The 57671-nt window shown below is 37.0% G+C and carries 42 protein-coding genes, 2 tRNA genes and 1 pseudogene (1 of these 45 running past the window's edge); 24 read left to right on the forward strand and 21 right to left on the reverse strand.

Annotated features, from left to right (window positions below; translation table 11 throughout):
• Both ACFIMC_RS09145 and ACFIMC_RS09150 read left to right on the forward strand, forming a co-directional pair.
• The coding region (locus tag ACFIMC_RS09145) for a hypothetical protein (protein WP_375674950.1) at window positions 1-181 on the forward strand (181 nt) is incomplete at its 5' end.
• 8 nt (window positions 182-189) lie between these two features.
• Window positions 190-1233 carry a tyrosine-type recombinase/integrase gene (locus ACFIMC_RS09150; protein ID WP_375671876.1) on the forward strand — a complete coding sequence of 348 codons (1044 nt, stop codon included), beginning with the start codon at window positions 190-192 and terminating at the stop codon, window positions 1231-1233.
• 1972 nt (window positions 1234-3205) lie between these two features.
• Here ACFIMC_RS09150 and ACFIMC_RS09155 read toward each other — a convergent pair.
• The 5 genes from ACFIMC_RS09155 to ACFIMC_RS09175 all read right to left on the reverse strand — a co-directional run bounded on the left by ACFIMC_RS09155 (window position 3206) and on the right by ACFIMC_RS09175 (window position 6400).
• Window positions 3206-3282: transfer RNA gene (locus tag ACFIMC_RS09155), tRNA-Arg, on the reverse strand.
• Between the two features lie 39 nt (window positions 3283-3321).
• Window positions 3322-3627, reverse strand: coding sequence for an ETC complex I subunit (locus ACFIMC_RS09160; RefSeq protein ID WP_375671875.1), 306 nt, complete (start codon window positions 3625-3627; stop codon window positions 3322-3324).
• Between the two features lie 89 nt (window positions 3628-3716).
• Window positions 3717-3793, reverse strand: a tRNA-Pro gene (locus ACFIMC_RS09165).
• Between the two features lie 709 nt (window positions 3794-4502).
• On the reverse strand, window positions 4503-5192 hold the full coding sequence (hdaA, locus tag ACFIMC_RS09170) for a DnaA regulatory inactivator HdaA (RefSeq protein WP_375671874.1): 690 nt from the start codon (window positions 5190-5192) through the stop codon (window positions 4503-4505).
• Complete coding sequence (locus ACFIMC_RS09175) at window positions 5189-6400, reverse strand: AI-2E family transporter (RefSeq protein ID WP_375671873.1); 1212 nt, start codon at window positions 6398-6400, stop codon at window positions 5189-5191. The genes hdaA and ACFIMC_RS09175 overlap by 4 nt, the downstream gene beginning before the upstream one ends.
• Before the next feature lie 158 nt (window positions 6401-6558).
• Between ACFIMC_RS09175 and purM the strand changes: the two genes are divergently transcribed.
• A complete protein-coding gene (gene purM / locus ACFIMC_RS09180; RefSeq protein ID WP_375671872.1) occupies window positions 6559-7668 on the forward strand; it encodes a phosphoribosylformylglycinamidine cyclo-ligase in 1110 nt (369 codons plus the stop codon).
• Window positions 7665-8276 (forward strand): phosphoribosylglycinamide formyltransferase, encoded by a 612-nt coding sequence (gene purN, locus ACFIMC_RS09185; RefSeq protein ID WP_375632186.1) that lies wholly within the window; start codon window positions 7665-7667, stop codon window positions 8274-8276. The genes purM and purN overlap by 4 nt, the downstream gene beginning before the upstream one ends.
• 283 nt (window positions 8277-8559) lie before the next feature.
• On the opposite strand, the gene ACFIMC_RS09190 is transcribed toward purN, so the two are convergent.
• Window positions 8560-11088 (reverse strand): response regulator, encoded by a 2529-nt coding sequence (locus ACFIMC_RS09190; RefSeq protein ID WP_375681004.1) that lies wholly within the window; start codon window positions 11086-11088, stop codon window positions 8560-8562.
• A gap of 218 nt (window positions 11089-11306) precedes the next feature.
• Here ACFIMC_RS09190 and ACFIMC_RS09195 point away from each other — a divergent pair, with 218 nt between their 5' ends.
• Window positions 11307-11783 carry a hypothetical protein gene (locus ACFIMC_RS09195; RefSeq protein WP_375611550.1) on the forward strand — a complete coding sequence of 159 codons (477 nt, stop codon included), beginning with the start codon at window positions 11307-11309 and terminating at the stop codon, window positions 11781-11783.
• 52 nt (window positions 11784-11835) lie between these two features.
• Here the strand turns inward: ACFIMC_RS09195 and dksA are convergent, their stop codons facing one another.
• On the reverse strand, window positions 11836-12252 hold the full coding sequence (gene dksA, locus ACFIMC_RS09200) for an RNA polymerase-binding protein DksA (protein WP_015856486.1): 417 nt from the start codon (window positions 12250-12252) through the stop codon (window positions 11836-11838).
• A gap of 315 nt (window positions 12253-12567) precedes the next feature.
• Window positions 12568-13107 carry a flavin reductase gene (locus ACFIMC_RS09205; RefSeq protein WP_375611549.1) on the reverse strand — a complete coding sequence of 180 codons (540 nt, stop codon included), beginning with the start codon at window positions 13105-13107 and terminating at the stop codon, window positions 12568-12570.
• Window positions 13108-13253: 146 nt separating this feature from the next.
• On the opposite strand from ACFIMC_RS09205, the gene rpe reads away from it, so the two are divergent.
• The 10 genes from rpe (at window position 13254) to ACFIMC_RS09255 (ending at window position 22358) form a co-directional block, all read left to right on the forward strand.
• Window positions 13254-13940: a ribulose-phosphate 3-epimerase gene (gene rpe / locus ACFIMC_RS09210; protein WP_375627790.1), complete on the forward strand. Its 687-nt coding sequence runs from the start codon at window positions 13254-13256 to the stop codon at window positions 13938-13940.
• Window positions 13940-15247: an adenylosuccinate lyase gene (gene purB / locus ACFIMC_RS09215; RefSeq protein ID WP_375681008.1), complete on the forward strand. Its 1308-nt coding sequence runs from the start codon at window positions 13940-13942 to the stop codon at window positions 15245-15247. The genes rpe and purB overlap by 1 nt, the downstream gene beginning before the upstream one ends.
• 68 nt (window positions 15248-15315) lie before the next feature.
• A complete protein-coding gene (locus ACFIMC_RS09220; RefSeq protein WP_375611547.1) occupies window positions 15316-15864 on the forward strand; it encodes an RBBP9/YdeN family alpha/beta hydrolase in 549 nt (182 codons plus the stop codon).
• A gap of 173 nt (window positions 15865-16037) precedes the next feature.
• Entirely contained in the window at window positions 16038-16802 is a 765-nt protein-coding gene (purC, locus tag ACFIMC_RS09225) for a phosphoribosylaminoimidazolesuccinocarboxamide synthase (RefSeq protein ID WP_375613149.1), read from the forward strand.
• A gap of 78 nt (window positions 16803-16880) precedes the next feature.
• Window positions 16881-17120 (forward strand): phosphoribosylformylglycinamidine synthase subunit PurS, encoded by a 240-nt coding sequence (purS, locus tag ACFIMC_RS09230; protein WP_375613085.1) that lies wholly within the window; start codon window positions 16881-16883, stop codon window positions 17118-17120.
• An 11-nt stretch (window positions 17121-17131) separates the two neighbouring features.
• Window positions 17132-17803 carry a phosphoribosylformylglycinamidine synthase subunit PurQ gene (gene purQ, locus ACFIMC_RS09235; protein WP_375613086.1) on the forward strand — a complete coding sequence of 224 codons (672 nt, stop codon included), beginning with the start codon at window positions 17132-17134 and terminating at the stop codon, window positions 17801-17803.
• 293 nt (window positions 17804-18096) lie between these two features.
• On the forward strand, window positions 18097-20307 hold the full coding sequence (gene purL, locus ACFIMC_RS09240) for a phosphoribosylformylglycinamidine synthase subunit PurL (RefSeq protein WP_375685742.1): 2211 nt from the start codon (window positions 18097-18099) through the stop codon (window positions 20305-20307).
• Between the two features lie 58 nt (window positions 20308-20365).
• On the forward strand, window positions 20366-20599 hold the full coding sequence (locus tag ACFIMC_RS09245) for a BolA/IbaG family iron-sulfur metabolism protein (RefSeq protein WP_375611543.1): 234 nt from the start codon (window positions 20366-20368) through the stop codon (window positions 20597-20599).
• A 98-nt stretch (window positions 20600-20697) separates the two neighbouring features.
• Window positions 20698-21030, forward strand: coding sequence for a Grx4 family monothiol glutaredoxin (gene grxD, locus ACFIMC_RS09250; RefSeq protein ID WP_375606638.1), 333 nt, complete (start codon window positions 20698-20700; stop codon window positions 21028-21030).
• Between the two features lie 71 nt (window positions 21031-21101).
• A complete protein-coding gene (locus ACFIMC_RS09255) occupies window positions 21102-22358 on the forward strand; it encodes a multidrug effflux MFS transporter (protein WP_375613088.1) in 1257 nt (418 codons plus the stop codon).
• A gap of 467 nt (window positions 22359-22825) precedes the next feature.
• Here the strand turns inward: ACFIMC_RS09255 and parC are convergent, their stop codons facing one another.
• Window positions 22826-25075: a DNA topoisomerase IV subunit A gene (parC, locus tag ACFIMC_RS09260; protein ID WP_375671870.1), complete on the reverse strand. Its 2250-nt coding sequence runs from the start codon at window positions 25073-25075 to the stop codon at window positions 22826-22828.
• 778 nt (window positions 25076-25853) lie between these two features.
• Complete coding sequence (gene aspS, locus ACFIMC_RS09265; protein WP_375613090.1) at window positions 25854-27647, reverse strand: aspartate--tRNA ligase; 1794 nt, start codon at window positions 27645-27647, stop codon at window positions 25854-25856.
• Between the two features lie 132 nt (window positions 27648-27779).
• Here aspS and rnd point away from each other — a divergent pair, with 132 nt between their 5' ends.
• Window positions 27780-28934, forward strand: coding sequence for a ribonuclease D (gene rnd / locus ACFIMC_RS09270; RefSeq protein WP_375671869.1), 1155 nt, complete (start codon window positions 27780-27782; stop codon window positions 28932-28934).
• Window positions 28935-29577: 643 nt separating this feature from the next.
• A pseudogene (locus tag ACFIMC_RS09275) lies at window positions 29578-29763 on the forward strand (helix-turn-helix transcriptional regulator).
• 273 nt (window positions 29764-30036) lie between these two features.
• Here the strand turns inward: ACFIMC_RS09275 and ppx are convergent.
• Window positions 30037-31554 carry an exopolyphosphatase gene (ppx, locus tag ACFIMC_RS09280; RefSeq protein ID WP_375611538.1) on the reverse strand — a complete coding sequence of 506 codons (1518 nt, stop codon included), beginning with the start codon at window positions 31552-31554 and terminating at the stop codon, window positions 30037-30039.
• Window positions 31555-31560: 6 nt separating this feature from the next.
• A complete protein-coding gene (locus ACFIMC_RS09285; protein ID WP_375613092.1) occupies window positions 31561-33741 on the reverse strand; it encodes an RNA degradosome polyphosphate kinase in 2181 nt (726 codons plus the stop codon).
• 325 nt (window positions 33742-34066) lie between these two features.
• Between ACFIMC_RS09285 and ACFIMC_RS09290 the strand changes: the two genes are divergently transcribed.
• Complete coding sequence (locus tag ACFIMC_RS09290; RefSeq protein WP_375611536.1) at window positions 34067-34315, forward strand: zinc-finger domain-containing protein; 249 nt, start codon at window positions 34067-34069, stop codon at window positions 34313-34315.
• A gap of 52 nt (window positions 34316-34367) precedes the next feature.
• A complete protein-coding gene (locus ACFIMC_RS09295) occupies window positions 34368-35615 on the forward strand; it encodes an FAD-binding protein (protein WP_375681003.1) in 1248 nt (415 codons plus the stop codon).
• Between the two features lie 191 nt (window positions 35616-35806).
• Here the strand turns inward: ACFIMC_RS09295 and dnaE are convergent, their stop codons facing one another.
• A complete protein-coding gene (gene dnaE, locus ACFIMC_RS09300; RefSeq protein WP_375633192.1) occupies window positions 35807-39274 on the reverse strand; it encodes a DNA polymerase III subunit alpha in 3468 nt (1155 codons plus the stop codon).
• A gap of 402 nt (window positions 39275-39676) precedes the next feature.
• On the opposite strand from dnaE, the gene recG reads away from it, so the two are divergent.
• Window positions 39677-41785 carry an ATP-dependent DNA helicase RecG gene (gene recG, locus ACFIMC_RS09305; RefSeq protein ID WP_375633177.1) on the forward strand — a complete coding sequence of 703 codons (2109 nt, stop codon included), beginning with the start codon at window positions 39677-39679 and terminating at the stop codon, window positions 41783-41785.
• A 356-nt stretch (window positions 41786-42141) separates the two neighbouring features.
• Here recG and glmS read toward each other — a convergent pair whose 3' ends face one another.
• The 5 genes from glmS to ACFIMC_RS09330 all read right to left on the reverse strand — a co-directional run bounded on the left by glmS (window position 42142) and on the right by ACFIMC_RS09330 (window position 47689).
• A complete protein-coding gene (gene glmS / locus ACFIMC_RS09310) occupies window positions 42142-43965 on the reverse strand; it encodes a glutamine--fructose-6-phosphate transaminase (isomerizing) (RefSeq protein WP_375611533.1) in 1824 nt (607 codons plus the stop codon).
• A gap of 173 nt (window positions 43966-44138) precedes the next feature.
• Complete coding sequence (gene glmU, locus ACFIMC_RS09315; protein ID WP_375611532.1) at window positions 44139-45488, reverse strand: bifunctional UDP-N-acetylglucosamine diphosphorylase/glucosamine-1-phosphate N-acetyltransferase GlmU; 1350 nt, start codon at window positions 45486-45488, stop codon at window positions 44139-44141.
• Window positions 45489-45502: 14 nt separating this feature from the next.
• Entirely contained in the window at window positions 45503-46291 is a 789-nt protein-coding gene (locus ACFIMC_RS09320; protein WP_375611585.1) for a cytochrome c biogenesis CcdA family protein, read from the reverse strand.
• A 45-nt stretch (window positions 46292-46336) separates the two neighbouring features.
• A complete protein-coding gene (locus ACFIMC_RS09325; protein ID WP_375638218.1) occupies window positions 46337-47326 on the reverse strand; it encodes a carboxypeptidase regulatory-like domain-containing protein in 990 nt (329 codons plus the stop codon).
• Window positions 47327-47365: 39 nt separating this feature from the next.
• Window positions 47366-47689: a HesB/IscA family protein gene (locus ACFIMC_RS09330; RefSeq protein ID WP_375671866.1), complete on the reverse strand. Its 324-nt coding sequence runs from the start codon at window positions 47687-47689 to the stop codon at window positions 47366-47368.
• Window positions 47690-47797: 108 nt separating this feature from the next.
• Between ACFIMC_RS09330 and ACFIMC_RS09335 the strand changes: the two genes are divergently transcribed.
• The 3 genes from ACFIMC_RS09335 (at window position 47798) to ACFIMC_RS09345 (ending at window position 53456) form a co-directional block, all read left to right on the forward strand.
• Entirely contained in the window at window positions 47798-49000 is a 1203-nt protein-coding gene (locus tag ACFIMC_RS09335; protein ID WP_375638219.1) for a deoxyguanosinetriphosphate triphosphohydrolase, read from the forward strand.
• A gap of 30 nt (window positions 49001-49030) precedes the next feature.
• Entirely contained in the window at window positions 49031-50788 is a 1758-nt protein-coding gene (argS, locus tag ACFIMC_RS09340; RefSeq protein WP_375627798.1) for an arginine--tRNA ligase, read from the forward strand.
• A 151-nt stretch (window positions 50789-50939) separates the two neighbouring features.
• On the forward strand, window positions 50940-53456 hold the full coding sequence (locus ACFIMC_RS09345; RefSeq protein WP_375627799.1) for an SPOR domain-containing protein: 2517 nt from the start codon (window positions 50940-50942) through the stop codon (window positions 53454-53456).
• A gap of 177 nt (window positions 53457-53633) precedes the next feature.
• Here ACFIMC_RS09345 and ACFIMC_RS09350 read toward each other — a convergent pair whose 3' ends face one another.
• On the reverse strand, window positions 53634-53909 hold the full coding sequence (locus tag ACFIMC_RS09350) for a hypothetical protein (RefSeq protein WP_375611528.1): 276 nt from the start codon (window positions 53907-53909) through the stop codon (window positions 53634-53636).
• Between the two features lie 310 nt (window positions 53910-54219).
• Here ACFIMC_RS09350 and ACFIMC_RS09355 point away from each other — a divergent pair, with 310 nt between their 5' ends.
• Entirely contained in the window at window positions 54220-55326 is a 1107-nt protein-coding gene (locus tag ACFIMC_RS09355; RefSeq protein WP_375613100.1) for a branched-chain amino acid aminotransferase, read from the forward strand.
• Between the two features lie 105 nt (window positions 55327-55431).
• Here ACFIMC_RS09355 and glpX read toward each other — a convergent pair whose 3' ends face one another.
• Window positions 55432-56418 carry a class II fructose-bisphosphatase gene (gene glpX, locus ACFIMC_RS09360; RefSeq protein WP_375671864.1) on the reverse strand — a complete coding sequence of 329 codons (987 nt, stop codon included), beginning with the start codon at window positions 56416-56418 and terminating at the stop codon, window positions 55432-55434.
• 142 nt (window positions 56419-56560) lie between these two features.
• On the reverse strand, window positions 56561-57671 hold the 3' portion of the coding sequence (locus ACFIMC_RS09365; RefSeq protein ID WP_375671863.1) for a homoserine dehydrogenase. The gene runs 206 nt beyond the window's last position; only the last 1111 of its 1317 coding nucleotides appear in the window; the start codon falls outside the window, past its right edge; it ends in the stop codon at window positions 56561-56563.

Genomic DNA, 57671 nt, shown 5'->3' on the forward strand with positions numbered 1-57671 from the left:
TGCACGAGCTTTAAGAGAAGCAAAAAAGCAAAAATGCGAACTCATAGAAATCAAACCTACCGGTGAACTGCTTATCTATCTGAAAGCAGATATTCCAATACCAAACTCAACAGCACACCCAGACAAACTTTTAGATTTGTCAAAGAATGAATATTACGAAATCGCACTCTCTAAGATGTAAAATTGATCATGCCAAAACCACGCCCTCCTCATCTCGTTAAACAAATTACCCAACATGGCAAAATCGTATGGTATGTACGTATTGGTCATGGAAAACGTATTAGAATACGCGGAACTTATGGAACACAAGAGTTTGTTGACAACTACAAAAGCGCACTTGCCGAATTACAAGGCATAATCCCTCCAAAACCGAAAATCGGCAAACTGATTGAAGGGTCATTTGCATGGCTGCTTAAACAATACTTTAACAGCTCTAATTGGCATAGCTACACTAAAGCTACAAAAAAACAAAAAGAACTCATCCTTATGAAGGTATGTGATACCATAGGAAACATTCCATACAAAGCAATTGAAAAGAAACATATCATAGCCGGCGTTGAACGACGCAAAGAAACACCAGCAATGGCTAGAAACTTTCTGAAAGCCCTTAATGGGCTTTTTAATTGGGCGATTGACCAAGGTCTTTTAGAAAATAATCCAGCCTTAGGTGTTAAAAGACCAGCCCTTCATAACAAAGATGGGTTTGCTGTTTGGACAGAAGAAGATGTTGAGAAATATTATCAAAGATGGTCCCATGGTACCCATGAACGCGTTTGGATTGATGTCCTTTTGTATACGGGTTTGCGTCGTGGTGATGCGGTCCGCATTGGCTGGAAAGATGTAAAGAATAATATCATTCATCTCAAAACAGAGAAAAGTAAATTCCAAACAGATGTCTTTCTACCTATTTTACCGGAATTAGCCAAAACGCTTGAAACTGGTCCTATTGGAGAAGAAACATTCATTTGTGGTAAAGAAGGTAAAAAACTAGTTAAAGAAAGTTTTGGCAACCTTTTTCGTGAGGCTTGTAACGTAGCGGGAATCAAAAAATCAGCACATGGCTTAAGAAAATTAGCAGCAACACGCGCAGCTAATTCTGGTGCAACAGTATCACAACTCAAAGCAATTTTTGGCTGGACAAATGATGCTATGGCATCTCTTTACACAAAGAGCGCAGACCGTAAAAAACTCTCTCTTGAAGCCATAAAAAAGCTTCAAAAAGATGAGGGATAGAGGCAAAAAAACTCAATAGAATCAAGATTCACCTATTCCCTTATATTAGACATAACTATTTTATTTTACTTACTTTTTATTTGCCTGTCACGCCCACCATTCAACTTTATAGTATAAACAAATTATTGAATTATCGTATTCTTCCAAGGTACGGGATGCGTAAATAAAGATTCGGAAATAAGATTTTGCAACATGCCTCTACAAAGGGCATACTTTACGGAGTGTTTCTAATATTTTTTACGTTCTGATAGCGCCTCTTGGGGGAAGCCATCTAAAAGTATCACAAACGTAATAACAGCCTCATTTTGCAACAGATTAGAAGTTTGATTTTAAAATTCTTTCCACAAGCATAGGCTTCCGTTCTGAAAAATATTGTTTGTTTCCTGATCTATCCCCTGTTTTTCTTAATTCTTTCATGTCTATTGGTATACAACTTGTTGTCCAAACAGTTAGATATAACCACAGTCACTTCGATAGATATAAAACACTTAACCTTAGAGCTGTATTTTGAGTTTACCAATTACAGATTATAATAAAATATTAAAAAGAGTAAAAAACACGATAAAAGCAAATTTTTTCATTCTAAAAATACATTGATTTATAATCATGTTTTATTGTTTGCCATGTTGAATGAGAAATCCGAATATCGTAATGTTTTCTTATTTCAAACCTATTTATATTGAATCAAACAAAACCGTCTCTCTTACACGTCATAAGAGGAATTAGTATTAAGTAAAAATTGTATAAAAAAGCACAAAAATGCCGATAAATGACTCAAGTACTGAGATCTATTGCAACATCGGAGGCTGACAAATAGGCAAAGTGTATGATAATGTCAGCTTATTTCTTCATAAGTGTAAAGATGATGGAGCTCAATGGATTTATCATTGTACCATTCACGAGCGCCAGCGTGAAGTGAGCTTTAAGAGATATCTCTTAAAACAAAGCCTGTAAAATGGCATTCTCTTCACACTGTATTCCTATTGATATAATGATCACCTTGAACCGTGTGAGTTTAGATCTTCAGAGCTCATCTGCATAACATTTTAATGTGATTGTTATCCAATATTAAAATACTTCTCACATGATGTACAAGCTATAAAGAAATAAGAAAAAACATTTGAAAATGTAAATATGAAATCTAAAAATTTAACTCTAAGATACAACCTATCTTCATTCATATAAATATACAGTGTATATTCTTAAACCTATAAGACTAAGAAAACCTAAACATTGATGAAACCTACAACCCTACCTGAGAAACAGTGACAATCATGTTAAATCAAATTGTCCGCAAGTGTCTCTCACTGAAAAAAACAATATCTTATCTGGACGGCAGATATAACATCTTTTTATACGAAAAAACTATAAAGAAGTAATTTGTTATGAATCACAGCTTCCAAGACAAGAAGATATTTTCCACCTCTTGTGCCATCTGTAAATTCTCATCATAAACAGATATCGTTTTTATTCTTCAATGTTTCATAAACTGTTCTAAATCGAATCCATCATGCTTTGTATCTAATCAAAATCAATCTTACCAAAGATCATGCTAAAAAACGTAATAATATTATTCATAAAAAATAAAAAAATCACAATAGATGTTTTTTGGCAATTTCACCAGCATTAGCAGCAATGCTTAAATCTAATCTAAGAAATAAAATATTCATTTTCAGAAAGATGAAAAGAAGCTCTTAAAAAATAATTTTTACAATCTGTTTCCTAAAGCATGTAATGTAGTAGCAACACGCGGCACGAAAATGCAATGCTATAAGTTTCAATAATCAAAAACAATTATTACTGAAAAAAGATAAAACAGCATCATTTTATACTAAAACAGTCAACAGAAAACGTGTAGCAACAAAATAAACCAAAAAACATCAAAAAGATTCGGGATTATACAGAAAAATAAGCTAATAGAATAAAAGGAAAACCCTCTAACTTTTTATAGCCTATAAATATCATTTAAACATGGTGATCCCGACAGGATTCGAACCTGTGACCCACGGCTTAGAAGGCCGTTGCTCTATCCAGCTGAGCTACGGGACCCAACTGATTATTTTCTCAATTCAAAATAGCATCTTCAATTCAATGTGTCCAAGAATGCTGCCGATCACTGCGAAAATTATCAGAATAAGAAATAGCACGTCGAATCGATGTATGTTTCTTTTCTACACGGTAAGAGATAGCATTCTTACGTGCAAAAGCAATCGCTTCTTCCTTCCTATTAAATCGAATCTTTACCTGATTATTCATATCAGACGTTGCCGTGTAGCCCATAAGAGGTTCAAGCATTTTTGCTTTCATTGGCTCATACTCTAGAATCCAAAAAACTGTATTCCCCTTACCTGACTGCATAGCTGTCTTAGCAGGACTATAAATACGTGCGATCATGCCTTTTTCCTTCAGATTACACAACGCTTGAATGATAGTTTCTCACCACACGTACCCAATTGGGTCATTCTCACACACTCAATCAAATATGGTCGGAGCGATAGGATTCGAACCTACGACCCCCTGATCCCAAATCAGGTGCGCTACCAGGCTGCGCTACGCTCCGCCATTTACATTTACTTGATGCACATTTCCTAAAATTTTCACAACAGAAGTGCAAGAGAAAAACACACTTTTTTTAAATTTTGTTGCATTTCTTTACAAAAAAGCACATTTTTTAATTTTTTCCCCTACTCAATAACAAATTTATTGACAAATAGTAGAAAATAACCTCCGTAAAAAATCCAATCTATATTAAAAAATAACGAATTTCTCTATAAGGATTTCATAATTTTTGTCCTGTTTTAAGCAAGCTCTCATTGTATCAAAACACATTCCACAGATACAATTTTAGAAAAAATGACTTAAATATCATAGAAAAACTTTCCCAAAGAGAACATAAGCCAAAAAATTCAGCTGTATTAAGCTTTTTTCCCCTCTTTTTCTATCTTCCCAAAGACTCTTTTATTAAAAATTCTAGAATCTTCTACAATCCAAACCCATAAACAACAAACATTTTTTCAAAGCACAAAGGTTTTATTATAAATAAAATAAAGCGCTCTTTTTAGAAAAATTTTCAAATGCGAAGATGGTAAGAATTCAACATCATACAATAAAATCTCAAAGCTATTTAAAATAAAAACACGATAAGAGTAAAAAACACTATTTTTTACTCTTATATAGATATCCAAAAAGAAGAAAATTTAAATGACTTGTCTTCCACATATTGAAACGATAATAGAAGGACAGAATAATTAAGCCATGATAAGGAGTATTTACGGATTTCTTCTATTTAAAACTTCAGCAATAACAGCACGTGTTATTTTTCTTTTTCTTTGTAATGCCAACTGATCAACAGAATCAACAACACGCTTCAATGAAAATAAAGAACGTTCACAACGGCTTACAAGATAATAAACCGTATCTGGATGTACAATAAGTTGCCTATCGGAAAAAAGCTTAAATGCAACAGCTGTTAACAATGCATCATCAGGCTGATTAATTTCAACGAACATCACCGAATTAAGACGACTTTTTAGATCATTTAACATTAAATTCCAAGCGGAAGGAAGTGTTTGTGCCGTCATCAATAAAGTAGCCTGTCGTGCATCAAGATTTGCTTGCTTAATACTGTTAATTAAATGAAAAAGTTCTGTCTCATTGATTTCACCTGTATCAATATCCTCTATTAAAAATGATCTGCCTAAAGAAGCCATAGTAACAGCCTGATCAAGTTCATTGTGCTGAATCCTGAAAGCATCTGCTTTTTGGAGCCATATATTAGAAAAATGCGTTTTTCCAGATCCTTCTTTACCAACCAAAACTGCAATAGGTAAGCTCCAATTGGGCCAGTGATCAATAAGCTGAAAAGCCATACGATTGCTTTCCGTTACCACTAAATCCTCAAATTGAAAAATCGGATCATAAGGAAAATTTAAAGATAATTGCGTTTCACGCCCATTCATTTTAGCGACTCCGAATTTCCGCTTCGCGAATACATCTGAGAACTCAGATAAGTATGAAGAGCAAAACGAACTAAAACGCCAACAGCCGCTGCCGCAGGAACAGCAACAAGCATACCAGTAAAACCAAAGAGTGAAGAAAAAGCAAAAAGTGAAAACATCAACCATACGGGATGTAATCCCACTGATGAACCTACAAGCTTGGGTTGAAGAATATAACCTTCAATAAATTGACCAATTAAAAAAAGTGCCATCACAACAATGATTCCCCCCCAATTATTGGGATAAAACTGGACCCATGCAATACCAACAGAAAGGACCAAACCACTCATTGTGCCGATATAAGGAACAAAGCTAATAAGACCAATAAACATACCAATCAAAAGACTAAAATTGAGTCCTGCAATCGTTAAACCAATAGCATAATAGCCTCCCAATATGAGACAAACTGTTCCTTGTCCACGAACAAAGCCTGCAATAGCTCTATCCATTTCATGAAAAATACTACGAACGGTTTCCAGATGATCCCGCGGTATTAACGAATCGATTGCTGTTACCATACGTGGCCAATCTAATAACATATAAAATGCCACCACAGGTGCCACAACAAATAGGCTAACGATATTAACGATTGATTTTCCTGACTTTAAAAGTGAATTCAAAAGAGACGTAATAAAATCCGAACCTTCTCCCAAAAATCCTTTAATATTATTCCGTAATTCATTTGGATCACTTCCAAAATAGCGCCTTAACCAATCAAAATCATGCTCAACAAAAAAGGTTTGAATACGATTAATGTAAACAGGTAAACCATCACTCATAAATTGCTGTATTTGCCAACTAATAACAGGAATCAAAATAATTAAAGCAGCAACAAAGGTAATAACAATAAATAGGGTGATAAGGACAGTCCCAAACACACGACGAATACCAAATTTTTCAAGTAATTGAACAATGGGATTGAGAAAATAAGCCAACACAATCCCTGCCACAAAAGGAAGCAAAATTGATCCAAAAACAAACATAAAAAGAATGAAAAAAATCAGCGTACCAAGCCAAAAAAAGATTTGTCTTTTCATATTATTCGGCAAAGGTAATTGAGTATACGCTGGCACATAAGTCTTATAACGATCACGAGATCTATTCTCACTCACTTTCTTTCTCATAAGCTGCCAAGAGGACTGTCCGTGATTATCTGATATCTTGCTCATAAAATATCCTAAAAAATTCTTCACAAAAAATTATAAACAACTTCAAAATAAGGTACAAGAAAAGTTGCTTATTTTCTTATCAATATCTCTTGCAGAGAGAACTCTATCATGGCATTGCATAATATCAAAACCTGATTTTCCATTAAAGGAAGGCTCCAATGAGCAATCAAGATCTTACAAATAATAAATCCAAGGCTGGGGATAAATCCAAAGCTGGTCTTACCTACGCAAAAGCCGGTGTAAACATCGATATGGGTAATGCCATGGTAGAAAAAATTAAACCCTTTATACGCGCAACAAAACGAGCCGGAACAGATGCAGAAATTGGCGGTTTTGGTGGACTTTTTGATTTAAAAGCAGCAGGCTTTACGGATCCTATCCTAGTAGCAGCCAATGATGGTGTGGGAACAAAATTAAAAATTGCCATTGAAGTAGGTCACCATAACACTGTAGGTATTGATCTTGTAGCTATGTGTGTCAATGATTTACTCGTACAAGGAGCTGAACCTCTCTTTTTTCTGGATTATTTTGCAACTGGAAAGCTCGACCCTGAACAAGGTGCTGCGATTGTTTCTGGTATTGCAGAAGGATGTAAACAAGCCGGTGCTGCTCTTATTGGAGGAGAAACTGCAGAAATGCCAGGAATGTATGCAGAGGGAGATTATGATCTAGCCGGTTTTGCTGTAGGAGCATGCGAACGCAGCAAGCTACTCCCTTCAAAAGATTTGATAGAAGGTGATGTTATATTAGGTCTAAGCTCCTCTGGAATTCATTCCAATGGCTTTTCGCTTGTTCGACGAATCATCCAGCAAAATTATCTCAAATGGAATGACCCTGCCCCTTTTTCCCCCGAAAACAGCCTTGGTATAGCACTTCTTACACCAACACGCATTTATGTAAAATCGCTTCTTCCCATCATGCGAAAATATGAAGGGATTAAAGCTCTTGCTCATATTACGGGTGGAGGCTTTCCTGAAAATATTCCACGTGTCCTTCCATCCTCTCTCTGCGCTGAAATTAATCTTTCTAGCATCAATGTTCCAGCAGTATTTTCATGGATTGCCAAACAAGGTAAAATAGAAGAAACAGAAATGTTAAGAACATTCAATTGTGGTATTGGCATGATCATTATCGTAGCACAGTATGCAGCTGAAACAATTATACAAGCTCTTGAAAAAAAAGGAGAAACTGTAACTCCCCTTGGCATTTTAACAAAATGCCAAGATCAAAATAAAGGAATACTTTATAAAGGGGTACTGCATTTATGAAAAAAAAAATTGTCGTTTTTATTTCTGGTAATGGGTCCAATATGGTCGCCCTTGCTCAAGCTAGTCAACAAACGGAATATCCTGCTGAAATCGTCGCGGTTATTTGCGATAATCCGCATGCAAGGGGTATTGAAAAGGCGCAAAACCATAACTTACCTATTCATATTGTTGATCGTAAAATTTACAAAACAAAAGAAGAGCATGAAGAAAATATTTTTACAATTTTAAATCAATATAAACCGGATTTTCTCTGCTTTGCAGGGTATATGCGCCTTATCTCACCACGTTTTGTAAAACTTTATGAAGGACGAATTTTAAACATTCATCCTTCTCTTTTGCCTTCATTTAAAGGCTTAAACACACATGAAAAAGCTTTACAAGCAGGTGTAAAAATCACGGGTTGCACTGTTCATCTTGTTACAGAAGACATGGATGCAGGAAAAATCCTTGCCCAAGCAGCCGTTCCAGTCTATCCCCATGATACTGCTGAGTGCTTAGCACAAAGAGTTCTTAAAGTAGAGCATAAACTCTACCCCGAAGCCTTAAAAGCATTTATTGAAGGAAAGAGCAAAATGATAGATACGCAACAACAGCTTTTATCTCTTTGAGTGTATCAACAATCTATTAATCAGCATATTTCAATGCTTTACACATAGTTTTTGCTCAGTATCTACAATTGAAAATCTCTATGAAATGTTGACATAATAGAGTCCATCTCTTCATAAATTTTTGCACAAAACATATGATTTTTTTGAATTTTAGTTCATTTTTAAAATTTTTCTTCTTTATTCAATTCTATGACATTATCATAAGCTCTATTTATCAAAATGCTCTGGTATTTAGCCTAAAAAATCTTAAAATACGCAATTTTTCTACTGCATAAATTTTTACTCATGATGAAAGTGTTTCTTTAACTGTTACAGCTAACTGTTTGAGTGTAAAAGGTTTAGATAAAAAACCAAAAACAGCATCTTGTGGAAGATTTTTAGCAAAGGCATCTTTTGCATATCCAGAAACGAAAAGAAATTTGATATCAGGATAGTTTTTACGGACTTCCTTCAATAAAGTGGGCCCATCCATTTCTGGCATCACCACATCGGAAACAATAATATCAACTTCTCCTTTTTGTTCCTCAAGAATAGAGAGTGCTTCCACCCCACTTGCTGCCTCTAAAACCGTATATCCTCTCATTTGAAGAGCTCTTACCCCCCCCATTCTGACCGCATCTTCATCTTCAACTAATAAAACAGTCGCAGATCCTGTTAAGTCTATATCTTTCTCTTCATCTTTTTCAATCTTTTGAGAAATTTCTCCTTTTATATTGGGGATATAACGGGGAAGAAAAATATGAAATGTTGCTCCTTCACCTTCTTTACTTTCACAATAAATATATCCACCGCTCTGCTTGATAATTCCATAAACCATTGATAAACCAAGTCCTGTTCCTTTTCCAACTTCTTTTGTTGTAAAAAATGGCTCAAACATTTTTTCTTGTATAGCAGCAGATATACCAGCCCCTGTATCTGAAATAGTCAATTGCACATACTCGCCAATTGCTAATCCAAGATGATTAAATTCAGCACTTTGTTGCTTTGTAATATTATTTGTCGCAATCGTAACAATACCTCCATCTAACATGGCATCACGCGCATTAATAACCAAATTCATAATAACACGCTGAAAAGATGCTTGATCAACTTCAACGCTCCACAAATCTCTTCCATGGATAATTTTTAACTGAATATTATTCCCCAAAAGTGGTAAAATAAGATTGCGGATATCTGATAAAAATTCAGTAAAATCAACTTCTTCAGGTCGAAGTGTTTGCTTTCTAGAAAAAGCTAATAATTGCTGGACAAGAGCAGCTGCACGATTAGCATTGTTTTTAATATTGATCAGATCAGCATGAGCAGGATCAGAACTACGATGCGTATTTAAAAGAAGATCACACGACATTAAAATTGCTGTTAAAACATTATTAAAATCATGAGCAATGCCGCCAGCCAATTGTCCTACAGCTTGCATCTTCTGACTTTGCATCATTTTATCTTCAAGAGTTTTTTGTTCGGTTGTTTCAATCACAGAGATAATAAGCAAATCTTGCAATGCATCACCGTGATAGGGCGGTACAGACATAATATGGAGCCGTAAATGGCATTCTTCATTTTTTTCTAAAACAGTTTCTAGAGAAACAAAATAATTTTTATTTGTCGCAATTCTCTGAAAAGAACGCTCTAACTGCGCACAATCACGACGAGAAATAACATCATAAAAATTGACAGCTTTGTCCATACATCCCGTGAGTGATGAAAAAGCTTTATTCATATGAATCAATTGCCCTGCATGATCCACCACGGCTATTGCAAAAGGACTCGCATCAAAATATTCTCCTAGTATACTGGGTAATTTTAATTGATCATCTTCTTCTTTTTGTATTTGTTGTGGAATGATCACAACACGATAAATGGCTTCCTCTTCTAAGAGAGAAGAAACAGATATAAGACAATGGAATATTTTCTCACAAGTCGTGTGTGAATTTAAACATAACGAAAACCTATAAGGTAAAGAGTAACCTGAACTTTGATATCTGTTGGTTTGTAAACAGATATCACTCCATGAGCTCTTAGCGCCAACGCTATCAAATAACGAATCAAAATTATATTGACCAATTGAGAAATTCGCTAAATCAATTGAAAACCATTCGGCAAAAGTCGCATTGGCATAAAGAATAGTTCCTTGTCTATTAACGGATACAAAACCAATAGAAGCTTGATCCAAGTGATTGATAGCCTCTTGAAGGTTCGAGAAAAAAACTTCTCGCGTTTGTTGTAAGTGCGAAATATCAGTAATACGCCAAAATAAAAGCTTTTTTTTCTGTTTTGTGATAGGTTGAACGGAAATATTATACCAAACAGATTTTTTTGGTGTAGAATCGGTAAAAATTGGTTGTTCTACTCTCAATTCCTCTTGCGCTGCAAGATTATTACAGGCTGCAACCTTTAAGCGGTACGAGAGTGCACCAGCTCCTGGAAGATCCGCAATAACCCTATAACAAGACACTTCAGGCTTATAGGTCAGAATTTTTCGATAGTTTTGATTAGAATAATAAACAAAACCAGAAAGATCAGAGATTACAATTGCATCATCGCTCCTATTAAAGATGCTAAAATCAAAATCTTCATGCGACCACACATGATATCTTAAAATTCCCATTCCACACAAAACGAGTGTTGCAACACCGATCATTGCTAGAATCAAAAAAGATATTGATATCGCCTGTTGCAAATAGTTTTGTGGATAAAAAAAACCTAAAATACCCACAATGAAAAGAAAACCTAATACAAAAACAACACCAAAAATCACAACTCTCCGATGAAACGAAGACGCTGATCTTTCATTATTCTCAAAATCTTTATCCATCTCTCTTTGCCTTAGCTTATAGCTATTTCTTATGTCACAAAACTTCCTTTATATTCGTTGTTATGTTGTTATAAAGTATATACTATGATATTATCTAAGATAAGCTCGCTTAATATTCAAAAGTTTATTTCTTACATTATAAGTGAACCTTTTGAGGGTATGTTTATAAATTTATCTCAATAAAAAATAATATTTCCATCCAAAATGGGAGAAAATCTATGTATATCTGGTTATCAGAGCAGATAGGTGTATCTGCTGCAAACATAACGATAAGCTTTTTGCTTTTTATAATAACAATCGCAGCTATTACCGTAATTATCGTGTTTTTACGTCGCTTAAGTACAGGAAGATACAGCATTAATAGAAAAAAAAGTCTATCACGATTAGCATTATGTGAAGTAATTTCTATAGATCGAGCACGCCGCCTTGTTTTAGTCCGTTGCGATAATAAAGAACATTTGCTCCTTATTGGCGGATTAACAGATGTGGTTGTAGAATCCGATATTACTGGTACATCAAAAATACAAAAAAGAGAAACACACACACATCTAAATTCCGCCCCTCCAGAAAGAAACGATGTATCGGATAAAAGTCCCTCTCCTTTTACGAATCAAGCGGTAAAAGATTCAGCCATCACCGCCGAAATTGAGGGGCGGCAAGAACCATCTTTATTCATTCCTACCCCTCAAAAATAAAAATATACAATTTCATCACCACGAATTTCGTTTGTTTATCATCTCAATAACCTTAATCATCGCGATAAACTCTTTCACGTCGTTCGTGACGTTCTTGCGCTTCCAATGACAAAACGGCTATCGGCCGAGCCTCAAGACGCTTGATACTAATGGGTTCGCCGGTTTCTTCACAAAAACCGTATGTCCCATTATCAATGCGCTCTAAAGCCGCATCTATTTTTGAAATAAGTTTCCTCTGACGATCACGAGCACGTAATTCGATTGTACGATCAGTTTCACAAGAAGCCCGATCAGTCAAATCGGGCTGACCAACATTCTCTTCCTGCAAATTTTCCAAAGTCTCACGAGCTTCTTTTAATATATCATTCTTCCAAGAAACCAATTTAGCACGAAAATACGCCTTTTGCCGCTCATTCATAAAAGGCTCATCTTCACTAGGGCGATATTGACCATCAATCTCTTCGCTCATGCAATAAAAAACCTCCACATATGCTATGTGCGGTCTATATATTGTGCAATACCCATCAACACAAGAGTAAAATGTTTTTTCATAACAATCGACGAATATATCTAAATGCACTGTTTAGGTTTGATCGCTTTTTTATGTAGATTGAATTCTTGATCAAATCTCATCCAGAATCATTTTTTTCGCTTATTGAAAAACTTTAAAAAGAAGGAAATCTAATATCAGATATCAGAGCCATCCCTCCCCTACTCTCTACATTGTTTAAAATCTAAATGAAGCAACAATAAATCATTTCATCAATGCAAAAAAATAAAATCTTTATAAAGGCAAAGTGTGATATTCACGTTTCAAATACATCAAAGCATCTTTTTCTTTATTACAGTTGATTGCAACAACCTCACCAATCAAAACACAATGGGTTGCGTGTTCGTGCCAACAAATCAAACGACAATCAAACGACGCTAGAGCGTCTGAAAGACTAGGCGCCCCCGTTTGCAAAGCTCCCCATTGAGCAACATCAAAACGCTCATTTTGTGTAGAATTGCAACGCCTCGAAAAAACATCCGCTAATGAGCGATGTTTTCCTGCCAAGCTATTAACACAAAAATTTCCATTCTCCATAAACACCTGATTCTTTAAATTATGGCGCATGAGACAAACAAGAAGGGTTGGAGGATCATCAGATAAAGAACAACACGCCGAAACAGTCACCCCACGTCTTCCCTTAATACCATTTGTTGTCACAATATGCACAGCTCCTGCAAAAAGACTCATGGCATCTCGATATTCTTGAGAAGAAACCGCAATAGTATGTTTATGTTGAAGTTCAGGCATCAAATATGTTTTATGATTCGACATATCTTTCACTTATAAAGCTTTAAAATTTCAAGCAATCTTTCCATAAAAAGACCTATAATACATATTTTTTCTTTTCCGTCATAACACAAAAAATATTTGTGTATACACAGCGATATGATAAAAACTGCCAATCTAAGGAGATTTTAATGCCTCATTTTCATCTCATTTCGCCTTCTCTCTTGGCTTCTGATTTTTCTAAACTTGGACAAGAAATGTTAGATGTTGTTGATGCTGGTGCAGATTGGCTTCATCTTGATATTATGGATGGGCACTTTGTTCCTAACATCACCTTTGGTCCTGAAATCGTCAAAGCTCTGCGCCCATTAACAAAAGCAATATTTGATGTCCACCTGATGATCGCACCAGTAGACCCTTATTTAGAAGCTTTTGCAAAAGCAGGTTCAGATATTATAACTATTCATGCTGAAGCAGGTCCACATCTTCATCGTTCATTACAAACAATCAAAAAAATGGGGAAAAAAGCAGGAATCGCACTCAATCCAAGCACCCCTGAACATGTACTTGAATATTTGCTTGATCAATTAGATCTCATTCTCATCATGACGGTCAATCCCGGTTTTGGTGGACAAAGTTTTATTCCAGAAATAAAAAATAAAATTAAGCGCGTTAAAAGCATGATTGCAAACCGCCCTATTGATCTTGAAGTTGATGGTGGTATCACCGTTGATACAATTGGGATAGCTGCAAAAGCTGGTGCAAATGTATTTGTCGCAGGCTCTGCAATTTATAAAGATGGAAATAAAGAGCTTTACAAAACACGTATTAGTGCATTGCGCCAAGCCGCAATCCTCTCACAACAAGGAAAAAAATGATGATCGCACGTTATTCCCGCCCTGCAATGGTAACAATTTGGTCTCCCGAAACAAAATATCGTATTTGGTTTGAAATTGAAGCCCATGCCTGTGATGCCCTTGCTCACTTAGGGATTATTCCGAAAGAAGCCGCCAAAGTCATTTGGGAAAAAGGGGCAGCAGCTAAATTTGATGTCAATCGCATTGATGAAATTGAAGCAATTACCAAACATGATGTTATCGCATTTCTAACCCACCTAGCTGAATTCATTGGACCAGAGGCACGTTTTATCCACCAAGGCATAACATCATCTGATGTTCTCGATACAACGCTGAACATTCAATTGATGCGTGCGAGTGATATTTTGCTAGAGGATATAGATCAACTTCTTGAAGCATTAAAAAGACGTGCTTTTGAGCATAAAGAGACAATCACCATTGGGCGGAGTCATGGCATTCATGCTGAACCGACAACATTTGGAATCAAGTTTGCTCTTGCATACGCTGAATTTTCCCGTTGTCGCAAACGTCTTCTTGCTGCACGAGAAGAAATTTCTACTTGCGCGATTTCAGGAGCTGTAGGAACTTTTGCTAATATCGATCCACGCGTTGAAGAACATGTAGCAAAAGCCTTGAAGATGCGTACTGAACCGGTTTCCACCCAAGTAATACCAAGAGATCGTCATGCTATGTTTTTTGCAACACTTGGTGTTATTGCTTCCTCTATTGAAAGGCTAGCAATAGAAATACGCCACTTACAACGAACAGAAGTTCTTGAAGCAGAGGAACATTTCTCACCTGGGCAAAAAGGTTCATCGGCAATGCCTCATAAACGTAATCCAGTTTTAACAGAAAATTTAACTGGATTAGCCCGTATGGTACGTGCATTTGCACTCCCAGCCATGGAAAATGTAGCTCTTTGGCATGAACGTGATATTTCCCATTCATCTGTTGAGCGTTATATTGCTCCAGATGCGACGATTACACTTGATTTTGCTCTTTCTCGCCTCACATCTGTCATTGAAAATCTCATTGTCTATCCAGAAAATATGCAAAAAAATCTCAATAAATTCCGCGGTCTTGTTCACTCACAACGGGTTCTTTTAGCACTCACACAAGCAGGGATTAGTCGTGAAGATTCTTATCGGATTGTACAACGAAATGCGATGAAAGTTTGGGAACAAGGAAAAGATTTTTTAGAAGAACTCCTCAACGACAAAGATGTTACCAAAGCTTTAAGTGAAGAAGAACTTCGCGAAAAATTTGATCTTTCTTACCACACCAAACATATCAATACGATTTTTAAACGTGTTTTTGAAGAACAATAAAGCGACATAGAAAACCAAAATCCATTCAACCTATGATCAAAAATCTGTTGTAACAAAGAAAACAATTCATGAAAGCAAATCAACTCGATATTCTTATTGTTCCTGGCTACAAAGGATCTGGTCCAGATCATTGGCAAACACGCTGGGAAAAAAAATTGTCGACAGCCAGCCGCATTGAACAACTCCATTGGTCAAAGCCTGTTTGTGAAGAGTGGGTTAACAAAGTTAAAACCGCCATCGCAAAAGCTCAAAGGCCTGTTATGCTTATTGCTCATTCATTAGGAGTTCCCAGTGTTATTCATGCAACTGTACAAAATACAGAAAAAATTTGTGGCGCTTTCTTTGTTGCACCTCCAGATGTCGCCAATGAAAAAATACGTCCCAAACATTTAATGACATTTGGCCCCTATCATCGCCAAAAGCTTCCTTTTCCTTCTATTGTCATAGCCAGTCGCAACGATGAGTTTTGTCAATTTTCAGTAGCAGAAAAAATTGCCAATGATTGGGGATCACTCTTTGTTGATGCTGGGTATTCTGGCCATATTAACGCAGAATCCGGACACGGACCTTGGCCTGAAGGGCTTATGGTCCTCTCTCACTTTCTTGCAAAAATTTGATCCAAAAGAGGTGATCTTCTTTCTCATCGCTTATGTATCTTCACCTTTGGGTAAACGTGTAATGATAAAAATTATAAAAGTATCATAGCAATATCATTGAGAAATTCTATCAATTAGGATAGTATCATTTATCAATGTTATTAAAAACCTCTCAAGATAAATAGAGAATCATGATGAATCGTCGCCACCGTATTTATGAAGGCAAGGCTAAAATTTTATATGAAGGACCTGAACCAGGGACTTACATTCAATTTTTTAAAGATGATGCAACTGCCTTTAATGCAAAAAAACATGAAATTATCGACGGAAAGGGGGTTTTAAACAACCGAATTTCGGAACATATTTTTAGCCATCTTGGACGTTTGGGCATCCCAACACATTTTATCAAACGTATAAACATGCGCGAACAGCTTATTAAAGCGGTGGAAATCATTCCGTTGGAAGTTGTTGTTCGCAATGTTGCTGCCGGCTCTCTTGCTAAACGTTTAGGACTGGAAGAAGGAACCCCGCTTCCGCAATCCATCATTGAATTCTACTATAAAAATGATTCTCTCGATGATCCTATGGTAACGGAAGAACATATCACAGCTTTTGGGTGGGCTGTCCCACAAGAGATAGAAGATATGATGCAACTTTCAATTCGTATTAATGATTTTCTTTCTGGGCTTTTTGCCGGTGTTAACATCCAATTAATTGATTTTAAAATGGAATTTGGTCGCCTGTGGGAAGATGAAACAATGCGCATTGTTCTTGCTGATGAAATCTCTCCTGATTCTGCACGACTATGGGATATGCACACACAAGAAAAAATGGATAAAGACCGTTTTCGTCGTGATATGGGAGGGCTTATTAATGCCTATCAAGAAGTTGCCAAACGTCTTGGTATTATGAATGAAAACGAACCAACACGACCAAGTGGTCCCGTTCTCGTAAAGTAAAAACAGGGTAAAAAACATCACCTTATACAAACACCCCTCTTCAAAGGAGAGGTTCTTTTAACAAGCAGGAAGCAAAAAATGAAAGCACGCATTACGGTTACTTTAAGAGAAAGCGTTCTTGATCCACAAGGAGAAGCAATTGTCGGTGCTTTAAAAAGTTTGGCTTTCGAAGGCATTCAATCTATTCGTCAAGGAAAGGTTTTTGATATTGTTCTTGATGAACTACCTTCTGAAACTGCAAAGAAAAAACTTGAACAAATGTGTGAAGAGTTACTCGCAAATACTGTCATTGAAAATTATACAATCGAACTTCTGTAAGTGAAATGCTCATGAAAACTGCCATCATTCAACTTCCTGGATTAAATCGTGATCGAGATATGGTTGCAGCATTACATCATATAACGGGAGTTGAGCCACTAAAAATTTGGCAAACAGAAACAACAATTCCAGATGTAGATGTTATTATTATTCCTGGTGGTTTTTCCTATGGCGACTACTTAAGATGTGGTGCGATTGGAGCGCGAACTCCCGTCTTAAAAGCCATTCGTGAAAAAGCACAAGAAGGTACGACAATTATAGGTATCTGTAATGGATTTCAAATTTTGTTGGAAGCAGGATTATTACCCGGTACTTTAATGCGTAACGCTTCTTTAAAATTTGTTTGTCGTGAAATCAAGCTTGAAGTCGTCAACGCCAAGACAAAATTTTCTCGATATTATTCTAAAGGACAAATTATTCGTTGTCCTGTTGCCCATCATGACGGAAATTATTTTGTTGATAGTGAAACATTGAAACAAATGGAAGACAATGAACAAATTGTTTTTCGCTATGCAGAAAATACAAACCCGAACGGCTCAATGAAAGATATTGCTGGTATTGTTAATAAAGCTGGTAATATTCTTGGTATGATGCCCCATCCTGAAAACTTTATTGAACCCGCCCACGGAGGTACTGACGGTCGTTTACTTTTTCAAAGTGCTTTAGAGTTAGTAAATGGATAATGCTGCAAAAATACTCGCGCTCCATAATTTAAAAAAACAAGGATTTATACCATTTCTCGCATCGTAAATCTATCAACAAAGCTCTTCACAAACAACAATGGATATTATTTTCTAAACACATAATTATTTAAGACCATTTTTAGTCTTAAATCCCACCAAACAAACGGACAAAATCTTCAGCTTACTGTCTATAAATATTTTTATTATTAAACAACATTATTGTTTATAATATAAGCTGCTAGGTTAAAAAAATAAAAATACTAAATTTCGATTAATTTGACGGATAAATACTCATGAAGCCTTGCAATAACATCACTATTACATCAGAACTCATTGCACAACACGGGCTAAAAGAAGATGAATATCAACGTATCCTAACGTTAATTGGTAGAGAACCAACATTTACTGAACTAGGAATTTTTTCTGCAATGTGGAACGAACATTGTTCCTATAAATCATCTAAAAAATGGCTAAAAACTCTTCCGACAGAAGGAAAATGTGTCATCCAAGGACCTGGTGAAAATGCTGGTGTTGTCGATATTGGCGAAGGACAATGTGTTGTTTTCAAAATGGAAAGCCATAACCACCCTTCTTATATTGAACCTTATCAAGGTGCAGCGACAGGTGTTGGTGGTATTTTACGTGATGTCTTTACAATGGGAGCCCGTCCTGTTGCTGCTATGAATGCATTGCGATTTGGTGCTCCTGATCACCCACGAACACGCCATCTTGTTTCTGGTGTTGTTTCTGGAATAGGTGGTTACAGCAATTCTTTTGGTGTTCCAACGGTTGGTGGAGAAGTAAATTTTGATGAGCGTTATAATGGCAATATCCTTGTTAACGCTTTTGTCGCCGGTATTGCAAAGACAGACGCCCTTTTTTATTCTAAAGCACAAGGTATTGGACTCCCTGTTGTTTATCTGGGTGCAAAAACAGGACGTGATGGTGTCGGTGGAGCAACAATGGCTTCTGCTGAATTTGATTCTTCAATCAGTGAAAAACGCCCAACTGTTCAAGTCGGTGATCCTTTTACAGAAAAATGTCTCCTTGAAGCATGTTTAGAGCTCATGAAACTTGGAGCCGTGGTTGCTATTCAAGATATGGGGGCAGCAGGACTCACCTCTTCTGCCGTTGAAATGGGAGCAAAAGGAAATCTGGGGATACAGCTTAATCTTGATACAGTTCCTGTTCGAGAAGAAAACATGACAGCCTATGAAATGATGCTTTCTGAAAGTCAAGAGCGTATGCTCATGGTCCTTAAACCAGAACTAGAAAAGCAAGCAGAAGCAATTTTTCATAAGTGGGGACTACATTTTTCTATCATTGGAAAAACAACCGATGATTTACGTTTTCGTGTATTTCATCAAGGGGAAGAAGTTGTCAATCTTCCCATCAAAGAGCTTGGTGATGAAGCGCCTGTTTATGATCGTCCTTGGAGTGAGCCGGCAAAAAAAACACCCTTGAAAGCAGAAGACGTCAAAAAAGTTGAAAATCTTGGTGATGCGCTTCTGAGCTTATTGAATTCTGCTGATCAAAGTTCTCGGCGATGGGTTTATGAACAATATGATACCCTTATCCAAGGAAATAGCCTTGTTTGTCCAGGAGGTGATGCAGGCGTTATCCGTGTAGGAAACAACAGCAAACGTGCTCTTGCTTTTTCTTCTGATGTAACACCTCGCTATTGTGAAGCAGACCCTTATGAAGGGGGGAAACAAGCTGTCGCAGAATGCTGGCGAAACATTAGTACGACAGGTGCAACACCACTGGCTGCTACAGATAATCTCAATTTTGGTAACCCTGAAAAACCTGAAATTATGGGACAGCTGGTTTTTGCTATTAAAGGTATAGGAGAAGCTTGTAGAATCCTTGATTTTCCTATCGTTTCAGGCAATGTTTCTCTTTACAACGAAACAAATGGAGAAGCCATTCTTCCAACCCCCACAATTGCTGGGGTAGGCCTTCTTAATGATTGGTCTAAAATGGTAACAATAAGTGGTATGCAAAATGGAGATATTCTTGTTTTAGTAGGAAATTGCGGTTCCCATTTAGGACAATCAATCTATGCACGTAACATTTTAAATATTGATGCAGGCCCCCCCCCCTCTGTAGATTTACAACTTGAAAAAAAGCATGGTCAATTTGTTCGAGATGTCATACATCGTGGTTTTATTCACGCCGCCCATGACCTTTCTGACGGAGGATTAGCGATAGCACTTGCTGAAATGGTCATTAAAGCAGGTAAAGGAATCAAAGTAAAATTAAGCAATAAATCACCCCATCATGCAGAACTTTTTGGAGAAGACCAAGGACGTTATCTTTTAGCCGTCAAACCTCACTCTCTTAATAGTCTTAAAGAGCGTGCACAAATCAATACAGTTTCTTTAACAGAGCTAGGTCAAGTCGAGGGTACTTCTCTTAATATAGATGGGATATTAACACTTTCAGTAGACAAACTCACAAAAGCCTATGAAAACTGGTTTCCACAATTTATGGGTGAAGAATAAAAATTGTTTTTTCTCTTAAACAGCCTTTATAAAAAATGAACAACATAGGAGAATAATGATGGCAATGAGTGCCCATGCAATTGAAACGCTTATTCGTGAAGGCATTCCTGATGCTACTGTAAGAATTCGTGATCTTGCTGGAGATGGGGAACATTATGCTGCAGAAGTTATTTCTGAAAGTTTTCGTGGTAAAACCCGTGTTCAACAACATAAAATGGTCTATGATGCCCTTAAAGGCAATATGGGAAATGACCTTCACGCCTTAATGTTGCAAACAAATGTCCCAAAATAATCTAAAATTTCTTCTTGCATTCACACATTTAATACGATTAAAAGCAGTATGAATATAAATTACACACTGATAAAAATCTGAAATATCGAGGGATAAAAATGACCACTGTTCATGATTTTATTGACAACGAAATTAAAACAAACGACGTCATTTTATTCATGAAAGGAACACCTGACGCTCCGCAATGCGGGTTTTCAGGACAAGTTGTTCAAATTCTTGATTATTTAGGATTGAATTATAAAGGGATTAATATCTTAACTTCTAACGAATTGCGTCAAGGGATTAAAGATTACTCAAATTGGCCAACAATTCCACAGCTTTATATCAAAGGTGAATTTATCGGAGGCTGTGATATTGTTAAAGAGATGTTTCAAAACAATGAGTTACAGGAACTTTTGAAAGAAAAAAATATTCCATGTAATCAATCATAGGTATCTTTCATTTTATTCAGACTCTTAAAAAGAGCTGTTTTCAGACGAAATTTTTATTTCAAGGATGCCATATGTCATATTCAGTCGATGAACAAACGCATAGAGATGCGATTAGAAACAAAATTGGCTATAAAGAATTTGTTATTCTTATTGCTTCGCTCATGGCTATTAACGCTATAGCTGTTGATATTATGCTGCCAGCTATGCCCGATATTTTAGACGGCTTAAATGTTCTCAATGAAAATGATCAACATTATATCATTTCGAGTTATCTTATTAGCTATGGTATTGCTCAAATATTTTTCGGTCCAATAAGCGATAGGTATGGACGACGTAAACTTATTCTTCTCGGGCTTGCTTTTTATTCATTTACGGCGATTGGCTGTGCCTTTGTAACTGATTTTTCTCTCTTACTTATTTTACGTATCTTGCAAGGAATTGGAGGGGCTGCTATGCGAGTTCTTACAGTTTCCGTCGTACGTGATCTTTACAGTGGTCGAAAAATGGCAGAAGTTATGTCTATTGTTATGATGGTTTTTCTTGTTGCACCAATGGTTGGTCCCGCAACAGGACAGATCATTTTACTGCTTGGACATTGGCAATATATTTTTATTTTCATGGCAATGATTGGTTTAGGACTGATGATTTGGATTCAACTGCGCTTGCCTGAAACTCTTTATGCGCAACGCTCTCTTTCCTTTTCTTCAGTTAAACACAACTTATGGATTGTAATAACCAATCGCACAACACTTTGCTATACACTTGCAACGTCCATTATTTTAGGCTGTATCTTTACCGCCGTTAATACATCACAACAAACATATGAAGGGATCTATAATCTAGGACTTTGGTTCCCTATTGCTTTTGCAGTTGGTGCTGCATTTCAAGCTCTATCATCATTCTTTAACTCTCAACTCGTTGGACGCCTTGGAATGCGGCGTATTGCTCATACTATGCTTTTGCTCTTTTGTGCCACTTCATGCATTTGGTTTATTGGGTCCATCTTAGCAGGTGGTGTTATCCCTTTTCCTTTTTATATGACGTTATATTGTATATTAATGTTTACCTGCGGTGGTATTATGGCCAATTTCAATACACTCGCTCTTGAACCTGTAGGAGAAATAGCTGGAACAGCTTCTTCTGTATCCGGCTTTCTTCAAACATCTATCGGTGCAGGACTTAGCTTTTTTATTGCCCAACAATTTGATGAAACAACCATCCCAAACTCAGCAGGATTTTTCTTTCTGAGTCTCACTGCCATACTTCTCGTCTTATGGGCTGAACGTGGTTATCTTTTTAGGCAATATCATAGTAATCCTAACGAATAAATATTACTACGAAAGATTAATAACATCTCTCTTGAACAATAAGAAGATAAACCTATCAGACAAAATAAAACATCTTCAAATAGAACACTCTTGTGTTAAACATTCACATTGTTTGTTTAAAGATACAGCTCTCGAAATATCAAATCATTTCACGACAGCGCCCATAAATGGTATAATGTAAAAAAACAAACATACCTATTGTTGCAACAACTCTTGTCTGTGAAACGGTTTATTAAAAAATATTTTGATTCTTTTCTTCAATAGTTTTTATGAAGACGGGCTGGTCTTTCATCTCATGACAGGCAAACAAACAGTTTTGATTGGTTTAACCTAAACAAGATCGAAATAAGAGAAAAACTTACGCTTTAGGTCTTTCGTTCAATATAAAAAATAATAAATTATCTTTATAAATTAATATCTTACACAATCATAAAACCATAGGGAACTTTCCCATTTATAAAATATATTTAATTGATAAATTTTCCTGATTTTGGAAATCCTCTTGGAACCAAACGCCCGACGCCCGCACGCATTCCCATCCATTCAATGAGATCATCAGCTTGACGGTTAAAGATTCGTTCAGCTGTATCTTGCCAACTTAAGCCTTCTGATAAATTAAAAGTCTTGGCATCAACAACAGCACCTTCTTTATAACGCTGTAAACGAACACCTTTACCGCGATTCATTTCTGGTATTTGTTCAATAGAAAAAATAAGCATTTTACGGTTTTCACCGACTACAGCAACATGATCACCATTTACCGGAACACAAAGCTTTACCTTATCAGGAGCTTTCACATTCATCACTTGCTTTCCTTTTCGTGTATTGGCGATCACTTCTGCAGAAGAAACAATAAAACCATTACCGTGAGATGAAACCAAGAGAAATTTTTCCTCGGCGTGATGCACAAAAGCTGTGAGAACATCGTGCTCATCATCCATATCAACTAAGAGACGAATAGGTTCACCATGTCCCCGCCCTCCAGGTAAATTATTTGCACCAATAGCAAAAAACTTCCCCCCCGTACTGATCAGCACAATCTTGTCGGTCGTAAATGCTGGAAAGGCTAACTTTAAACTGTCTCCTTCTTTAAAAGAAAGTGCTTTATAATCGTTCAAGTGTCCCTTCAAAGCACGCATCCACCCCTTTTCAGAAATAACAATAGTAATCGGTTCTTTTTCGATCATTGCTTGTTGAATATCATCAAGATCATGTCTTGGTGCCTCTTCAAACGTCGTACGTCTTTTCCCCAAGAGTGTTTCAGGCCCAAAAGTGTTTCGAACTTTTTTGATTTCTTCTGAAATTATTTTCCACTGTTTTATAGGAGAAGCTAACAAATTCTGTAGCTTTTCTTTTTCAGCTTTCAAACTTTCAAATTCTTTACGAATTTCAAATTCCTCAAGCTTACGCAAAGAACGCAAGCGCATATTAAGAATAGCTTCAGCTTGATTTTCTGTTAATTCAAACCGATTAATCAGCTTCTTTTTCGGTTCATCCTCTTCACGAATAATCTGAATGACCTCATCGAGATTTAAATAGGCAATAAGATATCCATGAAGAATTTCCAATCGGCTATCAATTTGATCAAGCCGATAATGAGAGCGACGAATAAGCACTTCTTGACGATGTTCAAGCCATTGCTGCAAACTTTCTCGCAAAGAAAGGACATTGGGTATTTTTCCCAAAGACAAAACATTCAGATTAAGGGGAAATCTTACTTCAAAGTCAGTCAATTTAAAAAGAGACTCCATAAGGAGCTCCGGATCAACCGACCGATTTTTAGGAACCAGCACGATTCTGATATCTTCTGCTGATTCATCTTGGATATCCTCAAGCATTGGCAATCGGCGTGCAAGCAATAACTCTGCTGTTTTTTCAATAAGACGTGACTTTTGAATCTGATAGGGAATTTCAGTTACAACAATCACATAAGAACCACGGCTACCAGATTCCTGATGCCAACGTGAACGCAAGCGAAAGAATCCACGCCCAACACGATAGGATTCCTCAATACTTTTTTTAGGTTCAACTAAAATTCCCCCCGTCGGAAAATCAGGACCAAGAACAAATTGATTTAATTCCTCATCATTTACATCGGGATGCGCAATCAAATGGAGTGCTGCATCACAAAGCTCAGCAACATTATGGGGGGGAATAGATGTTGCCATACCAACAGCAATACCAGAAGAACCATTTGCTAAAAGATTAGGGAAAGCTCCTGGTAAAACAACAGGCTCTTCATCTTCCTCATTATAGGTTAAACGAAAATCAATAGCATTCTCATTAATTCCTTCAAGTAACAATGCAGCCACTTCAGTCATACGTGCTTCCGTATAACGCATGGCAGCAGCATTATCACCATCAATATTACCAAAATTGCCTTGCCCATCAACCAACGGATAACGAACAGCAAAACTTTGAGCCAAGCGCACCAAGGCATCATAAATAGACGCATCCCCATGAGGATGAAATTTTCCCATGACATCACCAACAATCCGCGCACATTTCGCATAAGACTGTCCAGGATTTAGTTTGAGAAGATGCATCGCATGAACAATCCGCCGGTGGACCGGCTTCAATCCATCACGTACATCAGGCAATGCACGGTGTGTAATCGTAGAAAGTGCATAAGCCAAATAACGTTCCTGTAAAGCAGAACGTAATTCTATTGGTTCAATATGTTCTTTATCAAAAGGTAAATTCATTTTATCAGACATAGTATTAAAACAACAATTCCCACAATAATAAGAAATTATTTTATAGGATTTATTTAATGAAATCTTCTATGAGTCGACTTTTTTATTAAAAGTCAATTACATAAAAACAAACGCTGCAATTAGAACATGAACAGAAAATTATATCAATTTGAAAAATTTATACATGTCCTTCCCCCCTTGTCCTAAGTAATTTATTGAAAGCTTTGTCAAATTCGACGATAATTTAACTGCCCACAAAGAGTTATTTCATCTTTTCTGAAATGACAAAAGCACCTTTCAAACATCATCTTTTATTATAAAGATAAATTGTATAACAACCCCATTCAGTTTTTCTACGAAAAACCAAAAAAATGTTCAAAACTTATGAAATTTAAACTTTTCAGAGTAAGTCCATAGAATGGAAAACCACATTATTCTCATAAAAACGAAGAGACACAATTCTCTGCTACAACGTTGTAAAAACTTCAATAAAAAATAAATAATATATTGACATATAAAGATAATTAATTTTTTTCAACTAAAATGAGGCTCCCGAATATTATAGAATTCTTTTATTTCTAATTTATTCATGATCAAGCAATTATAATTATTTCCTCACCTATCACAAGGGGAAAAGCCACTATAGAAACAAGGAATAAAAATGCCTCATAAAGAATCAACACAATAGCGTTTTGCCTATCTAAATTTCACAAATAGTACACGCACACACCGTTGACTCTTGAAAGGCATCAAAACTTCACTCTACGTAGAAAAAGACGAAAACAATCCATTATCAACTTTATGAGCTATTTTTGTGAGTAGGAGCCATGCGGATTCCTAAATCACGTAATTGTGTAGGAGAAACATCAGACGGAGCGCTCATTAAAAGATCAAGCGCCTGTTGGTTCATAGGGAATAAAGCAACTTCACGCAAATTTTTAACACCTTGTAACAGCATAATAATGCGGTCAATTCCCGCAGCCATGCCACCATGTGGCGGAGCCCCATAATGGAATGCACGATAAAGACCACCGAAACGATCTTTCACAACTTCCTTAGAAAGTCCTACAAGTTCAAAAACTTTAAGCATCATTTCTGGTAAGTGATTACGAATTCCACCTGATGCAATTTCATAACCATTGCAAACAAGATCATATTGAAAAGCTTTAATAGTAAGAGGATCTTGGCAGGCAAGGGCATTTTCTCCCCCTTGAGGCATGGAAAAAGGATTATGTCCAAAATCAATCTTTTTTTCATCTTCATTCCATTCAAAAAATGGAAAATCAACAATCCACGCCAAAGAGAAACTATCTCTATCAAGAAGATCTAATTCTTCCCCTACCCTTGTGCGTGCTGCTCCGGCAAAAGATGAAAACTTTTTTGGATCGCCAGCTACAAAAAAACAGGCATCCCCACTTTCAAGACCAAGCTGTATACGGATTGCTTCAGTCCTCTGTTCACCAATATTTTTGGCGATAGGCCCTGCTCCTTCAAATTTTCCTTCTTCTTCACGCCAGAAAATATAGCCGAGCCCTGGTTGCCCCTCGCCTTGTGCCCATACATTCATACGATCACAAAAAGCACGACTTCCACCCGTTTTAGCTGGAATAGCCCACACTTGTGCATTCTCATCATTCGCTAAAATTTGAGCAAAGACTTTGAAACCAGAATTATAAAAATGCTGAGAAACATCTTCCATAATGATCGGATTACGCAGATCAGGCTTATCAGAACCATATTTTCGCATTGCTTCATCATAGGAAATGCGAGGAAAGCTTTGTGTCACAGTCTTTCCATCTGCAAATTCTTCAAAAATAGAACGCATAATAGGTTCCATAGTTGCTAAAACATCTTCTTGCTCAACAAAACTCATTTCAACATCTAATTGATAAAATTCACCAGGAAGACGGTCGGCCCTTGGATCTTCATCTCTAAAACATGGAGCAATCTGAAAATAACGATCAAAACCTGACATCATCAACAACTGTTTATATTGCTGTGGCGCTTGCGGTAACGCATAAAATTTTCCCTGATGAACACGACTTGGAACCAAAAAATCACGTGCGCCTTCCGGCGATGAAGCTGTCAAAAGTGGCGTCGTAAATTCCGTAAAACCATTATTTTGCATAGCTCGTCTCATAGCCGCAATAATTTCAGTCCGACGCATGATATTTTTGTGCATAGTCTCCCGACGCAAATCAAGAAAACGATATTTTAATCGAATATCTTCTGGATAATCAGGCTCACCAAAAACCGGTAAAGGAAGCTCATCAGATTTTGAAAGAATTTCTACCTCTTGTGCAAAAATTTCAATCTCACCTGTTGGAAGCGTTGCATTAATAACCTCATCAGAACGAGCACATACCTCCCCATCCACACGAATAACCCATTCAGAACGCACTTTTTCAATAACTTTAAAAGCTGGTGAAGCAGGGTCAGCAACAATTTGTGTGATTCCAAAATGATCACGTAAATCCACAAAAAGAATCCCTCCATGATCACGAACACGATGAACCCACCCCGAAAGACGAACTTGTGTTCCTACATCACATCTACGAAGAGCCGCACAATGATGACTGCGATAACGGTGCATGTTTTTTGCCTTTGATTATAATATTCACATGCGCTACAAACGCTTTTTAATAACCATTTGTCAAGATATGAGAATAAAAACTCAAAAATAAAGTCAATAAAGCACAAATTTAATTTATCGAATTATAATAAAATGATGAATCTTATTACACAAACAACAGATCTTGAAATTGCACTTAACGCTCTACGTACCTCTGATTTTGTAACAGTCGATACTGAGTTTATCCGCGAAACAACTTTTTGGCCTCAACTGTGTTTAATCCAGCTTGCATCACCAGATGTCACAGTTTTGATTGATCCCCTAGCACCAGATATTGATTTACAACCTTTTTTTGACCTTATGATCGATAAAAAAGTTGTAAAAGTTTTTCATGCTGCGCGCCAAGATATTGAAACAATTTATCATCTTGGAGGTGTTATTCCTTCCCCTCTCTTTGATACGCAAATAGCAGGATCAATTTGTGGATTTGGTGATTCTATCTCCTATGATCAAATTGTACAACGCTGTACAGGGCATCATCTTGATAAATCCTCCCGCTTTACAGACTGGAGTTACCGCCCTTTGTCTGAAAAACAACTGCTCTATGCACTTTCCGATGTAACTTACTTAAGAGATGTTTACTTGTTATTGAAAAAAAGGTTAGAGAAAAATCAACGAGCTCACTGGATGGATGATGAAATAACAATCCTTTTAAATCCTAAAACCTATGATATGCCAGAAGATGAAGCATGGAAAAAAGTGAAAGGAAAAATTAAAAAGCCACGTGAACTTGCTGTATTACAAAAGATAGCAGCTTGGCGGGAACGTGAAGCACGAAAATACAATATGCCACGTCGTCATATCATAAAAGATGAATGTCTTATAGAAATAGCAACCCAACAACCAAAAGATGAATCTGCATTAAAACGGTTGCGCAGTCTTAATAAGAATTGGGATAAACTCTCAATTGCTCAATCATTAATCAAAGCTGTCCACGAAGGCTTAGAAGTGGATCTTTCTACTTTACCCCCCATTCCTAAACATAATCCACTCAATGATACGACAGCCGCTGTTATCAATCTGCTCAAAGTGTTATTAAAAATTGTTGCAAATGAAAACAGCATTGCCCCTAAAATTATTGCAACATCTAATGATTTAGAAAAAATTGCCAATGGAGGAATAAAGAAAAATATTCCCGCTATGAATGGCTGGCGCTATGAAATATTTGGTAAAAAAGCCGAACAACTGCTAAAGGGCCAGATAGGGTTTTACTTTAACGATGGAAAAATAAGCACAAAACAGCTTTAATTTACATTTTCATTTTGAAAAATCCATTACGCTACTCATTATCTACATCAATTGGTATGCCCTATAGGCCAACGCAAACAGGATAAATAAAGCCTACTTCTGACAAAGTTAAAAAATTAAATAGTAAACTCTTATTAAAATGATAGCTAAATCTTTATCAGGTCAATTAAATAGAAATCCCATTAAAAATAATCTAAAAAAACAGACAGTTCCTTATTTAAAAGTTTTGAAAAAAAAAGTTCTGATAATAAAAGCGCATTCATTACAAAAATAGCAGCCTAGAAATAGGAACAAACAAAGATATAATGCCTCACGTCACCATATCGTATTAAAAACTACCAAGATTGCAATCTAACAATCAAAAACGAGCCAGCATAACAACTAAAATACCTAACAAAAGCAATATATTGATTTCTAACGATAATCTAGCGTTATTTATATTGAATTAGACCTCCGAATATCGTAAGATTCTCTCATTCCATCTCAATAAGACTCATAAAGTTTCACATAAGAAATTATATGATAAAGCGCTGTTTTTTATAAATTAAACACCTTTCAAAGGATTCGAAAATCATGGTTAATAAATAGTTGTGATTTATTTCTATTTTTTATAGTGAAAGGATTTTATAATGACTGAAATGATATTCTTTTGACAGACCGTGAAAGTGCAAAACTGTTTCATATGAGTATTTCAACATTCCAGCGTCATGTAACCAATGGATCTCTCCCAAAATCTTTAAAACTTGTTTTTTATCGCGTTGGTTACAATCGTAATCTTATTAAGATAATCGAGCAAGCTAAACAGAAACGTTATAACGACGCAGCATAAAAAGAAAACCTTTTCACGTAAAAATGGACAAAACTTTTCATTTTCACATGAAGCTTATGAAGTGAAAAATCCATCCTGTGATGCAAGTAACAGAATAAAAAATTATGTTTTCTTTTATGAATGCTCAGGCATTACAAATGCTTTGCGTGGTGTCTAGCATGGGCGTTATGGAACAAGTCCTATTGTCCAGCTCATGATGATAGGCTACCTAGTTTATCCCTCGTCAATGGCCCTATTATTAAGACATAAAACACGAATAAATTAGGAAAAAAATCAAAAAATTTCAAAAGCGAGAGGTTGTTTTATTATTTTTGATAACTTCTGTAATCGTCCAAGAGGACGTTCTCCTAATAACCCAGCGTAATTCTTTGGGATCTGCAGGATAATATGATCTGCTTTTTTATGCCACAATAAATGAGGTAAAATTCCTGCAACAGAAGCACTAAAAAGATGAGCAATACGCATAGTTTCGCCAAGAATACGTGCTTTTTCAATTATATTTTGAGTTGCTAATTGAAAAATGGGAAGAGATTCTTTATCAACCAATAAACTCGTATTGCGAAAAAAAACAGCAAGTGCCGCATAAAGGCGCCCTTCATGAGAAATTCCTGGATAAGATCCTAAAGCTATTTGATTTGCTGCTTCATTGCCTCGATAATCTGGATGTATACGCCAACCAATATCCGCAAGAAGACAAGCGGCTTGACGATAACGGCATTCATTTTCGGTTTCTGAAATTCCAAAAACTTCAAAAGCATTCGTCGTAAAATCAATGAGTTCTTCTGCTTGTTTTGGTGAACGTGCCCGTAAAATAGCCATTTCTGTGCATGCTGCAATGAGAGGATCTGAAAGTCGAATCGCCTGCGGCAATCGTGAATAAAGAAAACCTTCACGAACGCCAGCACCAGAAAAGATTATCTTTTCAAACTCCATACACTGAATGAGTTCAATAAGAACTATTGCCCCATAAGATAAAAGTTTTCGACGGTTCTGAGAAACCGCTGCAATCCCTCTCATATTATCAATATTGCCACGTGCTACAAGACGTAAAAAGTTCTCCATTTCAACAGCATCAACTTCATAGCCATGCATAACAGGGAGCCGATAGTGTTTCATTGCCATATGGAGTTTTGCCAAATTACGCCATGTCCCCCCTACTGCATAAAAATAACGTGCTATACCTTTACGAGCACGAACAACAGACGATTTATAAAATTGCTCATGTACAATTTTTGTAGCTACAGCACTATCATTATTTGACATATACTGTAGCCTTAAACCACCCAATGGGAGCGTTATCCCTTCACCAACATCAGAATGATCAATATCAATCAGCTCAAGACTTCCACCACCAAGATCCCCAGAAATACCTTTTGGTTGATAAAAAGTAGACACAACTCCATATGCTGAATACATAGCTTCTTCACTTCCTGAAAGAAGATATATTTTATTTTGCAAAATATCTTCAGCATGCTGAATAAATGCTACGCCATTCTGTGCATCTCGTGCTGCTGCTGTTGCTAAAGTATAGACCTCATCTGCCCCAATCTGTCGACAAAGCGTACGAAACCGTTTCAGTGTTTGCAACGCCATTTTCATCGATTTTTCTTCTAAAAATCCTGTTTTCGCCACACCATGACCGAGACCACAAAGAATCTTTTCATTAAATAAAACTGTTGGTGATCGAACAAGCCCCTCATAAATAACCAACCGAACAGAATTTGAGCCAATGTCAATAACAGCAACAGGCTTACGCCCTTTTAACCGACCTTGAGCATCTCTATATGTCATTGGATTTTAGTCTTTATGTATTTCGGCTTGTTGCCGATGCAACGCAACCAAGCGCGAAACAGAAGACTCAAAAGACTCATTTTCCCCCGCAAAACTTGTATTGGCCATAAAATACTCCTGCGCATTAAATAGACTTTCACCTATCTGCGGTGTAATACGTTTTGATGTTCCATCCTTAAGTATATCAAAGCTTTGTTGATTATCAATGATATTAGCTAACATAATCTGTAAAAGAATTTTTTGACGCACTATTTTATTAAAAACCGGAACCAATATTTCAATACGATAGTCCAAATTACGAGGCATCATATCAGCAGAGCCTAAGTAAACGAGTGCATTTTCATTAGGCAAATCTTGACCATTCCCAAAGCAAAAAATGCGACTATGTTCAAGAAAACGCCCGACAATTGATTTTACACGAATATTATCCGAAATTCCTAGAATACCAGGACGTAAACAACATATCCCCCGCACAACCAAATCAATTTGCACCCCTGCTTGACTGGCACGATATAAAGCATCAATAATTTCAGGATCAACCAATGCATTAACTTTCATCCAAATAGCAGCAAACCTTCCCTGTTGTGCATGAACAATTTCTCCCTCAATATGCTCTAAGATACGACCACGCAGTGTTAAGGGTGAAAAAGCAATCTTCATTGTTTCATTTGGACGCTCATATTGCGCAATATAATTGAATAATAACGCAACATCATGAGCGATATCATCATCCGTGGAAAAAAAAGAAAGATCGGTATAAGTTTTAGCATTAATGGGATGATAATTTCCTGTTCCAAGATGAACATAAGAGCGAAGACGTTTTCCCTCACGTCTCACAACTAATGACATCTTAGCATGCGTTTTTAATGCAATAAAACCAAAAATAACTTGAACCCCAGCACATTCAAGATCCCTAGCCCAACGAATATTTGCTTCCTCATCAAAACGTGCTTTAAGTTCTACCAAAGCAGTCACAGACTTTCCCTGTTCAGCCGCTTTAATCAAAGCGCCAACAATTGGACTATCATTTGATGTACGATAAAGTGTTTGTTTTATTTCTACAACATCAGGATCGCAAGCAGCTTGACGTAAAAATTGGACAACAACATCAAATGTCTCATAGGGGTGATGAATCACAATATCATTTTCACGAATAGCCGCAAAACAATCCCCTTTATGTTTACGAATACATTCTGGAACACGAGAAATATAAGGAATAAATTTAAGATCATCGCGGGGAATAGAAACAATTTCTGATACCGTATTAAGCGCTAAAAATCCGTCAAGGACATTAATACAATTATCAGGAACAGCGAGACTATTCGCTATAAATTGGCGTAAACTCTCTGGCATTTTTGCGTCAAACTCAACTCGAATAACCTGCCCACGGCGCCGCCTTTTAAGAGCAGTTTCAAAAAAATGAACAAGATCCTCAGCTTCTTCTTCTACTTCAATATCACTATCTCGGATTATTCTAAATGTACCAATTTCTTTAACCTCATAGTTAGGAAATACATATTTAATAAAAAGGCAAATAACATCTTCAGATGCAATAAAACGAAAATGATTGCCTTCTTGAGGAAGAAGAATAAAACGCCTTAAAAGCATTGAAATAGATAACAACACTGTGTGTGAATTCTGATCAGTTTCTCCAGACAATTGAAGCCCAATAGAAAGCCCTAAATTAGGAATAAATGGAAAAGGATGAGTAGAATCAACAGGTAAAGGTTTTAAAACAGGAAAAATTGTCTCAAGAAAATATTTTTCAAGCCATGATTTTTCAATTTCTGAAAGATCATCAGAACAAATAATTTCAATATCATTCTTTTTTAATTCATCACGTAAAACATTCAATTCTCGTAGTTGGTGAGCCTGCAGCTTTGAAATCTCAGCTAATACAATATCAAGTTGTTCCTGTGGAGTGTGCCCATCTGCACTGCACGCTGTAACGCGAGCACGAATTTGAGCTGCTAGTCCTGCAACACGAACCATAAAAAACTCATCAAGATTTGCAGCTGAAATAGAAAGAAATTGTAGACGTTCTAATAAAGGATGTTTCGAATTAGCCGCTTCCATCAAAACACGATTATTAAATTGTAGCCATGAAAACTCTCGATTAATAAATCGTACCGGATTTTTCATTGTTATATTCGATATAGAAATTTTATCTACCACCCTCTGTTCCATATATCCTAAATAATTTTCTTTTATATTTTCTAAAATCCTTGACGAAATATCTCACATAACATTTGATAATATGTTATCATCATAATAATATATCAATGCCTAACTTCCCTCATCATTTTTCCATTTAATATTTAAAAGTACTTGGAATTATTGCTATGCGCAAAGCACTAAAAGTAAGACAACTATTCTAATATAGCATAAAAGAAGAGAAATTTGTCTTAAAAAGCATCTTGCATTATTATACGCTTTATTACAAACTCACGCCTATAAAATAGAAGAGCCCAATCATAGCTGATGAGAAAATTTATTCTGGAGTTTGTATGCCATGGCTGATCACAATATTCCTCATTTCCAAAATGACCTTGGATATAAAACAATCGAAATTGGTGTGAAAGAATTTATGTGTGTAGGCGCTACACACCCATTCGATCATCCTCATATCTTTATCGATATGGGAGCAGCAGATGAGAAAATTTGCCCTTACTGCTCAACCCTTTATCGTTATGTTCCCTCGCTATCATACGATCAAACAAACCCAACAGGATGCTTATATCATCCAGAAAAGCTATTATAATTGCGTTTTTTGGCTTTCTTAATAACCCCTCTTTTAATTCTGCTTGTTTAATATGAAATCATTTGTGGAACAATCACCCATCATCGTTGGAGGAGGAATTGCTGGTTTAAGCACTGCTTTAGCACTCGCTCATAAAGGAATTGCAAGCACCATTATCGAAAAGTGTAAGCAACTTGAAACGATAGGCGCTGGTATTCAACTGACACCAAATGCAACATCTATTCTTGCTCGCTGGAAACTTCTTAACAAACTCACTGAAGTCGCGACAATCCCATATTTTCTTGAGTTAAAAGATGGATTATCTTTAAAAATACATCTACGGGCTCATCTTATTAATCTAACAGAAAAATATTGGAAAGCCCCTTATATGACGATTCACCGCGCGGCTTTACAAAAAATTTTATATAATGCAGTGATTGAAAATCCTTTGATCAAATACAAAGCAGGCGAAACGATTGTATCTTCTACCCAATCGGCAACCAACATTAAAATCACGACAATAAAAACAGATACGGCAACAGAACAGCTTTATTCAACGCCCCTCTTGATCGGATGTGATGGCGTTTGGTCAACATTACGGCAACAATCTCCTTTTCATGAAAAAGCAAATTTTAGTGGCTTTATTGCTTGGCGTGCAACAACAACATCTGATAATCTTCCTCAAAACTTTCGTTCTTCATTGCAAAATATGAAGACAATTACGGCTTGGATGGGATCAAAAAATCATCTTGTTGTCTACCCCATTCAATCGTCAGAAAAAATTTTTAATTTTGTCGCCATTACGCATGGAGAAAATTCAAAAGAAGGATGGGCCCATAAAGGAGATAAAGAAAAACTCAAATCTCTTTTTAAAGATTGGAATTCAAAAATCTTAGAAATCTTTGATCATATTGATGAATGGAGCTATTGGCCACTCTTTCAAATGAAACAAAATCGTTTTATCGGTTTAGAGAGACAAGTATTTGTTGGCGATTGCGCACATGCTGCCTTACCTTTTGCAGCACAAGGTGCCGCTATGGCAATCGAAGATGCCGCCACATTAGCAAAAGCACTTTCATTGAAAGATTTTTCATTAACGAAAGCACTTTCGCTTTACGAAACAATACGCACCCCCCGTATTGCAGCAGTAAAAAAACGCGCAGATTTCAATAGATTAGCCTATCACGCAACCGGTCCCATAGCAATTGCACGCAATCTCATGATGAAAATTCGTACACCAGAGAGCATTATGTCAGATCTCAATTGGCTTTACATGTATGATGCGATGAATTCTATAAAAAATAATGATAAAAACTTATAAAATTCTTCCGGCACTTTGAATATTACGAAAGAACGAGATTTTTTTAATTTTATGACACTAAAAAATATCATAATTTACTCAAATAAAAGCAATATTTTTCGAAATCTACAATCCGATTTTAAAAGCTCAATTTTTAGCTCTCCTAAAAGCAAAAACACCACTCAAAATCAGCTCCCATCTTTAATCTTTCTTTAACTCAATTCTACATCAACAACACCCTGAATTAATTTCATAGCATTTGCGACATGTGAATTTACCTTATATCGCTTAGGAAGCGCAATTTCGACTTCTCGCAATTCATCCTCTTGAATTAAAATAAGCCCAACCTCTCCATTCCCCCCAAGATTTAAATTTTGTTCAATTTGTGGAAGCATATCAACTGTTTTTATAAAGAGACGCATCATTTTATGCTGTTGTAATGATTCATTTTCCAAAGACTGAATTGTTTCAATTCGCAAACTAACTCCTTCAGAACGATTTTCTGCGCTCACCGTAATAATAAAAGATTTTCCGGGTTCTAGCATCTCTTCATAATCCGAGAGTGCCTCAGAAAAGAGAACTGCTTCATATTGTCCACTTGTATCAGAAAAATGAATAATTCCCATTTTTTTACCAGATTTTGTTTTGCGCACGCTTTTTCCCACAACAGTTCCAGCAAGCCGTGCAGCTGTTGCTCCCCCTTTAACGGCATTGGCAAAATTACCCCAAGTCTGAATGCGTTTTTTGTCCAGAATAGCTTGATACTCCTCCAAAGGATGCGCAGAAAAGTAAAAACCTATAGCTTGAAATTCTCGATAAAGTTTCTCAGCCGGCAACCAAGGGGTTGTTTGCGATAAAATCAATGGTTCTTTTAATCCGCCTGCCATTCCAAATATATCAACCTGCCCGCTAGAATTGTCATCGAGAATACGAAGTGCACGCGCATGAAGGGTTCCAAGATTGGCTAATAAAACCTCACGTGCAATGTTAAAACAATCAAAAGCACCAGCACAAACTAAACTTTCCATCGCACGCTTATTAACAATACGAGGATCAACGCGCGCACAAAAATCTTCCAAATCCTTAAAAATCTTATTCCCACGACAAGAAACAATATGATCTACAACAGTTTCTCCCACACCTTTAATGGCAGCAAGAGAATAATAAATACTGTTATCACCAACCTCAAAAACACGATGAGATGTTTGTATAGAAGGTGCAATAACTTCAATACCCAACCTTAATGCTTCGCGTCGAAAATCATTGAGCTTATCTGTATTCGTCATATCATATGTCATTGAAGCAGCTAAAAACTCAACGGGATAGTTTGCTTTCATATAAGCTGTTTGGTAAGAAACAATTGCATAAGCAGCAGCGTGCGATTTATTAAAACCATAATCGGCAAATTTTGCTAAAAGATCAAAGATAATATCAGCTTGATCTTTATCCACACCACCTGCAACAGCTCCATTGATAAAACGCGTACGCTGTTTTTGCATTTCAGCATGAATTTTTTTCCCCATAGCACGACGTAGTAAATCAGCTTCTCCAAGCGAATAGCCAGCAAGAACCTGAGCAATCTGCATCACCTGTTCTTGATAGACAATAACACCTTGTGTTTCTTTAATCAGATGATCTATCTTAGGATGAATAGAAGAAATTTCCTCTTCCCCATGTTTGCGTGCATTATAGGTTGGAATATTCTCCATTGGACCTGGACGATAAAGTGCAACCAGCGCAATAATATCTTCAATACGGTCTGGCTTCATTCCAATCAACGCCTTGCGCATACCAGAACTTTCCACCTGAAACACGCCAACCGTTTCACCACGTGCCATCATAGCATAGGTTGCTTCATCATTCAGAGGAATATTTGATAAATCTATTTTAGTCCCCTTTCTGGCAACAAAATCGACTGCCATTTTCAAAACAGTAAGCGTTTTTAATCCAAGAAAATCAAATTTTACCAGCCCCGCCTGTTCCACATATTTCATGTTAAATTGTGTAACAGGCATATCAGAACGAGGATCACGATACATCGGGACAAGCTCCCAAAGTGGACGATCTCCGATAACAATCCCAGCAGCATGAGTTGAAGCATGACGATAAAGTCCCTCCAACTGAAGTGCTATATCTAATGTGCGGACAACAACGGGATCTTTTTTCTTTTCCTCTTCAAATTTAGGTTCATCCTTAATAGCATCAGCTAATTCTACCTGACTTCCTGGCGTGGCAGGAATTAATTTTGTAAGATAATCCACCTGACGATAAGGAACTTCTAAAACACGCCCCACATCACGCAAAACTGCACGTGCCTGTAACTTACCAAAGGTAATAATTTGAGCAACTTGATCACGTCCATATTTTTTTTGAACATATTGAATAACTTCTTCGCGCCGCTCTTGACAAAAGTCGATATCAAAATCTGGCATCGAAACACGATCTGGGTTGAGAAAACGTTCAAAGAGAAGAGAAAACCGCAAGGGATCCACATCAGTAATTGTCAATGCATAAGCAACAAGTGAACCAGCACCAGAACCCCGTCCTGGTCCAACGGGAATGTCATGAACCTTTGCCCATTTTATGAAATCTGAAACGATAAGAAAATATCCAGAAAATTGCATACGCGTAATAACTGAAATTTCATAATCAAGCCGCTGTTCATAATCTGCAATCGTATACCCTTCAGCCAACCCTATTGTTTCAAGCCGCATCTTCAAACCAGCTTTAGCCTGATTTAACAACTCACTATCTTCTATTTCTAAAGTAGTTTCTGAATTAACAGATTGTTCTATAAAACGAGGCAATATCGGTTTTCGAAGAGGCGAGGCAATATGACAACGCAATGCAATTTCAACACTATTTTCCAAAGCTTCTGGAAGATCAGAAAACAGTGTAACCATTTCATCTTGTGACTTCAAATAATGATCTGGCGTCACACGTTTGCGATCTGGATTAGAGACAATTTGTCCTTCTGAAACAGCCATCAGCGCATCATGCGCTTCATACCCTTCTCTTTTCAGAAAAAAGGCTTCATTCGTTGCAACAAGAGGAATTTCATGCGCATAAGCCAATTCAATAAGATCAGCTTCTACACTCCGGTCATAAGAACTATGCCGTTGTAACTCCACATAAAGACGATCCGCAAAAGATTTTTTCAAATAAATTAAGCGCTCAACAGCGTGTTCTTTTTTCTCTTCCGCCAAAGAAAGATTAATAGGTCCTCCCTTTCCACCCGTTAAAGCGATTATTCCTTCACTGTGTTCTGACAACCAATCAGCTTTAATATGAGGAGGATCAGTATCACACTTATCAAGATAAGCACGGCTCACAAGACGAACCAAATGAGCATAACCGGTTTCGCTAGCTGCCAAAAGAACAATAGAGCAAAAATCAGAAGGATTACGCCATTTAGCCAAACGTGAATGATCATTTTCATCACAAAAATCAACAGTAAGCTGACAACCAATAATAGGTTGGACCCCATGAGAAAGACAATGCTGTGAAAATTCCAAAGCACCAAATAAATTATTGGTATCGGTAATAGCAACCGCTGGTGCATGATCTGAAATCGTCTGTTGAATAATTTGGGGGATTTTTAAAGCCCCTTCGAGCAAGGAATAAGCTGAATGCACTCTCAAATGAATAAAGCGAGGAAGAGAATTTTTGTTCTCTTGCATTTGCATTTTATTTTTTACCACTCTCACAATTTCCCACTACAAAATAAATGCTAAACAGCAGCCCTTATAAAAGAAAAAACTTCTGTTTATCATCAAACTTTAAAGCTATAAATTCATCATCCTACATAGGAGCAATATCCCAATTTTATTAATATTTATAAGAGAGTTCTATCAAGAAAATGCTTCTATTCACAGCAAATAAACACCTAAAATAAAAAGAAAAACAATATACCTCATCTAAGCACTTTAATTTTTGACCATTTAATTGTATTTTTCTTTAAATATTAATTTCTCTTCCTAAAGTTCAATGTGTAAATAAAGCAACCTCCTCTTTATGACTTTATCCCCAAAAAGCTCTTCTAAAGGTCTAGAAAAAACAAAAAGGGCAGGTTAAATTTGCTCATGCCTCCAAGTCTTCTTACCCCACTTTTTAATTCTATCCGAACTCTTTCTGGTATTACACCTAAAGTCTATGGTTTATTGACCAAACTCTTAGATGTTAATCCCACACAACGCGAAGCAACCCTTATTGACCTTCTTCAATTAATGCCCCATTCCGTTATAGACCGCAGAATGCGTCCCAACATTACTTGTGCAAAAGAAGGAGATACTGTTACGCTCGAAATTATCATCGATCAGCATCAACCACCACCCCGTGGTCACAACCGAATTCCCTATCGTGTTATTGCCCATGATCAGACAGGAAAAATAAATTTAGTCTTTTTTCATGCTCAACCTCTTTGGCTAAAAAAACAACTCCCCGAAGGAAAAAAAGTCATTATATCAGGAAAAGTTGAATGGTTTAATGGACAGCTTTCAATGGCGCATCCAGACTATATTGCCCCAAGCGAACAATCAAATCAGATACCTCTCATCGAACCTGTCTATCCCTCTACTGCAGGACTAACTGTAAAGACACTAAGACGCGCCATACAAAACGCTCTTGATTTTATTCCTCTTCTACCAGAATGGATAGATGAAAATGTAAAAAAGCAGCAAAATTTTCCTTCTTTTTCTGTTGCTTTACGCCGTATCCATGCGCCCATTAACCCCAATGATCTATCCTTAGAAAGTACAGCACGCAAACGTCTTGCCTATGATGAATTGCTCGCTTGTCAATTGGCACTAGGACTCGTGCGTTTGAAAACTAAATCTCTTGTTGGCACTTCTCGACCATCAACAGGAATTTATACTAAAAAATTGCTCAATATCCTCCCCTTTCAACTCACAACCGGACAAAAAAAAGCAGTAGAAGATATCGCAAATGATCTTGCTTCACCAGAACCGATGCTAAGACTACTTCAAGGTGATGTAGGCGCAGGAAAAACTGTTGTTGCATTGATGGCAATGGCACAAATTGCTGAAAATTCAGGACAATCAGCTTTAATGGCACCAACTGAAGTGCTTGCTAGGCAACATTTTGCCACCATCGCTCCTCTTGCCAAAAAGGTCGGATTACAAACAACGCTTTTAACAGGACGAGAAAAAGGGAAATTGCGGACAAATATCGTGAATGATATTCTGTCAGGTCAAGTTTCTATTGTCATCGGAACCCATGCTCTCATACAAAACAGTGTTACTTATAATAATCTCGCTTTAACCATTATCGATGAACAACACCGTTTTGGTGTCCATCAACGTATCGCTCTTACAGAAAAAGGTAATAAAGCTGATATGCTGGTTATGACCGCCACGCCCATTCCGCGCACACTTGTCTTAACAGCTTTTGGTGATATGGATGTATCTAAAATTACCGAAAAACCAATGGGACGACAACCCATTACAACAGCAACGCTTTCTTTGAAACGTCTTCATGAGCTTATAGAGAGAATCGCAATTGCATTAGAAAAAGGAGAGAAGCTCTATTGGATTTGTCCTTTAGTGGAGGAATCGACAGCTCTTGATCTCACTTCAATTGAAAACCGCTTTGCATTTCTCCATGAGTGCTTTGGAGCACACGTTGGTATGATCCATGGAAAAATGTCTACAGCAGAAAAAGAAGCCGCTATGGCATCTTTTAAATGTGGAAATACACGTATTTTAGTTGCAACCACAGTCATTGAAGTGGGAGTAGATATTCCAGATGCTTCGATCATTATCATCGAACACGCGGAACATTTTGGCCTTTCACAATTGCACCAATTACGTGGACGTGTAGGACGAGGCGATAAAAAATCTTCCTGCATTTTGCTCTATAAAGATCCACTGACTAAAACAGCAGCAACACGCCTTAATATTATCCGCAATACAGAAGATGGTTTTGAAATTGCTGAAGAAGATTGGCGCCTACGAGGCGAAGGAGAACTTTTAGGTACAAAACAATCCGGAGTCCCTGAATTTCATATAGCAAACCTTGCAGTTCATAGCGATCTTTTGTCAATGGCAAGAAAAGATGCTCGTTTATTTTTACAACGCGATCCTCATCTTTCTTCTGAGCAAGGACAAGCTTTACGGTTGCTCCTTTATCTTTTCGGACACAACGATGCTGCACGCCTCTTACGAGCAGGATAACAAAAACCCTCTAATAAAAAACTTAAATACCTCTCTGTTCAAATATGATTTTCTCTTAGAATTACCCATAAATGATCTACGCAGTCTCTTACCATCTTTATGCTTCATGAACGAATAACAAATCAACTGCATTAAAACAGTAGAAGCAATATTGCGTCTTTTTTTACCATTATATTCACATAACTGATCTATTTTTTGATAGGTAAGAAAATATTTTTCGTTTTATCGTAAAGGATTTAGGAATAAAAAACCTTTCTTCAGTATTCTCGTTCAACAGAGAAAAATGAAAAAATAAGTTTCATTATAAATCAATTTCTTACACTTGATTATTCTCCAAAAGATTCAGAAATATACTTTTATTCAACCGTGACTGATTTTGCTAAATTACGGGGTTGATCAACATCTGTTCCTAATAAAACAGCCGTATGATAAGCGATTAACTGAACAGGGAGTGCATAAATAATAGGAGAAATAAATTCTGGAACATCTGGCAAAGTGATCGTTGATAAAGTCTTAAGACAAGCTACTTCTGCTCCCTTTTTATCGGTTATTAAAATAATACGACCATTACGCGCTACCACTTCTTGCATATTAGAAAAAGTTTTTTCAAACCACCGATCATAAGGTGCAACAACAATAACGGGTATTGTCTCATCCACCAGAGCAATTGGTCCATGCTTTAATTCACCTGCCGCATAACCTTCAGCATGAATATAAGAAAGCTCTTTCAGTTTAAGAGCTCCCTCCAAAGCAATCGGATAAGAAGTTCCACGTCCCAGATAAAGAACACTTTTTGCATTCACCAAATCACGACAAATACATTCAATTTTTCTCTCTAATTTTAAGACCTCATTTAAAATACGTGGAACTTCTGCCAACTGTTGAACCAGTTGCTTTTCTATTTGAGCCGAGAGATAGCCACGTTGTTTAGCCGCACTAAGAGCGAGTGAAGCAAGCGTTGCCAATTGACAGGTAAAAGCTTTTGTTGAAGCAACACCTATTTCCGGTCCGGCAAGTGTTGGGAGAATAAAATCAGCCTCCCTTGCCATTGTTGATTGCTCTACATTCACAATTGTTGCTGTTTTTACACCCCGCTCACGACAATAACGCAAAGAAGCCAATGTATCAGCTGTCTCACCAGATTGAGAAACAAACAGCGATAACACATCAGACGTTATAGGAGGTTCACGATAACGAAACTCGGAAGCAACATCATTATCAACACTTAAAGCGGCAAATTTCTCAAACCAATAGCGCGCAACTAAGGTTGAATAATATGCCGTTCCACAACTCGCAAAAAGAAGCCGATGAATATTTTTCCAATCAATCAAATTCTCAAGCGGTCGAACCGCATAATTTCCAAGATCAAGATAATGCGCCAAATTATGAGAAATCACTTCAGGTTGTTCAAACATTTCCTTGTGCATAAAATGACGATGATTACCCTTAGAAATCAATAAAGCCCCTTCAAGTAATGTCGTCACAGGACGTTTTACCGGTTGATTATTAGCATCATAAATTGTAACACCTTCCCGTGTGAGAACAGCCCAATCCCCATCTTCCATATAGCTAATATAATCAACGAATGGTGCCAAAGCTATGGCATCTGACCCCACAAAAAATTCATCTTTTCCATAACCAATTGCCAGAGGTGGACCAGAACAAGCCGCAATCATAAGGTTATCTTCACCTTCGAAAATAAGAGCAATAGCAAAAGCCCCCTGCAGCCTTTTCCAGCTGGTACGTATGGCTTCTTGCGGAGAAAGACCATCTTTTAATGCACGCGTTATTAAATGTGCAATAACTTCCGTATCCGTCTCTGTTTCAAAGATACAACCATCCTCTATGAGTTCCTTTTGCAGTTCTACAAAATTTTCAATAATACCATTATGAACAATCGCAAGCTTTTCAGTCACATGGGGATGCGCATTGCGTTCAACAGCAATTCCATGCGTAGCCCAACGGGTATGACCAATCCCTAAACTTCCCTCCAGAGGTGTTTTTTTTAATTTTTCTTCTAAATGAACAAGCTTCCCCTCAGCACGTACACGATAAAGATGCCCATTATGGACCGTTGCCACCCCAGATGAATCATACCCTCTATATTCAAGACGTTTTAACCCCTCAACCAAAGAGGACGTAACACACCTCTTTCCAAGAACTCCAATAATTCCACACATTAAAAAGCTCCAACCCACATCTTAAGATTCAAATTTTACAAAACAATCCAACAGCCTTTATTTAAAACTATAAATAATAAAAATAATTCAAACATGGAATACGGCAATCTTTAAGAATAAATCTTCCATCCATCGTTAGATTAACACGAAACAAAAGAATAAGCTGAAAATAATCATTTTTTCTGTTTGTTTTCTAACAAACGCTCTCGAAATTTTGTCGCATAGCCCTCTTTTATAACCTGTCGTGCACGCCCAAAAGCCATACTGTTCATAGGAATATTTTCAGTAATAACACTTCCTGAAGCAACATAAGAGCCATCCCCTATTACCAATGGGGAAACAAGTGCCGTATTAGACCCAACAAAAGCATGATCACCAATCATGGTTTTATATTTGTTAAATCCATCATAATTGCAAGTAATCGTACCGGCTCCAATATTGGTATGTGCACCAATTTCGGCATCACCAATATAACTTAAATGATTGATTTTAGAAGATTCTCCTACCTTAGCTTGTTTGACTTCACAAAAATTTCCAATCTTTACGGACTTTGCCAACTCTGTTCCAGGACGCAAACGTGCATAGGGACCAATCTGTGCATCTCTACCAACCACAGCACCTTCGAGATAACTAAATGCATGAATAACCGCACCAGATTGTACTTTTACGTTTAACCCAAAATAAACATTTGGTTCTATCACCACCCCTGGTGCAATTTCTGTATCATAAGAAAAATAGAGTGTTTCTGGCTTTAAGAGTGTAACACCCGATAACATTAAATCGCGCGCTTTACGTTTTTGCCACAAAGAATCAGCCTCAGAAAGCTCAAGACCGTTGTTAATTCCTACAATATCTTCAAAAGGAACTTCAACAACACGCACATCTAATCCTTCGCGTGTTGCAAGAGAAGCAATATCTGTTAAGTAATATTCTTTTTTCACATTATTATTACCAACTTTCTCTAAAAGAGAAAGTGCATGTTTTCCACGCATAGCGAGTATTCCACCGTTACAAAAAGAAATCTTTTTTTCTTCATCGCTAGCGTCTTTTTCTTCTACAATTGCAATCAATTGACCATTTTTCTCGAGAAGACGCCCATAACCTGTTGGATGTTTGGTATGAAAACCTGCAAAAACAACATCTGCTCCATCAGCAAGCTGTGCACGCATTTGGTGCAATGAATCTTGCTGAATGAGAGGAGTATCCCCAAAAACAATGAGCACATCATCCACCTCCTTTTGCAAAGCTAAACGAGCAGACAAAACAGCATGAGCAGTTCCTAAACGCTCTTTTTGTTCAAAAATCATTACATCTTTTACAAATGACTGAACAACGTGCGTAACCTCCTTAGCACCATATCCCACAACAACCGCTAATTGTGAAGAGCCTGCCAATTCTATTTTTTTTAGAACATGGCATATAAGAGGCAATCCAGCAATTTTATGAAGTACCTTAGGCAGAGACGATTTCATGCGCGTCCCCTCACCTGCGGCAAGAACAATAGAAAGACAACTTCTAACCATAAAAACACATAAGACTAACGAGAAAATCCAAAAAAAATCATAATATTGTGCCAACGAATATCTTCAATATAACTCAACGAAGGATAATGTTCTAAAAGCCAAAATGAAAGATCCTGCATAGAACCTGTTAAAAACAAAATCCCTGTAAGAATAAGAAAAACACCAATGATTTTTTCAACTTTTCCTAAATGAATACGAAAAGCTCCTAAAAATCGCATAAAACTGCTCGAAAATAAAGCTGCTAACATAAAAGGAATAGCAAGACCTAATGCATAAACCGCTAAGAGAACAGCTCCCTCTCCCACAGTTTCTTTTGTTCCAGCAAGCGTTATAATAGGACCTAAAATAGGGCCAATACACGGTGTCCAACCAAAGGCAAAAGCTAAACCGATAATATACGCGCCTAAAGGACCAGCAGGTGTTTTTTGGGTCTGAAAACGCGCCTCACGAAATAAAAAAGCGATCTTGAAAATCCCCAAAAAATTTAAACCAAAAATAATAATGACAATTCCAGCAGCAAGGGCAAACCAATCACGATAATAACCGATGAATTTCCCAATTGTACTAGCACTGGCACCTAAAGCAACAAAAACAGTCGTAAACCCAAGAACAAAAGCAATAACAGAAGATAATAAAGCCCACCGGATAAAGACTTTCTCATCAGGCTTTTCTGAACGAAAATCATCAATACCAACCCCTGCCATATAGCACAAATAAGGAGGAACTAACGGCAAAACGCATGGTGACAAAAAAGAGAGTGCCCCAGCAAAAAACACACCAACTGTTGAAATTTCAATCAAAATTCATACCCCGTCTTTCATCATAGTTTACCCCCCCATGAACAACAATCAATCCACATCTTCATCAACTCGCTGCATATTTTCTTCATTCGCTATCACACTTATATCTTCATCATGACCAGAAACGACTGAAAAAACTTTTTGATAGATTTTATCTTTATTTTTAGCAATTGCAATATACTCTCCCTCCGCTAACACGAGTGAAACATACGCACCTACTGTTTCATAAACGATATCACCAGAATCATTGGCAAGAGACCAACTTGTATCTGCAAGCGCTTCTCCTCTTTCTTGTCGCACCAGCTTTAAGACAATCTGAGCGGCCTGATGTTCAAGAGTAACTTCTGTTATTTTACCCGCATCCACTTGAATATCCGAACGAGCCGTCGCATTAATAGAACCATAATGGGAAGCAACATGGTAGCGGCCAGCTTTTAAACGCACAACTGATTGGGGTTTAACATTTGATATAATTACTCCCGTATCATCATTTTCTTTTTCATCCTCATAAATGGTAAAACGGAGTTCCTTTTCATTCATTACGCCATTGAGCAGTGTTGCATTTAAAATGACACCACCAGCCTCAAGATTAAAGTTTTTTACAAGACTCTGCCCATTTTCTAAACGAATATGGCGCACAGCACTCATATGACCAAATGAGACATGAACAAGATAATTTCCTGGTTCGAGATCAAAACGTGCACTTCCCCCCTTATAGGTTGCCACTAATGGTAACTTATTATCAATCCCTAGAATAGGAGCATAAACCCGCCAGACAAGCCCTTTTTCAATATCCGGATGACTATTTGTTAATCGAGCATTCAAAATGAGTTGTGTTTGAGATGCTAAGTTTTCGTTCTCCTGCTTTTGAGTCTTTACAATAAAACTCCTTGATTGTCTCTGCTGCTGATCTTGCCCTTCTCCTGCTTCAGAAAAAGCACAGTGGCTCCAAGTCAATAAAGAAAGCGCCACGCACAACCATACACATCGGTGCACTATTTTTATAAGAATACCCATTTTTGCATTGTTGATCAACATGATCTTTTTTTCAAGAAACAATATCACACAGCCATCATTTTAAATTGAGAAACTTACACCACAACCACATGATGAAACAGCATTGGGATTGTGGATTTGAAAAGACTGCCCCATAAGATCATCAACAAAATCAATCTCAGCTCCTTCCATAAAAGGAAGTGATAGTAAATCAATAAACACAACTGCCCCGTCTTTTTTGAGAACGAGGTCATCTTCACACATTTCAGAAACCAAGTCATATTTATAAGAAAAACCAGAACACCCACCACCTTCAACAGAAATACGTAATGCTATTTTATCGGGTTCACGCAAAAGTATCTGTGCAATTTTTTTGGCAGCAATATCTGAAATTTTCACATTCATTTTATATATCCTTGCATTAAACCATCAAGAAAGAGTATCCTACACTCAAAGAGCAGTTTATTTCTCATAAACCACTCTCAATTTTAAGATGATAATAGACAGCTTGCAATGGATATAGGCAATATCAACTTCAATTACCAATCTCGAGCAGTATACAGTGCTCATCCACAAACAAGCCGTGGTCGATTATACCATGAAACGATGAGCACCACACGCTCACCTTTTCAACGAGATAGAGATCGTATTATCCATTCTAATGCATTTCGACGTCTTAAACATAAAACGCAAGTGTTTATTGCTGATGAAAGCGATCATTACCGTACTCGCCTAACCCATTCCATAGAGGTTTCTCAAATTGCAAGAACATTAGCCCGTGCCCTGTGTCTTGATGAAGACCTTGCCGAAGCCATTGCCCTTGTTCACGACTTTGGACACACACCCTTTGGCCATGCAGGAGAAGATGCTCTTAATGAAGCCATGGTACTTTATGGCGGCTTTGATCATAATGCACAAGCATTACGCATTGTAACAAAACTAGAACAGCGCTATGCAAATTTTGATGGACTTAACCTTACATGGGAAACCCTCGAAGGACTTGTAAAGCATAATGGTCCCCTTTTAGGTCCTCACGCAAAGAATAAGGAGGTTCCTATCGATATTTTACAATACAATGCAAAGCAAGACCTTGCACTCGATTGTTTTGCAGGGCTAGAAGCGCAATGTGCTGCTATTGCAGATGATATCGCATACAATGCGCATGATATTGATGATGGTCTACGTTCGCAATTTTTAACACTCGATCAATTTGAACATGTTCCACTAACAGCAGCAATATTAAAAGATATAACAGATGAGCATCCCCACCTCGACCAAGCGCGTCGCGGTTACACACTTGTACGAAGACAAATAACAACCATGGTTGAAGATGTTATCAAACAATCACAAGAAAATTTAGCACGCATCAAACCAACAAGCATAAACGATATTCACCAAGCAAAACAAACCATTGTCACCTTTTCACCGACAATGACCGTTTATGAAAAAGAACTAAAAAACTTTTTATTTAAAAATCTTTACTACCATGAACAAGTTCTTAGTCGTCGCAATGCAGCAAAATGCATTGTACAAAAATTATTCAATTGTTATTATGAAAATCCAAATACAATGCCTGAAAGTTGGCAGAGCAAAACAGTGCACTTAAAAAATCAAGAGTTAGCACGTTTGATTGCTGACTTTCTTTCAGGCATGACGGATCACTACGCTCTACGTGAATATCAGCGTTTATTTGACCATACAGATAATTTCGTTTAATGGCTTTTGGCATCATCATGGAAGCTAAATATGAATATCTTTAAAAACTTCGAAAAAAAAATTAAGAGATCAATTGAATTATCTGATATAAAAGGAAAAAATGGAGAAGATCTAGATTTATCAAAAATCACTGTTGATCCTCCGCGTGATTCCTCCCACGGTCATTTATCAACCAATGCTGCTATGGTGCTTGCAAAATCTATTGGAATCAATCCACGTGCACTTGCAGATAAAATCATAGAACTTCTTAAAAATGATTCCTCTATCGAAAATATAGATGTTGCCGGTCCTGGTTTTATAAACATAAAGCTTACAAAATTATTTTGGCAAGATGCTATAAAATCTATGCTTGAATTAGGCACTTCTTATGGTCGTATTCCAATGGGACAAGGAAAATGCGTCAATGTTGAATATGTCTCAGCAAATCCCACTGGACCAATGCATGTAGGACACTGCCGCGGAGCAGTTGTTGGGGATGTTCTCTCCAATTTGCTACAATTTACGGGCTATAACATTACAAAAGAGTATTATATCAATGATGCGGGTCAACAAATCGAAGTCCTCGCCCATTCGGTACTATTGCGCTATCGTGAAGCTCTTGGGCAAGAAATTAATGAAATTCCAGAAGGTCTCTATCCTGGAGAATACTTGATACCATTGGGTCAATCGCTTGCTCAAGAGTTTGGTGACCAACTCCTCACGATGGATAAAGATGAAGCCTTATCTCTTGTGAAAGAACGTGCAATTCATGCAATGATGTCCATGATTCGCGAAGATTTGGCTGCTCTTAATATTTATCATGATATCTTTTTCTCTGAGCGAATGCTTTATGCAGATAATGCACGCGCCATTCGTAACACCATCAACGACCTCACTTTAAATGGTTATATCTACAAAGGAAAACTCCCCCCTCCCAAAGGACAAAATACAGAAGACTGGGAACCAAGCGAACAAACTTTGTTCCGTTCAACAAATGTCGGTGATGACCAAGACCGTGTTTTAGTCAAATCTGACGGTTCTTACACTTATTTTGCTGCTGATGTTGCTTATTTTCGGGATAAATTTAATCGTCATTTTGATGAAATGATTTATATTCTAGGCGCAGACCATGCGGGCTATGTAAAGCGGCTAGAGGCAATGGCAAAAGCAATTTCTGGGGATAAAGCTAAATTAAGTGTCTTCTTGTGTCAATTGGTAAAACTTTTTCGCAACGGTCATCCTGTACGCATGTCAAAAAGAGCAGGATCTTTTGTCACTTTACGGGATGTTGTCGAAGAGGTTGGGCGTGATCCTGTGCGTTTTATGATGCTATACCGTAAGTGTGAAGCACCTCTTGATTTTGATTTTGCAAAAGTAACAGAACAATCAAAAGATAACCCCATCTTTTACGTACAATATGCAAGTGCACGTTGTCACTCAGTCTTTCGTCAAGCACAAGAAGCGCTTCATATTAAAAGCTTTTCAAATAATACATTGATTGCCCATCTTCATCGATTAACAGATGACCATGAAATATTGTTAATACGCAAACTTTCTGAATATCCACGTATCATTGAACAGGCCGTAATTCATAAAGAACCGCATCGATTAGCGTTTTACCTTTATGACCTTGCCTCCAGCTTTCACACCCATTGGAATAAAGGGAGTGAAAATCTCAATTTACGCTTTATTCAACCTGATGATAAAGAGTTATCCTTTGCAAGATTAGGATTGATACAAGCTGTTATCAATATTTTATCATCAGGGCTTACCATCATAGGAGTCGAAGCACCCATAGAAATGCGTTGAAAAAGTTCTATAAATACATACAATAGGTACTCTATTGATAAACTTTTTCATGTATCCTTGCATGAGAGGGGGAAAATTTATTATTTTAATATAACAAATCAAAATCAACCATTGATTGCACGTAAGTGCAAACCATCATGTGAGAAAAGCTATGAGCGATAACGATCGCAAAAATCTACACGAAACAAAACACGATCATGAACACCATGATCCTTTAGAAAGGCTTACGCGCATTTTTAATCCGCACAAACAAAGCGGAAACCAAAATGAGCAATCGTCTTTAAAAACAGAACGATCAACATCTCACCCCGAAACATCATCCCATGATGATGATTTTGATTTCTCCTTTCTAGAAGAGGAACTTGAAAAAAATTTAGCACATGACTTACCGTTTGATGATCAAAAAAAACAATGGGACTTGCATGCAACCAGCAACGCAACAGCCTCAGATATTGCACAATCTTCTTCTTTCAACCATTCAAAACAAAATAATTTATCTGAAGAGAAATATTCTTCACCTAGCAGTCATGATGAAGAACAAATTTTAGATGAGCTTTCTCCATTACCAATCCCAAAGAATCAATCACATCAACAGAAAAAAACAGCAACCAATGCTGATCCTTTTCTTGAAAAAAGTAATCTTATGTCACAATCAGAATCAGAAAATTTCTTTTTTGATAAATCTGAAAGGCACGAAAATAAGAGAGAGACGCCAGAAGATGTTGAACAAACCAATCGTTTTTCACAAATAAATTCACAACAACCTGAGACTACGAATATACAAAAAACTTATGAGGACAATCAAAACCTCTATGACACTCCTATAAACCATCCCTATAAAATTTCAGCTGATCAAGAAAATTGGATTAAAAAAGATTATCCTGATGTCTCCTCTTCTACAGAGGAAAATGAGTTTTTCTCATCTTCTAATCTTGTGTCAGAAAGACAAAACACTGCAAGAAATCAAACAACAAGTACCTTCTCCTCACCTTTAGATTCTCCACCAGTTGATAGACAATCTTATTTAAAGGGAGCTTCACAAGAAGATCATACAACCAATTATCCCCATTTTTTTGCAGCCCCCCCCTCACAACAAGAAACTTATGGCGAAAAAGTTCCGATATATGATGAGGCTCGAGCCCAATACATCAATAACGCCGAAGGTGCCTCTAACCCAAATAGAGAAATTTCATATAATGAAAATAATTTAGATGAGTTTCTTTCCTCATCCCCCTCTTTAAATACAAAACAAACGGATGGCTTTTTTGCCCATAACTATACGCACAGAGATACTCCCCCTCCCAATGTTGATACTTATAAATTTTCAGAGGAAATCGTAGAAAAAACTGGTCCTATTATGGTTCCAGAAGTCCCGTATGAAGCGCCAGAATATGATGTGCCAACTAATGGTGGTTTAGAAGAAGAATTTGCTGATGTACTCAATGTAGGGAATGTCCCAACGGATAATTTTTCTCAAAAAAAACAGAAAAACGAGGTTTTTAGTGAAGTTTTTCATCAGTCTATGCAAAATTCAAAAGAAGGTGTTTATATAAACTCTAAAGAACAAAATTCCGACTATTTTTCTTCTGCCAATATGGAATATAATTTTCCCTCTTTTAGCGAGAATTCATCATACACAAACTCAGATGAGGTTCCCACACCTCCATCAGCTCCTCCTCCCTTAAAAAGTTTTATTTTTGGTAAAACTTTCATTAAAGGTTTTTTTATACTTATTTTAATAGGACTTGGGTTTGCTGGTTATTCTCATTTTTTTATGCCATCACAAAAAAATGAAGAAACGGTCATTATCCACGCTGATAATACGCCTTTTAAATTCAAACCAGAAACAACTGAAACGAAAAATGATGTTGCACATAATTTAGATATTTATAAACAAACAACTGAACAAAATGAGAAACAAGAAAATACACAACAATTTCTTATTGATAACTCTGAACAACCTGAAAATTTAAAAGAATTAAACCCTGAAGAATCTTCAAGCGTTTCCTCATCGTCTTTAAATGAATCTGATGTTGAAGATGCAGTCACAGAAGCCATAAATCATACTATTCCAATGCGAGAAGTACAAACTGTTATTGTCAATCAAGATGGTACAGTTACACTAGCCCCCGCGCATCAAACAAACAGCAAAACTGCTGCTCAATCTGAAGAAAGCATTGATCAAACTTCTAATGAACTTCAAGATTCGTCCCTTGTTTCGTCGCATGATTCTGATATAAACGACCAAGAAAGAGATCATGATCTCAAAAATAATATTGATAAAATAATCGCAGAAAATAATTCTAGCTCAAATATTGAAGAAAAATTTATCCCTATCCCTTCCCATGCAGAAAGAAATACACAAGTTGAAACACCAGCCGCGTCTCGCCCCATATCACCAAACAGAGTCGCAGCACAAAATTCAGAAAGTTATTACGTACAACTTGCATCTCAACCAACGTATGAGCTCGCTAGAAATTCTTTAAAAAATATGAAATCTAAATTTGGATTCCTTATCGGTGCCCGTTCTTTAAATATTCAATCCGCTTTTATACCAGGAAAAGGTACTTATTACCGTGTTCGGATTCAAGCGCAAGACCGTAATGAAGCCATAATCCTTTGTGAATCCATTAAAAGTTCTGGTGGAAGCTGCTTCATCACACGCTAAACCAATAATGCAACGGTTTTAACAACCGTTGCATTATTTATTTCCATACCATTTAATTACTTATCAAAAACTTCAGAAATTATAATCATTCCTCTCTTTTTTATGTCTTTGTGCTGACTTTATTCCTTAATCTACGTCGATTTTCGCCCTATCTAAAAGATTATATTTACGAAAAAATTACTCCGTACCCTTATAGGTATAAGGTACAGGAGGAAGTGAATTTAAATCTTTTTTGGGCGTTGTTACACTTTGGCTTGTTTCTGGGGTATTATAACGCGAACTATGTTCAGGAGATTTTGCAAAAAAAGATCCTAAAAAACCAAAAATAAACCAGATAATAACCATCGCAAGAAGAATAGCAAAAATACCCTTAGCGATTGAAACAGGTTGTTCACGACCTCTTCTTTCTGCGGCCATACGTTCTTCATATGTGTGATAATTTTTATCAATCATAGTGGATTCCTTTTCTCAATTCCCTTACCTTTAAATTTCTAGAAAATATGCATATATGAAATTATTCAGATACTTATTGTGAGAAAACGATAATTATAGACAAAAGTTCCAGCTTACTTCATAAAGTTGAGAAAAAGAAGCGAGGATAGAATTAAAATATCTACCCTACTCTAGCCTTTGAATTCTATAATAAACCCCTTTGTATTCTATAATAAAACATTGACACAAAGGTTTTGTTAATAATAGAGTTATAATCAAAATATTTCATTATTTTTATTAATAAAAATGAAACATACTCAAAAGGTTTTTTATGAAATCTCCCATATCATCGCTTCCCTTTAAAATAGAAAAACACCCATCTCCTCTGTCAGAAGAAAAATATGAAGAAATTTTAAAAAGTCCTGGTTTTGGTCAATTTTTTACAGACCACATGTGTACTATTCAATGGACTGAAGACAAAGGCTGGCACAATGCCGTCATTTCTCAATACAAAGCTTTAGAAATTAACCCTGCAAGTACCGTTTTACATTACGGACAGGAAATTTTTGAGGGTTTAAAAGCATATCGTGCAAAAGATGGACGCATCTTGCTCTTCCGTCCTGATGCCAATGCACAACGCTTTATAGAATCAGCACAACGTTTAGCTATGCCAGAATTGCCAAAAGATATTTTTCTGGATGCCGTTCATCAATTAGTAAAGATTGATCAAAAATGGGTTTCTGATCAGCCCAACGCTAGCCTCTATATCCGTCCATTTATGTTTGGCAATGAAAACTTTTTGGGAGTCCGCCCTTCTCAAGAATATCTTTTTTGTGTCATAGCCTCTCCAGTTGAATCCTATTTCAAAGGAGAAGAAAAATCTGTCAGCGTCTGGATTGAAACAGATTATAGTCGTGCCGGTCCAAGAGGAACAGGGGCTGCCAAATGTGGTGGAAACTATGCAGCAAGCTTACTGGCACAAAAAACTGCAACTGAAAATAATTGTAGCCAAGTACTCTTCCTTGATATGATTGAACATAAATGGATTGAAGAACTTGGTGGTATGAATGTCTGCTTTATTATGGACAATAATACACTTGTAACCCCCCCACTTAATGGAACTATCCTTCCAGGGATAACCCGTGATTCAATCTTAAGGTTAGCTCAACAAATGGGATTAAAAATAGAAGAGCGTCCTTATTCTTTTACAGCGCTTCAAGAAGATGCAAAGAGTGGACACCTTAAAGAAGCCTTTGCTTGTGGTACAGCTGCCGTTGTCACATCAATTGGTCGTTTTAGATATAAAGGGGGAGAATTTATTATTGGAAATGAAACAGTTGGAGAAGTTACAAAGCAGCTTCGTACACAATTGGTTGGCATTCAAAAAGGGAACATAGAAGATAAAAATGGCTGGGTACATTCTGTCCAGATCTCATAATATTTAAGGTATTCTCATATCTATAAACGCTTCCATGAAAGTAGATTCATGGAAGCGTTTTTCCTAGAAAAACTCCCTCTATTTTTAGTGACAAAAAAGAAAGCATTAATCAAATTTCGAATGATTTCTATGCTTTGCTTTAATATTACGGACTGTACCCGTATGGGAGCGCATTACGAGAGTTTCCGTTTGAATGTAACGAGATGTAAATTTAACACCAGAAAGCATATTGCCATCTGTCACCCCTGTTGCTGAAAACAAAACATCACCCTTTGCCATTTCTTCCATTGTATAAACCTTATTGGGATCACTAATCCCCATTTTAGCTGCACGAGCAATTTTCTCTTCTGTATCAAGCAGCAAACGACCTTGCATCTGTCCTCCAATGCAGCGCAAAGCAGCAGAAGCTAAGACACCTTCAGGTGCTCCACCAATCCCCATATAGATATCAATACCTGTTTCTTCTGGATCAGTTGTATCAATAACAGCAGCCACATCTCCATCCCCAATCAAGCGAATCGACGCCCCTGTCGCTCGTACTTCATTAACCAATTTTTCATGACGAGGTCTATCCATAATACAAACAACAATCTGATTAACAGTCACTCCTTTAGCCTTCGCAAGAGCATGTATATTATCGGTAGGACAAGCATCTATATCGACTACTCCCTTTGGATAACTAGGACCAATAGCAATTTTGTTCATATAAACATCAGGGGCATAAAGGAGATTACCCTTTTCAGCAATTGCAACTACTGCCAAAGAATTGGCAATATTTTTAGCACAAAGTGTTGTACCCTCTAGTGGATCAAGTGCAATATCGATCGCCAATCCACTTTGAAGACCTACTTTTTCTCCAATATAAAGCATAGGCGCTTCATCCCGCTCACCTTCACCAATCACCACTGTACCATCAATAGGCAATCGATTAAGTTCTTGCCGCATTGCATCTACAGCAGCCTGATCCGCTGCCTTTTCATCGCCACGTCCGCGCCAGCGTGCAGCAGCAACAGCAGCACGTTCAGTAACACGTACCAATTCAAGCGTCAAAATACGATCAAGTCCATTTAAAATCTTCTGAGTTGTGGGCATATGAAAAAATCCTACCGAATGAATACCAGAAAAAATATGAGTCCTTATTAAATACTAAGAATAAAGTTTTTTGGCAAAGATGAAAATTTTCCACAAGAGATAAAAGAACTCAAGCGTGCTTTTTTTATTATCAAGAAAGTTATCAATTCTTTGCCATAGGTTCAATACGAATAAATTGAGATTTTGCAACAAGATGTCCATCTTTTTCAATTTCTGCAAGTGCCTGTCGTACATTCACCTCTGTTGTTTCATGCGTAATTAAAATAATTGTTTTTTCAATTTGATCTTCTACAAAAGATCTTTGAACAATCGACTCCAATGAGATGTGATTATCAGCCATATGCCTTGCGACCGCGGCAAAAACACCAGTACGATCATGAACATTTAAACGAATAAAATAACCACCTGCATGATGCGAAATACGTGCTTTTTTATGAGGAGCAAGTTTTAATGCTGGACGTCTTAAAACAGGTGCATACTGAAAACCAGAACGCGCTTTTGCTATATCAGCCAAATCACCAATAACGGCTGATGCTGTTGCCTTTCCTCCGGCGCCAGGACCAGAAAACAGTAATTCACCTAATAAATCACTTTGAATAGAAAGAGCATTGGTTACACCATTTATCTGTGCAATCATTGAGGATGTTGGTACCATTGTTGGATGAACGCGTTGCTCTATTCCAGAATCCGTTTTTAATGCAACCCCTAAAAGCTTAATCCGATACCCCAATTCATCAGCTGCTCGAATATCAATTTGCGAAATATTATGAATTCCTTCAACATAAACATCATCTAACGAAACAGCAGTTCCAAATGCCAAGCTTGTCAACAAAGCTAATTTATGAGCAGTATCATTTCCCTCAATATCAAAACTTGGATCTGCTTCAGCATACCCAAGTCTCTGTGCATCTGCTAAACAATCTTTAAATGAAAGACCTTCCGTAAACATGCGTGTTAATATATAATTACATGTTCCATTGAGAATACCATAAATTCGCGATATGCGATTACTGACAAGTGATTCTCTCATCGCTTTGATGACAGGAATTCCCCCTGCAACAGCTGCTTCAAAATGAAGAAAAACACCTTTTTTTTCTGCAATTATAGCCAGCTCTACTCCATGTCGAGCAAGAAGAGCTTTATTGGCTGTTACAACATGATGTCCCGCCTCAAGCGCTCTCTTAACAGCGGTATACACCACATCCAATTCACCACCAATTAACTCTACAAAAACATCAATCTCATCAGAAGCA

The sequence above is a fragment of the Bartonella sp. AP21QHHD genome (assembly GCF_042196205.1).
Classification (GTDB): Bacteria; Pseudomonadota; Alphaproteobacteria; order Rhizobiales; family Rhizobiaceae; genus Bartonella.

Coding starts and splice junctions, on each gene's coding strand:
- ACFIMC_RS09175 (WP_375671873.1), bottom strand. CDS start 6,400: ATGAGCAAGATATCAGATAATCACGGACAGTCCTCTTGGCAGCTTATG.
- ACFIMC_RS09325 (WP_375638218.1), bottom strand. CDS start 47,326: ATGTTGATCAACAATGCAAAAATGGGTATTCTTATAAAAATAGTGCAC.
- glmU (WP_375611532.1), bottom strand. CDS start 45,488: ATGGTTAGAAGTTGTCTTTCTATTGTTCTTGCCGCAGGTGAGGGGACG.
- ACFIMC_RS09335 (WP_375638219.1), top strand. CDS start 47,798: ATGGATATAGGCAATATCAACTTCAATTACCAATCTCGAGCAGTATAC.
- purQ (WP_375613086.1), top strand. CDS start 17,132: ATGAAAACTGCCATCATTCAACTTCCTGGATTAAATCGTGATCGAGAT.
- rnd (WP_375671869.1), top strand. CDS start 27,780: ATGATGAATCTTATTACACAAACAACAGATCTTGAAATTGCACTTAAC.
- glpX (WP_375671864.1), bottom strand. CDS start 56,418: ATGCCCACAACTCAGAAGATTTTAAATGGACTTGATCGTATTTTGACG.
- ACFIMC_RS09220 (WP_375611547.1), top strand. CDS start 15,316: ATGAAAGCAAATCAACTCGATATTCTTATTGTTCCTGGCTACAAAGGA.
- ACFIMC_RS09255 (WP_375613088.1), top strand. CDS start 21,102: ATGTCATATTCAGTCGATGAACAAACGCATAGAGATGCGATTAGAAAC.
- purL (WP_375685742.1), top strand. CDS start 18,097: ATGAAGCCTTGCAATAACATCACTATTACATCAGAACTCATTGCACAA.
- purN (WP_375632186.1), top strand. CDS start 7,665: ATGAAAAAAAAAATTGTCGTTTTTATTTCTGGTAATGGGTCCAATATG.
- ACFIMC_RS09330 (WP_375671866.1), bottom strand. CDS start 47,689: ATGAATGTGAAAATTTCAGATATTGCTGCCAAAAAAATTGCACAGATA.
- rpe (WP_375627790.1), top strand. CDS start 13,254: ATGCCTCATTTTCATCTCATTTCGCCTTCTCTCTTGGCTTCTGATTTT.
- ACFIMC_RS09245 (WP_375611543.1), top strand. CDS start 20,366: ATGGCAATGAGTGCCCATGCAATTGAAACGCTTATTCGTGAAGGCATT.
- ACFIMC_RS09290 (WP_375611536.1), top strand. CDS start 34,067: ATGGCTGATCACAATATTCCTCATTTCCAAAATGACCTTGGATATAAA.
- ACFIMC_RS09205 (WP_375611549.1), bottom strand. CDS start 13,107: ATGTCGAATCATAAAACATATTTGATGCCTGAACTTCAACATAAACAT.
- argS (WP_375627798.1), top strand. CDS start 49,031: ATGAATATCTTTAAAAACTTCGAAAAAAAAATTAAGAGATCAATTGAA.
- parC (WP_375671870.1), bottom strand. CDS start 25,075: ATGTCTGATAAAATGAATTTACCTTTTGATAAAGAACATATTGAACCA.
- ACFIMC_RS09345 (WP_375627799.1), top strand. CDS start 50,940: ATGAGCGATAACGATCGCAAAAATCTACACGAAACAAAACACGATCAT.
- purM (WP_375671872.1), top strand. CDS start 6,559: ATGAGCAATCAAGATCTTACAAATAATAAATCCAAGGCTGGGGATAAA.
- recG (WP_375633177.1), top strand. CDS start 39,677: ATGCCTCCAAGTCTTCTTACCCCACTTTTTAATTCTATCCGAACTCTT.
- ACFIMC_RS09285 (WP_375613092.1), bottom strand. CDS start 33,741: ATGGAACAGAGGGTGGTAGATAAAATTTCTATATCGAATATAACAATG.
- purC (WP_375613149.1), top strand. CDS start 16,038: ATGAATCGTCGCCACCGTATTTATGAAGGCAAGGCTAAAATTTTATAT.
- ACFIMC_RS09355 (WP_375613100.1), top strand. CDS start 54,220: ATGAAATCTCCCATATCATCGCTTCCCTTTAAAATAGAAAAACACCCA.
- ACFIMC_RS09190 (WP_375681004.1), bottom strand. CDS start 11,088: ATGGATAAAGATTTTGAGAATAATGAAAGATCAGCGTCTTCGTTTCAT.
- aspS (WP_375613090.1), bottom strand. CDS start 27,647: ATGCACCGTTATCGCAGTCATCATTGTGCGGCTCTTCGTAGATGTGAT.
- ACFIMC_RS09150 (WP_375671876.1), top strand. CDS start 190: ATGCCAAAACCACGCCCTCCTCATCTCGTTAAACAAATTACCCAACAT.
- ACFIMC_RS09295 (WP_375681003.1), top strand. CDS start 34,368: ATGAAATCATTTGTGGAACAATCACCCATCATCGTTGGAGGAGGAATT.
- ACFIMC_RS09195 (WP_375611550.1), top strand. CDS start 11,307: ATGTATATCTGGTTATCAGAGCAGATAGGTGTATCTGCTGCAAACATA.
- dksA (WP_015856486.1), bottom strand. CDS start 12,252: ATGAGCGAAGAGATTGATGGTCAATATCGCCCTAGTGAAGATGAGCCT.
- purB (WP_375681008.1), top strand. CDS start 13,940: ATGATCGCACGTTATTCCCGCCCTGCAATGGTAACAATTTGGTCTCCC.
- glmS (WP_375611533.1), bottom strand. CDS start 43,965: ATGTGTGGAATTATTGGAGTTCTTGGAAAGAGGTGTGTTACGTCCTCT.
- ACFIMC_RS09160 (WP_375671875.1), bottom strand. CDS start 3,627: ATGATCGCACGTATTTATAGTCCTGCTAAGACAGCTATGCAGTCAGGT.
- grxD (WP_375606638.1), top strand. CDS start 20,698: ATGACCACTGTTCATGATTTTATTGACAACGAAATTAAAACAAACGAC.
- ppx (WP_375611538.1), bottom strand. CDS start 31,554: ATGACATATAGAGATGCTCAAGGTCGGTTAAAAGGGCGTAAGCCTGTT.
- dnaE (WP_375633192.1), bottom strand. CDS start 39,274: ATGCAAGAGAACAAAAATTCTCTTCCTCGCTTTATTCATTTGAGAGTG.
- ACFIMC_RS09350 (WP_375611528.1), bottom strand. CDS start 53,909: ATGATTGATAAAAATTATCACACATATGAAGAACGTATGGCCGCAGAA.
- hdaA (WP_375671874.1), bottom strand. CDS start 5,192: ATGAATGGGCGTGAAACGCAATTATCTTTAAATTTTCCTTATGATCCG.
- purS (WP_375613085.1), top strand. CDS start 16,881: ATGAAAGCACGCATTACGGTTACTTTAAGAGAAAGCGTTCTTGATCCA.